The sequence below is a fragment of the Thermus thermophilus genome, assembly GCF_019974155.1.
GTDB classification, from domain to species: Bacteria; Deinococcota; Deinococci; order Deinococcales; family Thermaceae; genus Thermus; species Thermus thermophilus_C.
In genome coordinates this window covers 1,731,035-1,785,139 of sequence record NZ_AP025158.1, presented here as the reverse complement: position 1 = coordinate 1,785,139, position 54,105 = coordinate 1,731,035, and the positions used below count along the sequence as shown (strand labels likewise).

Here is a 54,105-nt window from a genome sequence, read left to right as displayed (position 1 = left end):
GCACCATGGCCCAAGGGGTGTAGAGGAGGTTGAGGAAGCCGAGAGGCCCGGAGCGGGAGAGGAGGAGGTAGAAGAGGAGGCCCACCACCACCGAGGGCAGGGCGAGCCCGGAGTAGAGGAGGACCCTACCCCAGACCCCTCCGCCCCCCCTTAGGGCGAGCCAGAGGCCGAGGGGCACCCCGAAGAGGGCGGCGAGGAGGGTCGCCCCCCCGGCCACGGCGAGGCTTCTCAGGGCGATCTCCAGGACCTCGGCGGGGGGCATGGCTAGGGGCGCAAGGGGAAGAGGCACCGGCCCCGAAGAGGGGTGAAGAGGGGGGTGCCCTCCACCCGGAGGCCCGCCACGATCCGGGCGGCCTCCTCCGAGGCGAGGAAGGCCCTAAGCCTTTGGGCCTCGCTTTTCCCGGGGCTTCCCGGGACCAGGTGGAAGGCGTACTGGTTGAGGAGGAGGGGGTCCTCCCGGGCGTAGAGGGGCTTCAGGCCCCGCCTCTTCCCCACGTTGAGGAAGGTGGCGAGGTCGGTGAGGGTGTAGGCCCCCTTCTCCGCCGCCAGGACCAGGGTCTGGCCCATGCCCGCGCCGCTTTCCAGGTACCAGGGGCCCTGGGGCTTCAAGCCCGCCTTTTCCCAGAGCTCCCGCTCCTTGAGGTGGGTGCCCGAGCGGTCCCCGCGGGAGACGAAGGGGGCCTTTTGGGCCGCGATGCGCCGCAGGGCCTCCAGGACGCTCCCCGCCTCCCGCACCCGGGCCGGGTCCGCCTCGGGCCCCGCGAGGAGGAAGGCGTTTTGGGCCAGGCAGAAGGGCTCGGCGGTGCTCCCCCGGGCCAGGGCCTCCCGCTCCAGGGAGGGGGCGTGGACCAAGACGGCGTCCACGTCCTTCCGCTCCGCAAGCCTCAGGGCCTGGCCCGTGCCCACCGCCAGCACCTGGACCCGGATCCCCGTTTCCCGGAGGAAGGCCCCTAGGAGCCGGTCCAGAAGCCCCGAGTCGTAGACGCTGGTGGTGGTGGCGAGCCGCAGGGCCAAGGCCGGCCCCAGGAGGACGAGGAGGGCGAGGAGGCGCATGGGAAGAGTATAGCCCGGTAACCTGGGGGCGTGGTGCCCGACTGGGAGGAGGTCCTTAGCCTGTGGCGGGCGGGGCGGTATTACGAGGTGCACGAGGTCCTGGAGCCCTACTGGCTTAAGGCAAGGGGGGTGGAGCGCCGCCTCCTCCAGGGGGTGATCCTTTTGGCGGCGGCCCTCCACCAGAGGCGCTTGGGCCGGCCGGGCCTGCGCAACCTGAGGAAGGCGGAGGCCCGGCTGGAAGGGCTTCCCTGCCCCCTCATGGGCCTGGACTGGCGCTCGCTTTTGCGGGAGGCCCGGCGTAGACTCGGGGCGTGAGCGCCGAGGTCCTCGTTTACCGCGGCTCCTTGGTGGAAAACCGGCACCGCGTTTCCCTGGCCCTCTGGGGCCCGGAGGGGCTTGTGGCCTACGGGGGCGACCCCGGGCGGATGGCCTACCTGCGCTCCTCCGCCAAGCCCTTCCAGGCCTTGGCCCTTTACCTCACGGGGGCGGTGGAGCGCTTTGGCCTCACGGAGGAGGAGGTGGCCTTGGCCACGGCGAGCCACGACGGGACGCCCCGGCACGTGGAGGTGGCGGCCCGCTTCCTGGGGAAGCTCGGGCTTGGGCCGGAGCACCTGGTCTGCGGGGTCCACCCCCCCTTCTCCCGGGAGGCGCGGGCGGCCCTCGAGGCCCAGGGCCTTGCCCCCACCCCCCTGCACCACAACTGCTCGGGGAAGCACGCCGGGATGCTGGCCGCGGCCCTGGCCCTGGGGGCGCCCACGGAGGGGTACCACCTGCCGGACCACCCCGTCCAGCGCCTCAACCTGGCCACCCTGGAGGCCCTCTCCGGGGCCCGGCCCGGGCTCGCCACCGACGGGTGCAGCGTCCCCACCTTCGCCCTCCCCCTGGCCCGGGCCGCCCGGGCCTTCTTCCTCCTGGCGGACCCCGGCCGCGCGCCCGAGGCTTACCGGACGCCCCTCCTCCGGGTGCGGGAGGCCATGCGCCGCCACCCTGACCTGGTGGCGGGGCCGGGGAGCGTGGACACCCTCCTCATGGAGCGGCTCCCCGTGGTGGCCAAACGGGGCGCGGACGGGTACTACGGCCTCGCCCTTCTGGAGGGCCCCCGGGGGCCTTTGGGCGTGGCCTTGAAGGTGGAGGACGGGGCCACCCTGGCCCGGGAGGTGGCGGTGGTGGCCCTCCTCCGGGCCTTGGGCCTGGATCCGGGAAAGACCCCTTGGGACCGCCCCCCCGTGCGCAACCACCGGGGCCTCGAGGTGGGCCACCTGGAGGCCCGGCTTGCCCTGGTCTGGGTCTGAAGGTCGGCATGGGGGCCCCCACTTCGGCCTTCGCCGCGGTGGGGTACGGGGGGTAGGGTCAGGCCTTTCTCTTCCGCAGGGCGTCCCGGATCTCCCGGGGGTTCTCGGCGATCTTTTCCCTGAAGCTTCCCCTTGGGCCCCCCGGAAAATCCACCCGGCTACAGCACCCGGGCGAGGCGCAGGAAGGCCGGGGGCGGGGGAGGGGGGGCGCCGCCGTCCTGGTAGCGGAAGCGCAGGTCCCGAAGGGGCCCCTCCCCCAGGCCCAGGCCGCGGGGGAAGCGGGGCCTCAGGTCCAAAGGCCGGGCCTCCTCCCCCCCGAAGGCCTCCCGGAACCTCTCCACCTCCTTGGGGTGGCCGAAGTGGTAGGCGTAGAGCCACGGGCCTTCCTCGTCCTCGAGGGCGAAGAGGAACCGGGGGGTGGGAAAGAGGCGGGGGAAGCTCCCGGAAAAGGGCCGCCGCAGGAAGGCCTGGGCCCGCCCAGGGCGCAGGCGCAGCACCACCTCCTCCGCCTGGCCCAGAAGGCCGAAGCTCCCCACGAAAAGCCGGACCAGGTCGTAGCCCTGGACGTTCTTCACCACCACCCCCCCCGCCCGGACGCGGCGCCCCTTGGGGGTGCGGAAGGTGAGGCCCAGGACCTCTGCGGGGAAGAAGAAGGTCTGGGCGAAGCCGCCCCGGGCCACGAGCCCCCCGACCCCGCCCGGGAGCTCCACGGGGGGAAAGGGGGGGAAAAGCCCCGTTCCGGCAAGGCGGGCGTGGACCTCCAAAAGGCCCGCCTCCCCCGGCGCCACCAGGTACTGGTCGGCGGCGTGGACCTCCATGGGGTCATGCTACTTCGCCTCCACGGGGGCAAGGAGGAGGGCGAGGAGGGCGAGGGCGGCCCCAAGCCCCACCGCCAGGGGGAAGCTGTGGAGGAAGAGGGGGTAGGCGAGGCCCGCCAGGGTGCCCCCCAGGTAGAAGCCCGCCACGTAGGTCCCGCTCACCCCCGGCCCCCTCTGCCCCGCGGCTCCCGAGGCCAGGCTTTGGGCCGTGAAGAGGAAAGCCATGAGGAGGACGAAGCCCCCCACCAGGAAGGGCGGGGGAAGGAGGAGGAGGCCTAGGGCCACGAGGACGCCGAGGAAGGCCAGGCGGAAGGTGCGCCGGGGGCCGAGCCTTGCGGCGAGGAAGCCCGAGAGGGCGCTCCCCGGGAGGCCAAAGAGGTAGGCCAGGTACACGAGCCCCACCTCTGCCGGGCGGTAGCCCAGGTCTAAAAGCCGGTAGGGGAGGAGGTTCGCCAGGAAGAGGTTGAGGAAGAGGAGGACGGCGCCCACCGCGTACAGGGGAATGGCCCGGAGGTCGTAGCGGGCGGGCCCTAAGGGGGGCGTCTTTCCCCGGGGCAGGCCGAGGAGGAGGAGGCCCAGGGCCAGGGCGGGGAGGGAGAGGAGAAGGAGGGCCTCCCGCACCCCCAGGCCCTCGGCCAGCACCCCGGCGAGGACCCGGCCGAGGCCGCCCCCAAGGACGTTGCCCGCCATGTAGAGGCCCGCCACCTCCCAGGCCCGCCTGGGGTAGAGGAGGGGGAGAAGGGCGATGGCCAGGGCGGGGACGAGGGCCGCCCCCGCCCCCTGGAGGAGCCGGGCCAGGGTCCAGAGGAAGAGGCTCGGGCTCAAGGCCCCCAGGACCCCGCCCGTCCCCACCAAAAGGAGGCCCCCGCCCAGGAGGACCCCGGGAGGGAGGGGGAGCCTTGGGGTCAGGGGGGAGAGGAGGACGAGGAGGAGGAGGGGAAGCCCCATCCCCGGCCCCGCGGCCCCTGGGGGGGCCCCGAAGAGCCTTTCCAGGAGGGGGAGGAGGGGGACCACCGCGTAGAGGGCGCTGTAGAGGGCCACGCCCGAGAAGAGCACGGCGAGCCGCACCCCCTTATGCTAGGCCTGTGCGGGTGCTCCAGGTGGCCCTTCCCCTGCCGCTTCCGCCCATGAGCTACTTCCCTCCCTTGGGGCAGGAGGGAGAGGAGGCCTTGGGGCGGCGGGTGGCCGTCCCTTTTCGGGGGGAGGTCCAGGTGGGGGTGGTGGTGGGGGAGGGGGGGCGGCCCTCCCTGAGCCTCCGCCACGCCATCGCCTACCTGGACCCCGCCCCCTACCTGCGCCCGGAGGAGATCCTCTTTTTGGAGGAGGCGGCCCGCTACCTCTTCGCCCCCCTGGGCCAGGTCCTGGCGGACTTCCTCCCCCCCTTTCCCCCCTTGCGCCACCGGGTCCGCCTCTACCCGGGGGCGGACCCGAAGGTCCTGCCCCCGGGGCTTGGGGCCCTGGTGGACTGGCGGGAGGCCCGGGGCTTTGACCCTAAGCTTTTGGACCTCCTGCGGGAGGCGGGGATGCTGGAGGAGGAGCTCGCCTTCCGGGAGGCGCGGGGGGTGCTGGTGCCCCTGAAGCCCGCCCACCCCGATCCCCAGCTGGACCGCGTCCTTCAGGTTCTGCGGGAGCTGGGCTTTGCCGAAAGCCAGGCGGCCCTGGCCCGGGCGGCGGGGGTGGGGGTGGGCCGGGTGCGTCGCCTCGTCCAGGAGGGGTACATCGGCACCGCGTCCCCGGAGGAGGCCGCCCCGCCCCCGGCGGACGGGGTGGACGTGGCGCCCCTCCACCTCCCCGAGAGGCCCGAGCGGGTCAACGGCGGGCGGTTTCTGGAACGCGTGCGGGTGCTTAAGGGGCTTTTGGGGGAGGGGGACCACCTGGTCCTGTTCCCCGAGGTGAGCCTCTTGGAGCGGTTTCTCGCCCACTTCCCCGAGGCCACGCCCTACCACGGGGGGCTTTCCGGCCCGGTCCGGGAGCGGTTTTTCCGGAGGCCGCGCGGCGTGGTCTTCGCCACCTACGGCGGGCTCCTCCTCCCCTTCACCCCCCGCTCTTTGGTGGTGGTGGAGGAGGGGAGCGAGAGCTACAAGCTTCCCTCGGGGAGCCGGGCCTTCGTTCCCCCGCTTGCGGAGCTTAGGGCCCGGCTCCTCGGGGTGCCCCTCACCTACCTCTCCCTGGTGCCCGCGGTGGAGGTCTTGGAGCGAAAGGGTTTGGCCCTGCCCGTGCCCAAGCCCCGCCTTCTCCTCTTGGACCTCCGGCGGGAGCGGGGCTTTCCCATTACGGGGCGGGCTTTCGCCCTCCTCCGCCAGGTGGAGGAGCGGGGGCGGCAGGCCGTGGTCCTTTCCGCCCGCAAGGGGTACAGCGCCCTCCTCCTCTGCCAGGACTGCGGCTTCCGGCCCATGTGTCCCGACTGCGCCTTGCCTCTGCGGTACCACCGGGAGGGGAAGGGGGCGCTGGTCTGCCACCAGTGCGGCCACCGCGAGGACCCGCCCCTCCTCTGCCCCCGGTGCGGCTCCCCCCTCCTCGCCCCCAAGGGGCCCGGGGTGGACTGGATCCGGGAGGCCCTTGCGGAGAGGCTCTCCCTTCCCGTCTACCGCTACGCCGGGGACGGAAAGGACGACCTCACCCCCCTCCTTCAGGGCCGGCCGGGGGTGGTGGTGGGGACCACGGCCCTCCTCCGGGGGCCGAGGCTTCCGGAGCTTGCCCTCGTCCTCCTCCCTTTGGCGGACGGCTTCCTCCTGGAGTCGGACTTCCGGGCGGCGGAGCGGTACCACCGCCTTCTCTGGGCTCTCACGGAGCTCAGGCCCGGGCGGAGGCCCCTCCTCGTCCTCCAGACCTTCTCCCCCGAGCACCCCGTGCACCGGGCCCTCGAGGCGGGGGAGGTGGAGGCCTACCTGTGGCAGGAGAAGGCCCTGCGGGAGGCCCTCAACTACCCGCCGCGGGTGCGCATGGTGAAGCTGGAGGTGCGCCACCGGAAGGAGGAGCGGGCCCGGGAAAAGGCCTTCGCCCTCCTGGAGGCCTTGCGGGCCGAGGCGGAGGAGGGGGAGGTCCTGGGCCCCGCCCCCGCCCCCGTACCCCGGGTGAAGGGACATTACGTCTTCCACCTCCTCCTCCGGGGGAGCACGGAGCGGCTCGCCCGCCTCCTCGCCCTCCTGGACCGGCGGCAGTTCAGGCTGGACCCCGACCCCTTCCACTTCGTGGGGCTTTTGGAGGACTAGGCCAGGTAAAGTAAAAACATGACGTGGAGGCTGGGGCTTCTTCTTTTAATCTTGGCGCTGGCCGGGTGCGTGCCCGCTTCTCAGACGCCCTCTTCCCCTAGGGTTCCCAAGCCCTGTCCTCCCGGGCAGGAACGGCTTAGCCCCCAGGGCCCTTGCTTGCGCCCGGAAGAGCGGGCTTCTCTTTACTCCACGGCGGAGCTTTGGGTAGGGATAGGGGAGGCCACGTACCTATGGATTTTCTCCACAGGGGCAGGCAGGCCCGAGGTTTATCGCTTCCAAGGCGAGGTTTTTCCCTTGAAAGCTTTGGACTGGGGAACCTACTGGGTACGGTTGCCTTCTTGGGGATTTCCTGGAGAGCCTTACGCCCTTTGGGTCCGCTGGGAGGACGGGTGGTATGTGCAGTGCGGCCTTTTCTACCCTTACCCCTTGCGGCTACCCCTTGGGGTGGAGGTGGAGAGCGGGCGGGTGGCCCGTTGGCTGGAAGAGCAGGCTACCCCTCCTTTCGCCGTGGAGATAGGGCCTGGGGTTACCCAGGGCGAACTGCTCCCCGAGCCCCAGGCTCGGACCCCCGCAGGGTGGCTTCGGGTACGTCCCCTAAGGGAGAAGGAGGCCCGTGCCCTCCGCATGAAGAGCGCCCCGCGCGATTTGGAGACCTATGCCTGCTGGCCCTATAGAGCCCGTTGAGATGGAAGAGCGGGCCTGGATAGAGGTGGATCTCTCCGCCCTCGAAACCAACCTAGACTTTATCCGAAATAGGGCCAGGGGGGAGGTGATCCCCGTGCTCAAGGCGGACGCCTACGGCCACGGGGCCCTTCCCCTCGCCCGCTTCCTCTTTCAACGGGGGGTGAGGCGGGTGGCCGTGGCCACCCTGGCCGAGGGGCGGGCCCTCCGGGAAGGGGGGGTGGAGGGGGAGGTGCTCCTCCTGGGAAGCCTCCACCCCCTGGAAGCGGAAGAGGCCTTGAGGTGGGGGCTTACCCCGACGCTTTCCACCCTTGAGGCCGCAAGGGCCCTGGCCGAGAGGGCGAGGGCCTTGGGCCTTCTTCCCAGGGCCCACCTCAAGGTGGACACCGGCATGAACCGGGTGGGCTTTCCTTGGGAGGAGGCGGCCATGGCCCTTAAGGCGGTGGAGGCCTTGGGGGTGAGGGTGGAGGGTGTCTACACCCACCTCGCCACCGCCGGGGAGGACGCGGCCTTTGTGGAGACGCAGCGGCGCCGCTTCCAGGAGGTGCGCCGCGCCTTGGGGGAGGGGTACTTCTACCACCTGGAGAACTCCCTGGGCCTCCTCCTTCACGGGGCCACGGCGGGGGTGCGGGTGGGGCTCGCCCTCTACGGCCTCGTCCCCGGCTTTGGCCTGAGGCCCATCCTCCGGATCCTCGCCCGGCCCACCCTGGTGAAGCGCCTGAAGGCGGGGGATCGGGTGGGCTACGGGGGGGTCTATGTGGCCCGGGGCGGGGAGTGGCTCGCCACCCTGCCCGTGGGGTACGCCGACGGGCTTCCCTGGGGGGCGGTGCGGTTCGTGAAGGGGCCGGACGGGCGCCTCCTGGAGGTGGCGGGCCGGATTTCCATGGACCAGACCACCGTCCTCCTCCCCGGCCCCGTGGGCCTCGAGGCCGTGTTTGAGGTGCTCTCGGCCGACTTTGGCCCCACGGGCCTCCTCGCCTGGGCCGAGGCCCGGGGCACCCTCCCTTATGAGGTGGCCGTCCACCTTTCCCGGAGGCTTCCCCGCCGCTACCTGGAGTAGGCTTAGGGCGTGCAGGCCGTCCGCCTCTTCCAGGGTTACCTCTGGCACCCCCGGGCCCTCGCCCTGGACCTAAAGGCCCTCCTCCCCGGCGAGGTGGCCGGGGCCCGGCTCCTCTGGGACGAGGTGCCGCCCCCCACCCCCTTCTTTGAGGACGGCACCCCCACCCACACCCAGCGCTTCTACCAGCTCACCCTCCTGGTCCTCACGGAAGAGCCTCCCGAGGCCCTGAAGCCCCTGGCCGAGGAGGCGGCGAAGGCCCTCGGGGAGGTCTTGGAGGGGCTTCCCCCGGGGGTGGGCTGGCTTCTTCTGGAGGACCTCAGGCCCCTCTAGGCCGCCTGGGGGCGGCGTATCCCCAGGCGAGGCCCAGGGCGAGGAGGAGGAGGCCCAAGGGCCTGGGCCGCGCCAGGAGGCCCAGGAACCCCCCGAAGAGGAGAAGTCCGAAGGCCACCCGGCCCCGCCCCGCCCGGTAGGCCCGGCCCGAGAGGAAGCCGAGGAGGAGGGGGAGGGCGAAGAGGACGAGGAGGAGGAGAAAGGCGGCGAAGGCGAAGGAGGTCATGCCCTCCTTCCCGGTTCGCGATGGGGTTTTCCCCCGGGGCCCCTATGCGGGCCCGCGCCCGCAGGGGGTGGCCTCATAGCCGCCTGTCCTCCGGGGCGAAGCCCTCCACCCAGAAGCTCCCGTCCTTGCGGTGTTCCTTCTTCCAGACGGGGAGGATCTGCTTCACCCGGTCTATGGCGTACTGGCAGGCGGCGAAGGCCTCCTTGCGGTGGCGGGCCGAGACGACGATGGCGATGGAGGCCTCCCCCGGGTCCACCCGGCCCAGGCGGTGCCAAAGGGCGATGCGGCCCAGGGGCCAGCGGGCGCGCATCTCGGCGAGGATCTCCGCCATCACCTTCTCCGCCATCTCCGGGTAGGCCTCGTACTCCAAAAAGGCCACCTCCTCCCCCCGGTTGGGGCTTCGGGTGGTGCCGAGGAAGCTCACCACCGCCCCGTACTCCGGGGCCGTGGCCCAGGCCACGAGGGCCTCGAGGTCCAGAGGCTCCTGGGTCAGGCCGTAGGAGTCCTGTCCGCCGGAGACCGGGGGAAGAAAGGCCACCTCGTCCCCCTCCTTTAAGGGGGTTTCCGCCCCCGCCAGGGCCTGGTTCACCGCCGCCATCCCGCCCTCGAGGCGAAGCCCGGGGAAGCGTTCCTCCAAGGCCTTCTGGGCCTCCCGCACCCGGGCGCCCTCGGGGAGCTCCAGGGCGAGGCGGTCCGTCCCCGCTTGCTCCCGGTAAAGGGCGAAGAGCCGGACCTCAATCCGCATGCTGCCCAGTATAGACCTGGGAGAGGCTGAAGGCCACGGAGAGGGCCTCGGCGTAGCGCATGCGCAGGGGGCCGATCAGGGTGAGTTCCCCCAGCCACTCCCCCTTCTGGAAGCCCGCCTGGACCAGGGCGAGCCCCTCCACCTCCCCCACCCGCACGTCCACCCTGCCGGGCGGGGTGAGGAGGTCCTCGCCGCCTTCCTCGTAGAGGGCCACGAGCCGCTCCAGAAACCCCGGGTCCTTGGCCTCGGGCTCCTTCAGGGCCTCGGAGAGGCCTTCCCGGTACCGGAGGGCGAAGCCGGAGGCGAGGGCCCGGGAGAGGTGGGCGAAGAGGTCCTCCAAGCCTTTGGGGGCCGCGGGCAGGGTCTCCAAGGGCCCCGTGAGGGCCTCCTCCGCCCGGCGGAGGGCCTCCTGGGGGAGGACGAGGGGGAGCCGGACCTCCTTGACCCGCCCTCCCTCGAGGACGAGCACCGCCAGGGTGCCCTCGGGGAGGGGGGAGAGGTGGACCTGGAGGAGCCTAGGGGCCCGCCTGGGCCGGAGGCGGAGGAGGGCGGGGTAGCCGGAAAGCCCCACCGCCACCTTCACCAGGAAGGCCTCGGGCTCTCTCGCCCCCTCCAAGGCCCGCTCCAGGCGCCTTCGGGTGGCCTCCGGCAGGGGCCTCGGGGGGAGGAGGGAGAGGGAGTACTGCCTGAACCCCTGCCGCGTGGGCACCCTCCCCGCCGAGGCGTGGGGCTTGGTGAGGTAGCCCATCTCCTCGAGGGCGATGAGCTCGTACCGGGCCAGGGCGGGGGAAAGGCCCAGCCCCTCGGCGATCCGCGCCGAGGGTACCGGGGCCTTGGTTTGGATGTACTCGTCCACCAAAAGGTGGAGAACCCGCCGCTGCCTGGCCGTCACACCTCTATTGTACCGGGGTCACTGCGGCCTCGTCCTCCTCCCCGGTGCGGATGCGGTAGACCTTCTCCACCGGCAGGACAAACACCTTTCCGTCCCCCACCTCCCCCGTGCGGGCCGCCTTCAGGATGGCCTCTACCGTGGGCTGCACGAAGGGCTCGGAGACCCCGATCTCCAGGCGCACCTTCTCGTGGAGCTCCATCTTCACCGTGGTGCCCCGGTAGGTCTCCACCCGCTCCGTTTCCCCTCCGTGGCCCTGGACCCGGCTTAAGGTGAGCCCGCGGACCTCCGCCTTGAAAAGGGCCTCCAGGACATCGTTCAGCTTCTCCGGGCGGACGATGGCCACGATGAGCTTCATGCCTCACCTCCCTTGGGCCTGAGGCTCGGGACCGCGGGGGCTTTCTCCGAGAGGAGGAGGATCGCCCCCTCGCCCGAGGTGTAGGCCTCCTCGCCGTGCTGGGACACGTCCAGCCCCACCCCTTCCTCCTTGGGGCCCGCCCGCAGGGGGGTGAGAAGGCCCACCAGCTTGAGGAGGGCGAAGGTTCCCAAGGCGGAGTACACGACGGCGGCCAGGACCGCCACCGCCTGGATCCCGAGCTGGGCGGGGTTGCCGAAGAGGAGGCCGTCCGCCACCCCGTTCCAGGCTTTCTCGGCAAAGATGCCGGTGAGGAGGGCTCCGGTGATGCCCCCGACCCCGTGGCCGGCGAAGACGTCCAGGCTGTCGTCCAGCCGGGTCCTCGCCCGCCAGAGGAGGACGTAGTAGCTGGGGAAGGCGGCGAGCGCCCCGAGGAGGAGGGCGGAGAGCGGGGAGACGAAGCCTGCGGCCGGGGTCACGGCCACCAGGCCCACCACGATGGCCGTGGCCGCCCCCACCGCCGTGGCCTTGCCGGTGCGAAGGAGGTCCAGGAGGGTCCAGACCAGGAGGGTGGCCGCGGGGGCCAGCATGGTGTTCGCGAAGGCCAAGGCGGCCGAGGCGTTGGCCGCCAGGGCGCTTCCCCCGTTGAAGCCGAACCAGCCGAACCAGAGGAGGGCCGCCCCCAGGAGGGTGAAGGGGACGTTATGGGGCAGGATGGCCTGCCGCCCGTAGTCCTTCCGCGCGCCGAGGACCAGGGCGCCCACCAGGGCGGCGACGCCGGCGTTGATGTGGACCACCGTACCCCCGGCGAAGTCCAAGGCGCCTAGGGTTCCCAGGAACCCCCCGCCCCAGACCCAGTGGGCGATCGGGGCGTAGACGAAAAGCCCCCAGAGGGTGAGGAAGGCCAGGTAGGCGGGGAAACGCATCCTCTCCACCAGGGCGCCCGAGACCAGGGCGGCGGTGAGGATGGCGAAGGTCCCCTGGAAGGCCAGGAAAAGGACGTGGGGGATGGTGCCCTGGGCCTCGAGGCCCACCCCCCTGAGGAAGAGGTGCTCCAAGCCCCCGAGGAGAGGACTGCCCTGCCCGAAGGCCAGGGTGTACCCGAGAAGCGCCCAGCCCACGCCCACGAAGGCCAAGGCGGCAAAGCTCATCATCATGGTGTTCAAGGCGTTCTTGCTCCGCACCAGCCCCCCGTAGAAAAAGGCCAAGGCCGGGGTCATGAGGAGGACCAGGGCCGTGGAGACCAGCATCCAGGCCGTGTCCGCCCCGTTTACCCCCTCCGCCAGGGCCAGTCCCGATAAACCTAGCGCCGCGATGCCGTTGAGGGTTCCTTTCCGCATCCTCCACCCCCTTAGGGCCAAGGGTAGAGGATGGGATGCAAAATGTCAATAGATTCTGCGACAAGTTGCAATAGCTATCCGAACGCTACAAGAGGACTCGCCGACTTATCTTGCCAAGTGTTCCGCAAAAATGGCGCATATGTCACGGATTTATTGAACAAACCTACGGCCGAGCCCCTCCCTCTTCTCCCCGGACGCCCCGTAAACTGGGCCCCGTGACGTGGGAGGAGCTTGAGGAACGTCTGGCCCGGGGGCAGGACGAGCGCACCCTCTTCCTGCCCCAGGACATCTCCCCCGAGGACCTGGCCCGCTACGCCGCGGGCCTCGCCAACCACAAGGGGGGCACCCTCTTCCTGGGCGTGAGCCCCGAGGGCAAGGTCCTGGGTGCCCAGGACCTCCACCCCCTGCAGGTGACCCACGCCCTCTTTGAGCTCACCCAAGGCCTCCTCCTCCCTTACGTGGAGGTGGTGGAGGGGCCCTGGGGACGGGTGCTCGCCCTCCACGTGCCCCAAAGCTCGGCGGCCATCGCCGTGGGGGCGGGGCGGGTGCCCTTCTGGGACGGGAGGCGCCTTTCGGAGCTCAAGGTGGGCCAGAGCCTGCCCGAGCCTGACTTCACCGCCCAGGTGCTGCCCGCGGCGAGCCTTTCCGACCTGGACCCGGTGGAGGTCCTGCGCCTAAGGCGCATCCTGGAGGAAAGGGGAAGCGCCTTGGCCGCCCTCCCCGACCTGGAACTCCTCTTTGCCCTGGGGCTTTTGGAGCGGGTGGAGGGGGAGGCGCGCCCCACGGTGGCGGGCCTTCTTCTGGCGGGGACGTCCCTCGCCTTGAGGCGGCTTCTCCCCCAGGCGGAGGTGAGCTACTACTTCCACGAGGCCGAGGAGGGGTACAGCTTCCGGGAAGACCTCCTCAGGCCCATCCCCGCCCTCCTGGAGCGCCTGAAGGAGCTCATCCAGGCGCGGAACCGGGTCCGTTTCCTCACCGTGGGGCTTTTCCGCCTCGAGGTCTGGGACTTTGACCAGGAGGTCTACCGGGAGGCCCTGGTCAACGCCCTCGTCCACCGAGACTGGCAAAGCCCGGACGCCATCCAGGTCCACCACTACCCCGACCGGCTGGAGGTCTCCAACCCCGGCGGTTTCCCCCCCGGCATCACCCCGGAGAACGTCCTCCGCCACCCCCCCAAGAGGCGGAACCCCCGCCTGGCCGAGGCCCTCTACCGCCTGGGCTACGTGGAGCGGGCGGGAAGCGGCGTGGACAAGATGTACCGCCTCCTCCTCAAGTACGGCAAGGAGCCCCCGGAGTACCGCCTCTTCCCCGAGGCCCTGACCCTCGTCCTCTACAACCCCGAGCTGGACGAGGCCTTCGTGCGGGAGCTGGCCGAGGCCCAGGAGCGGCTTGGGGCCTTCAGCCTGGACCACCTCATCGCCATGGCCCACCTCCGGCGGGTGGGGGAGGCCTCCTTGGAGGAGCTCGCCCGGGCGCTCCAGCTTCCCGAGGAGGCGGCGCGCCGGGTCCTCTCCCGCATGGAGAGGATGGGGCTTCTGCGCAAGGAGGGAGGGCGGTACCACCTGGCCCGGCGGGACCTTTTGGCGGAAAGGGCCCTCGCCCTTCTGGAGGTACCCAGGCGCCGCAGGGAGCTGGAGGAGGCCTTGGGGCTTTCCCGGGGGGCGGCCTTGAAGCTCCTCGGCCGCCTTCTCCGGGAAGGCCGGGTGGAAAGGGTGGGCCGAGGGGCGGCCACCCGCTACCGGAGGCGGTGATGCTCCACCTGGTCCTCTACCAGCCGGAGATCCCCCAAAACGCCGGGAACGCCGCCCGCACCGCGGCGGCCTTGGGGTGGCCCCTCCACCTCATCCGTCCCTTGGGCTTCCTCCTCTCCAGCCCCAAGCTCAAGCGGGCGGGCCTGGACTACTGGCCCCACGTGGACCTCAGGCTCCACGACTCCTTCGCGGCCTTCCTGGAGGCCCTGCCCCCGGGGGCGCGGGTCTTCGCCTTCAGCGCCCGGGGGGAGGCCTCCCTCTACGAGGCCCGCTTCCAGGAGGGGGACTACCTCCTCTTCGGCCCCGAGAGCCGGGGGCTTCCCGAGGAGGTCCTCGCCCGGTTTCCCACCCTAAAGATCCCCATGCCGGGGCCGGTGCGCTCCTTGAACCTGGCGGTGGCCGTGGGGGTGGCGGCCTACGAGGCCTACCGCCAGCTCAGAGGGCGATGAGGGCGTAGCCCTGGGCGTGGACCACCTCCACGCCCAAGGGGGTGCGGTGCCGCCTTTTTGGGTTCGCCCCGAGGAGGGGGGTGTGGCCGTGGACGTGAAGCCGGGGGCGGAAGAGGCGGTGGAAGAGGAGGAAGGCCCGGGCCCCCCGGTGGGCGAAGTCCTCCCCGGCGCTGGGCCCCGGGGGCGGGGCGTGGGTCAGGAGGACGTCCACCCCGTGGCCGTGGAAGAGCCTCCGGGGGAAGGCCAGGGGAAAGGGCTTTAAGGCGAGGCGGAGGAGCTCGGCTTCAGAGAGCTGGCCCTCCCCTTCCCGGTAGCGGGGCACCCCCCCGATGCCGTAGAAGAGGAGCCCTCGGTGGCGGAAAAGCCGCCCGTGGAGGTTCACCACGCCCCCGGGCCGCTTCCTTTCCTCCCCTTCCCAAACCCACTCCTCCCCGTGGTTTCCGGGGACGAAGAGCACGGGCACCCGGACCTTGGTGGCCACGTACTCCAGGTACGCCCCGGGCAGGTCCCCCGCCGCCAGGACCAGGTCAAAGGGGGGGAGGTTTTCGGGGAAGCGGGGGGAGTGGATGTGGGGGTGAACCTGGTCGGAGAGGACAAGGAGGCGCACGCTCCTTTTCATTCTGGCAAAAAGGCGTAAGGATAAGGGCGTGCGGGCGTACTCCACGGCCCACCTCTCCCTTCCCCTGCCCGAGGGCCACCCCTTTCCCCTCTACAAGTACGGGGGCGTGGCCGAGGCCCTGAAGGGGCTTCTTCCCGTCCTCCCCGCCCCCGAGGTGCCCCGGGAGGCCCTCTTCCTGGCCCACGAGGCCTCCTACCTGGAGAAGCTTTTCGGGGAGGGGCTTAGCCGGGAGGAGTCCTTGAGGCTTGGCCTCCCCTTCAGCCAGGCCCTCTTGCGGCGGGCCCTCCACGCTGCCGGCGGGACCCTGGCCGCGGCCCTGGACGCCCTCGAGGCCGGCCTCGGCCTCAACCTCGCCGGGGGCACCCACCACGCCTTCCCCGGCCGGGCCGAGGGGTACAGCCTCTTCAACGACGTGGCCGTGGCCATCCTCTGGCTCCGGGCCAAGGAGGGGTTTTCGGGCCGGGTCCTGGTGGTGGACCTGGACGCCCACCAGGGGAACGGCACGGCGGTCTTCTTCCAGGAGGACCCCTCCGTCTTCACCCTCTCCCTCCACGGGGAGCGGAACTACCCCCTGAAGAAGGAGAGGAGCGACCTGGACGTGGGCCTCCCCGACGGCACGGAAGACGAGGCCTACCTCTGGGCCCTGGAAGAGGCCCTGGAGAAGGCCCGGGCCTTCCGCCCGGACCTCGTCTTCTACAACGCTGGGGTGGACGTCCTAAAGGGGGACCGCTTCGGCCGCCTCGCCTTAAGCCCGGAAGGGGTGAGGCGGCGGGACGAAAGGGTCTTCCGCTTTGCGAAGGCCCTCGGGGTGCCCCTCGTGGTGGTGATGGGCGGGGGGTACAACCGCGACCCCCGCCTCACCGTGGAGGCCCACGCGGCGACCTACCGCCTGGCCTTGAGCTCCTTGGCGTAGGTGGCCACAGCTTCCTCCAGGCTAAAGCCCAGGTTCCGGTAGAGGTCCAAAGCGCCCTTCTCGTGGTCGTGGGCTCGGACCCGGAGGAGGTCCGCTCCCTTCCTTTGGGCAAGCCTTGCCGCCTCGGAGAGGAGGGTGCGCCCGATCCCTTTCCCCCGGGCCTCGGGGACGACCCCGATATAGGCCACGCTGGCCTCGCCTCCTTCCAGCTCCACCTCGGCCAGGCCCACGGGCCTCTCCCCCAGGTAGGCCACGAGGAGGTGGACGGCGGGGTCCTGGAAGTGCTCCTCAAGCTCCTCGTCCGTCCAGCGGAGGCGCAGGGCCCAGCTTTCCTCGCTCTCCCGGTAGAGCTCCCGGTAGACCCCGGCCCCAGGGAAACCCTCCTCCACCCGCACGCCCTCGGGGGCGGGGTAGTCCAGCCCCTCGGGGCGCTTGACGAAGAAGTAGGTCACGTGGAGGAGGCCGAAGCCCGCTTCTTCCAGAACCCGGCGCAGGACCCGGTTTTCCTCCCGGGGGAAAGCGTAAAGCCGCTCCACTCCTTGGGCCCGCTCCTCTGCCGCCTCCAGGAGGGGAGGCAGGTCCTCTTCCCGGTAGGCCAGGGGGCCTTCCAGGGCGGCCCCGTCCCAGAAGGAGTAGAGGCCCACGTACCCCGCCACCTCGTCCTCCTTAAGGAGGACGAGGCCGTCCTCCAGCTCCTCGGCGAGGCCCTCGAGGTCCCGGGCCTCCGGGGCAAGGACGCCCCGCTCGGGGCTTTGGTCCATCCAGCGGAGGAGCCTAAGGAGCCCCGGGAGGTCCTTGCGGGCCACGGGCCGGATCATGCCCCCAGTCTACCGCCAGGTTCAGGGCCTTCACCACCCCCTCCTCCCCGTAGAAGTCCACCACGGAAAGCCTGGCGTAGTCCTGCTCCAGCCTCAGGCCCTCCTCAGGGGGTAAGGGAAGGGCGAGGCTTAAGGCGGCCCGGTTCAGGGTGCAGTTTCCCACCACGAGGATGGCCTGGCCCCGGTGCTTCTTTAGGAGCGCCTTCACCGCCCGCCTCCCCCGCGCCCAGGCCTCCCGCACGCTCTCCCCTCCGGGCGGGGCGAAGCCCGCTTCGTCCCTTACCCAGGCCGCCACCTCCTCGGGGAAGCGGGCCTCCACCTCGGGGAAGGAAAGTCCCTCCCACTTTCCCCAGGCCCGTTCCCGAAGCTCGGGGAGGAGGGTGTAGGGGACGGAAAGCGCCCTTGCCAGGAGGGCCGCCCCCTCGGCCTCCGCCAGGCTGTCCGCGGCGTAGACGTGGGCCACGGGGAAGCCTTGGAGGAGAGGGAGGAGGGCGAGGAGGGCCCTTCTCCCTTCCCCGCTCAGGGGAAGCCCCGGGTGGCTGTAGAGGGCGTGGCGGGGGTTCTCCACGGGCCCGGCCCGGGTGAGGAGGAGGGTGGTCTTCTTGTGGGGGCCCTTGAGGAAGTGGGCGAGGAGGCCCATGGCCCTAGAATACGGGGGTGGAAAGGTGGGTCATCGTGAACCCCGCGGCGGGCCGCGGCAAGGTGGGGAGGCTTTCCGGGGCCATCCTGAAGGCGGCCCGCCAGGAGGGGGCCCGGGCCTTCCTCACGGAGGGGCCGGGCCACGCCACGGAGCTTGCCCAAAGGGCCCCCGAGGGGGCCCGGGTGGTGGCCGTGGGGGGGGACGGGACGGTGCACGAGGTCTTGAGGGGCCTCGCGGGCACGGGGAAGGTCCTGGGGGTGGTGCCCATCGGAAGCGGAAACGATTTCGCCCGCATGCTGGGCCTCCTCGGGCTTCCCTGGCCCCAGGCCTTGGCGCTCGCCCTCCACGCCCCCGAGGAGGCGGTGGACCTGGGGTGGGTGAACGGGGAGCCCTTCGGGGCCTCCTTGGGAATCGGCTTTGACGCCCTGGTGGCCAAGAAGGCCCTTACCGCCCCGGCTTTTCTCCGGGGCATGCCCCGCTACCTCTACGCCCTCTTCGCCGTGCTCAAGGAGCTCAGCCTGCCGGAGGCCAGGGTCTTCGTGGACGGGGAAGCGGTCCACCAGGGGAGGATGCTCCTCCTCGCCGCCATGAACGGGCCCGCCTACGGCGGGGGCATCCCCATCGCCCCCATGGCCGACCCGCGGGACGGGCTCCTCTCGGTGGTCCTGGCCGGGGAGCTTTCCCGGCTGGGGGTGGTCCTTATCCTCCCCAGGCTTCTTCTGGGGAGGCACCTTTCCCACCCCCGGGTGCGGGCGTACGCGGGGCGCGAGGTGGCGGTGGAGTTCGCTCATCCCGTCCCCGCCCACGCCGACGGGGAACTCCTCCCGGAGGCCTCGGTCTACCGGGCGGAGGTGCGGCCCTTGGGCCTGCGGGTGGTGGGGGGCCGGGCGGGCGTTCAGAAGGGGGCGCTTTCGCCTAGGCCCGCGGGGGCCTAGAGGGCTTCCTCCAGGCGATGAAGGAGTTCCTGGAAGCGTTTTAGGGCCTTGGGCAACTCGGCGTAGATGCGCTCGGCCAGGGCCTCGTCGTAGGTGTGGCTCGTGAGGTTGCGCGGCAGAGGTAGAGGCGGTAGCGCCGCCCCTTGAGCCTTGTGCGCACCCGGCGCTTCACCTCCTCCAGGACCTCGCCTTCCGTCACAGGTTCATTCTACCCGCGTATACTTAGGCCATGCGCGGCCTTTCCCAAAGGGTCCAGGCCATGAAGCCCTCGGCCACGGTGGCGGTGAACGCCAAGGCCCTGGAGCTCAGGCGCCAAGGGGTGGACCTCGTGGCCCTCACCGCCGGCGAGCCCGACTTTGACACCCCCGAGCACGTGAAGGAGGCGGCGAGGCGCGCCCTCGCCCAAGGCAAGACCAAGTACGCCCCCCCGGCGGGGATCCCCGAGCTTCGGGAGGCCCTGGCGGAGAAGTTCCGCCGGGAAAACGGCCTCCAGGTTACCCCCGAGGAGACCATCGTCACCGTGGGGGGGAAGCAGGCCCTCTTCAACCTCTTCCAGGCCATTCTGGACCCGGGGGACGAGGTCATCGTGCTGAGCCCCTACTGGGTGAGCTACCCGGAGATGGTGCGTTTCGCCGGGGGGGTGGTGGTGGAGGTGGAAACCCTTCCCGAGGAAGGCTTCGTCCCCGACCCCGAGAGGGTTCGGCGGGCCATCACCCCCCGCACCAAGGCCCTGGTGGTCAACTCCCCCAACAACCCCACGGGGGCGGTCTACCCGAGGGAGGTCTTGGAGGCCCTCGCGAGGCTTGCGGTGGAGCACGACTTCTACCTGGTCTCCGACGAGATCTACGAGCACCTCCTCTACGAGGGGGAGCACTTCTCCCCGGGGCGCGTGGCCCCCGAGCACACCCTCACGGTGAACGGGGCGGCCAAGGCCTTCGCCATGACCGGATGGCGCATCGGCTACGCCTGCGGGCCTAAGGCGGTGATCAAGGCCATGGCCGACGTGTCCAGCCAGTCCACCACGAGCCCCGACACCATCGCCCAGTGGGCCACCCTCGAGGCCCTCACCAACCAGGAGGCCAGCCGCGCCTTCGTGGAGATGGCCAGGGAGGCCTACCGCAGGAGGCGGGACCTGTTGCTTGAGGGCCTGGCCGCCCTGGGCCTCAAGGCGGTGCGCCCGAGCGGGGCCTTCTACGTCCTCATGGACACCTCCCCCATCGCCCCCGACGAGGTGCAGGCGGCGGAGAGGCTCCTTGAGGCGGGGGTAGCCGTGGTCCCGGGCACGGACTTCGCCGCCTTTGGCCACGTCCGCCTCTCCTACGCCACCAGCGAGGAGAACCTCAGGAAGGCCCTGGAGCGCTTCGCCCGGGTGCTGGAGCGCGCCTAGCCGGGGTTTTCCTGGGGTATAGTCTAGCGGCGCGGGGCGGCCCCGCGCCCTGGGGGTCTTTATGAGCGTGATCCTCCTCGGCCTAGGCCGGTACGTGGAAGAGATCGTGGAGGTGGTCTCCGCCATCTCCGACGTGGTCCTGGTGGAGCGGGACGAGGCGCGGCTTAGGGCCTTTTTGGAGAAGGCGCCTGTGGCCAACCTCCGGGCCCTCCCGGGGAGCGCCACGGACGTGGGGCTCTGGAAGGAGGTGGACCTCGAGGCGGCGGAGGCCGTCATCTCCTTCCTCTCCGTGGAGGCCACCTTGGACGTGGCCCGGCTTCTGCGCAAGGCCCTGGGCTACCGGGGCAAGATCGTCCACGTCTCCAAGGCCCGGCCGGACCCCCAGGCCGTGCGGGAGCTGGACCTGGAGGTGGTCTCCATCCCCGAGGTCCTGGGGGCCATCCTGCGCAACCTCCTCCAGGGGCAGGGGATCGTCCGCTACCCGGTGGGCATCGGCCTGAGGAAGGGGGAGGTGGTGGAGGTCCTCATCACCGAGTCTTCCCCTGCGGTCTACGCCCGGCTCCGGGAGCTCCGCCAGCCGGGGGCCCGGGTGGCCTTGGTCTACCGGGAGGGGAGCCCCATCCTGCCCCGGGCCGACTTCCGGGTCCAGCCGGGGGACCGGCTCCTCGTGGTGGGCGACCCCCGGGGGGTGGAGATCTTCGTGGGGGCGGTGATCCGGGGAGAGCCCACGTTTCCCCGGCGCTTCGGGAGCGTGGGCGCCCTTTGCCGGGCGGAGGACGAGGAGGCCCTTTACCTCAAGGAGCGCCTCAAGGTGCGGGACTGGGTGGAGGCCTGCGAGGACCCGAAGGGGGTGGCGGAGGTGGGGGTTTTCCTGGCCCGGGACCGGGACTGGGTACGGCGGGCCTTCCAGGAAGGGTACCCGTTTCCCTCCTTCCACCTCCGGGGGACCCACCCCTACCGGAGCATCCTCGTTTCCGCCAACACCGAGGCCCTAAGCCCCCTCCTGGCCTCGGCCATGGACCTGGCCCGGATCTTCGGCAGCGAGGTCTACGTCCTCTTCGTGAGCCGGGTGGAGGCCTTCATGCCCCCTGAGGAGAAGGAGCTTCTGGAGAACCTGAAGCTTCTGGTGGAGCGGGCGCGGAAGACCTCGGGCCTCGAGGTCCACCTCATCCGCAAGGAGGGGAACCCCGTGCGGGAGACCCTGAGGCTCCTCAAGGGGGAGTTCAACCTCCTGGCCCTGGGCTACACCCCGGGGCGCCGCACCGCCTTCTTCCGCCCCTACGTCCCCCAGCTTTTGGCCCAGGCGAGCCCGGTGTCCACCCTCTTGGTGCCGGAGGTCAACCTTGAGCGGTAGCCTCCTTTTGCTTTTCGTCTTTCTGGCGGCCTTCCTGGCCCCGCCCCTCTCCCGCCTCCTCAGGATGCCCGTGCCCGTGGGGGAGCTCGTCATCGGCCTCCTCCTCGGCCACTTCCTCGCCCAAGGGGTGGCCCTCCCCGAGATCCTGGGGTTTTTGGCGGACTTCGGCTTCCTCCTCCTCATGTTCCTCGCGGGGCTAGAGGTGGACTTCAACCTCCTCCGCCAGTTGGAGCGCCGCCACTTCGTCTTCTACGCCCTTTACGTGGTGGGCATGTTCCTCGGCGCCGGGCTTCTCGCGGGCCTTTTGGGCGTGGGGCTCGCCCAGGCCCTGATCCTCGCCCTGGTTTCCATCGGCCTTATGGTGGCCACCCTGAGGGACATGGGCATCCTGGGCCGGGCCTTCGCCAAGCGGGTCCTGATCCTCGGTGTCCTGGGGGAGGTGGCGAGCCTCTTCGGCCTCACCGCCATGGAGAAGGCGGCCCACTACCAGGGCCTCCTTCCCCTGCTGGAGGAGGTCGGGATCATCGCCCTCTTCTTCCTGCTCCTTTTCCTCGCCTTCCGCCTGGCGGGCCTCTTCCTCTGGTGGTACCCGGAGGTGGGCCGCAGGCTGGTCTACGAGGAGGACCCGAGCGCCATGGGCATCCGGCTGAGCCTGGCCCTCATGTTCGCCGCCGCCGTCATGAGCGGTCTGGTGGGGCTGGAGAGCGTCCTCGGGGCCTTCCTCGCCGGGATGATCCTCTCCTACTTCCTGCAGAAGAAGCACGACCTCGAGGCCAAGCTCAGCGCCATGGGCTACGGCTTTCTCATTCCCATCTTCTTCATCCGCACGGGGATGGGGATTGACCTCTCGGGCCTGGACGGCCGCCTCCTCCTGGAGGTGGGCCAGGCCCTCCTCCTCATGCTCCTCATCCGCCTCCTCCCCGCGCCCTTTCTCCTTTTGAGCGGATTCCGCCTGCGGGAGGCCTTCCTCGCGGCCCTCCTCCTCGCCTACCCCTTCACCCTGATGATCGCGGGGACGGAGATCGCCAGGGGCGCCCACCTCCTGGACGAGCGGGCCGCCCTCGTCCTCCTTCTCGCCGCCGCCCTCTCCTCCCTCCTCTTCCCGTGGGCGGCCAAGATGCTCCTGCGCTTCCTGCGCTGAGGCCTTTGGGGGGTCCCCTTTAGATCCAGCGCCGCCTCCGCCTTGGGGCGAGGAGAAGGAGGACCGCTCCCAGGGTCACGCACACGTCCGCCAGGTTGAAGACGGGGAAGTTGGCGATGAGGGGGATGGAGGTGCCGAGGTCCAGGTAGTCCACCACCCACCCCCGGCCCAGGCGGTCCACCCCGTTCCCCAGGGCCCCCGCCGCCAGGAAGGAGAGGGCGAGGGCGGGGAGGGGGGGGTAGCGCCGCCTGGCGAGGAGGAGGAGGAGGCCCGCGCCCACCAGGAAGGAGAGGAGGCCGAGGAGGAAAGCCTGGCCCTGAAAGAGGCCGAAACCCGCCCCCGTGTTCCGGACCAGGGTGAGGTAAAGGAGGTCGCCGAGGAGGGGCCTGGGGATGGGGGAGAGGTGTTCCAGGGCCCAAAGCTTCAGGGTCTGGTCCAGGGCGAGGAGGAGGGGTACGAGCACCGTGGGCATCCCCAAGAGTCTACCCCAGTGTGCTATACTCCTAAAGGTTTGCCTTCGGGCAGGAGGGTGCCATGTCCAAGGTGTGCGAGATCAGCGGAAAGCGGCCCATCGTGGCCAACAGCATCCAAAGGCGGGGTAAGGCCAAGCGGGAAGGGGGCGTGGGCAAGAAGACCACCGGCATCTCCAAGCGCCGCCAGTACCCTAACCTGCAGAAGGTCCGGGTGCGGGTCGCCGGCCAGGAGATCACCTTCCGCGTAGCCGCAAGCCACATCCCCAAGGTCTACGAGCTCGTGGAGCGGGCCAAGGGGCTTAGGCTGGAGGGGCTTTCCCCCAAGGAGATCAAGAAGGAGCTCCTCAAGCTCCTCTAGCGCCCTTTGGGCCTTCCTGCCCCCCATGGGTGGGGGGCTTTTGTGTAGGATGGCCCCGTGGGCTGGAAGCCGGGGCACTACCTCCTCCTGGCGGTGAGCCTGTACGCCCTGGTGGTCACCTTCGCCTTCTCCTTTAGGGGGCGGCAGGTGGCGGCCTTGCGCCAGGAGGCCATGGCCTACCGGGAGAGGGCCGCTTGGGCCCCCGAGGGGTACATGCTGCCCCTCCCCGGGGCCTGCTTGCCCTCCCTTCCTGAGAACCTGCCGGGTGCCCCCCGCCCTTACCGCAAGGGGGTGAGCGCGGGCTTCGTCTTCCGCCAGGGGGACGCCTGCGTGCCCGTGGTGCGGGGGATGGGGGTGGTGGCGGCCTTCGGGGGCGAGGTGGTGAAGGTGGACCCGGACTTCCAGGAGCTTTCCGAGGAGGCCTGGCAGGCGCTTCTGGAGCGGGTGCGGGAGGGGGCCTCCCCGGAGGAGATGGACCTCCTCCGGGGCCTCGAGGTCCACGTCCGCCATCCGGACGGTCGCACCACCGTGTACGCCCACCTTCAGGCCCCCTACCCGGGGCTAAGGGTGGGAAGCCGCGTCCACCGGGGCGACCCCATCGGCTACGTGGGGAACACGGGGCTTAGGGGGGGCGCCCCCCGGCTCCTCTTTGAGGTCTGGGAGGGGGAGCCCGACCGGAGCGCCTTCCTCTTCCAGGGCCTGGAGGGGGAGGAGCTCCTCCGCCGGGCCCGGGCCTTCTTCGGCCTCCCCTAGACGACCTTACCCGGGTTCAGGAGCCCTTCGGGGTCCAGGAGGGCCTTGAGCCTCCGCATCCACTCCAGGGCGGGGCCGTGCTCCTTGGGGAGGAACTTCCTTTTGCGGAGGCCCACCCCGTGCTCGGCGGTGCAGGTGCCCCCAAGCTCCAGGGCCTTTTCCACGAGCCTCTCGGCGTAGGCCTCGGCCTTGGGGTAGTCCTCGGGGAGGACGGGAATTAGGGTGTGGAAGTTCCCGTCCCCCACGTGGCCCAGGATGTTCCCGGTGAGGCCCATCTCCCCTAGGAGCCCTTGGGCGAAGCGCACCATCTCGGGAAGCCGGGAGAGGGGGACGGCGGTGTCGGTGATCATGAAGCGGTGGCCGGGGAAGAGGTGGACCAAGGCCCAGTAGGCCTGGTGCCGGGCCTCCCACTGGCGGCGCCTCTCCTCCTCCGTTTTGGCCGCCTCCACCTCGAGGGCCCCCGCCTCCCGCACGAGCTCCAGGGCGAGGGCCCTCTCCGCCTCCAGGGCCTCCTTGGTGGAGGCGTGGAACTCCAGGAAGAGGGCCGGGCGCTCGGGGAAGCCCGCCTTTAGGTATCGGTTCAGCGCCCGCATGGCGAGCTCGTCCAGAAGCTCAAGCCTTGCCACGGGAAGCCCGGAGGCCATGACCCGGTAGCTGGCCTCCGCCGCCTCCTCCACCCCGGGGAAGAAGACCCTTAGGGTGTGGACATGCTCGGGGAGGGGGTGGAGCCTTAAGGTGAGGCGGGTGATGACCCCTAAGGTGCCCTCGCTTCCGATGAAGAGGTCCTTGAGGTCGTAGCCCGCGGAGGTCTTGCGCACAGCTCGGCCGAGCTCCAAGACCTCGCCGCTTGCCAGGACCACCTGGAGCGCCAGGACGTTTTGCCGCATCCCCCCGTAGCGCACCGTGGTGGTGCCGCTGGCGTTCGTGGCCGCCATGCCTCCTAAAGAGGCGTCCGCCCCCGGGTCCACGGGGAAGAAGAGGCCCGTGCCCTTGAGGGCCTCGTTTAAGGCTTTTCGGGTGAGGCCGGGCTCCACCACGCAAGAGAAGTCCTGGGGCCTCACCTCCAGGACCCGGTTCATCCGGCTCAGGTCCAGGCTGATGGCTTCCCTGACGGGGTAGAGGTGGCCCTCGAGGCTCGTCCCCGCCCCGAAGGGGATCACCGCCACGCCCCACGCCCGGGCCCACTGGAGGGCCTTCTGCACGTCCTCCACGCTTTCCGGGTAGACCACGGCCAGAACGGGCCTCGCCTCGGGGTAGCCCTCATCCTTCCCGTGGCGCAGGCGCTCGCTTTCCGAGAGGTCCACCTTCCCCGGGAAGAGGCGCTTTAGGGCTTCCAGCTTGTCCACGCCCTTGAGTTTACGCCCTCCCTCGCCACCTCACCAGGGGCGCCAGGGCGAGGAGGAGCCCTCCGGCCAGGAGGAAGGGAAGGGGGAGGGCCACCCCCGCCAGGGCCCTGCCCAGGGGGGGCCTAAGGGGGCCAGGGCTCCGCTCAGGAAGAGAAAGCCTCCCGCCACCCGGCCCCGAAGCTCCGGGGGGGCCTGGCTCAGGCGCACCGCCCCGGCCACCGCGCCGAAGAGGGCGCCCCCAGCCCCCAGGAGAAAGGTCAAACCCGCGAGGAGGGGCCAGGGGGGAAGCAGGGCGGTCCCCAGGAGGCCTAGCCCCGCGAGGCCCAGGGCGAGCCTCAGGGTACCTCCTTCTCCTAACCGCCCCAGGACCGCCCCTACCAGGAGCCCTCCCAAGGCCCCCCCGAGGCTCTGGACTGCGCCCAGGAGGCCCAGGACTCAGGAGGCCTTCCCCAGGCCCCGCAGAACCACGGCCAACGGTCCAGGGGCGGCTTCGGGTGAAAAGGAAAAGGAGACCCGCGGCCAGGTCAGAAAGGGCGTCGGCGGCGGCATAGAGGGCCCCCAGCTGCCCCCGGGCCCGGGCCAGGGCCTCCTTGGGGAGGAGGTCGGCGAGGGGGGCCCCGGCGGCCACCATCCGCAGGGCCTCCAGGAAGGCGAAGAGGAAGCCCAAGAGGTAGAGGGGGAGGGGAGAGGGGGCGCTGAGGAGGGGGAGGAGGGCCAGGGTGAGCCCTCCCTGGCCCAAGGCGGCCAGGAGGAGGAGCCTTCCCCTAGGCCACCGGTCGGCCAGATGCCCCCCGTAGAGGGCGAAGAGGGGCTCGGCCAGGAGGCGGAAGGCCAGGGCTAGGCTGGCCTCTAGGGGGCTCAAGGCCCCAAGAGCGGTGAGGGCGGCGTGGGCGAAGTAGAAGAACCCTGCTCCAAAGAGGCGGAAGGCTTCCAGCCAGAGGAGGAGGGCCAGCGTCATACACCTAAGGCTAGCCGGAAACGGGCCAAAAACGAGAAAGAGTAGGTTCTCTTTGTCCAAGATTCCTACTCTGCTTCTTGCCTTAAGGCCTCCAGTCGCCTAGGGTGCAGGGGTCCTAGGGCGAAGGGAAGAAGGACCAGGAATCCCAAGGCTCCTAGGAGGAGGGGCAGGGCTGGATTCCCCTTGCCCAGGACCCCCGCCCCCAGGCCCCCCAGGGCCCCGGCCCCGTAGAGGAGGGCGCGGATAGCGGCGAGACTTGGGGCCAGGCCCTCCTTGGGCAGGAGCCAGCCCCGCACCGCCCGCAGGTGGGTGCTGAGGAGGGCCACGGCCAGGCCTAAGAGGGGTGGGGCGGCGAGGAGGAGGGGAAAGGGCAGGAGAAAGCCCATCCCCCCGAGGGCTGCCCCTAGCGGGCCCAGCCTAAAGGCCAGGGCCGGTGGGACCCGCCCGGCAAAGTAGCTTCCCAGGGTGTACCCCAGGCTTTGTAGCACGAAGACCAGGCCGAAGAGGACTTCCGGGGTGCCCGCCCGGAGGGCCAGAAGGCCCAGAAGGGCGGTGGTGAGGGCGTGGGCCAGGGTAAAGAGGAGGGAAAGAAGGAGATAGGGCCTGAGGGGGGCATGGGCCAGGAGGCGACGGAGGGACCGCCCCAAGGCCTCGGGCCTCGTCGCCTCCTCCCTCTCCCCCTTCTCCCCCGTGAGGGCGGGGCGGAGAAGGGCCCAGGCCAGGAGGAGGATCCCGGCGGCAAGGAGGTAAGGGAGGGCGGGATGGAGGGCGAAGAGGGCGGGGCCCAGGCCGACCCCCACCAGCCCCCCCACCTCCCAGGCGGCGTAGAGCTTGCCGCTCCTTTCCGCCAGCCTGTCCCGGCCTCTCCGCACCAGGAGGCCTTCCCAGGCCACGATGGCCAGGTCGGTGAGGACCATAAGGGGGTAAGCGTAGAAGACCAGGAGGGCGGCTTCCCGCGGCAGGAAGGGAAGGGGGAGGAACAGGAGGCCCCGGGCCAGGCGCAACTCCAGGAGAGCCCGGGCCAGGCCTCGCCGCTCCACCCAGGGGCTGAGGAGGAGAAGAGGCCCTAGGGTAAGGTAGCCCAGGGCGGCGAAGAAGCCCACCCAGAAGGCTTCCTCCGTGCGGGCCACTTCTAGGGGGTCGTGTCAAGAGTTATGTGTAAGAGTCTGTGTACGGGGGGCATACCGCTCCTGAAGCATCTTCTCCAGCACCTCCTTCACCTCCGAGAACCCCTTTAGTTTCCGTTCTGCCCACCTCCCTTCCTGCCTCTCTGACTCCAGGTAAAGGAGCTTGTACACCGCCTCTTCCTTAGGAAACTTGTGGTCCCGCACCTTCGTCCCCCGCCGTAGCTCCCGGATAAACCGCTCCATCAGGTTGGTGCTCCGCAGGTACGGCCAAAGCACCTTGGGGTACCCGTAGAACCGCAGGAAGGCCCCCGAATCCTGTACCCAAAGCCCCACCACCCCCGGGTACCGCGAACCCCAGGCGGCCTTCACCTCCTCCAAGGCCCTAAGGGCTTCATCCCTGCTCTCCGCCCCGTACACCCGCCTCAGGTCCTCCGCCAGCAGGCCCCGGTCCCGCGCCCGCACCTGGGACAGGCTCCACCGCACCCCGTGCACCACGCACCGCTGCCACTCCGCCTGAGGGTAGACCCTGCGGATCGCTTCAGGAAGCCCGGGCAGCCCGTCGGTGATGAAGAGCAATACCCGCCGCAGGCCCCGCTGCCAAAGCTCCCCCAGGACCCCCTCCCATCCCAGGGCGCTCTCCGTGGGCAACAGCCAGAACCCCAGGACCCGCCTCTCCCCATCAGGGGCGATGCCCAGGGCCACATACACCGTTTCCCGCACAATCCCTTCCCCTTCCCTGAAGACCTTTAAGGAAAGCCCGTCCAGGTAGACGAAGGCCATCTCCTCGGGCAAAGGCCGGGTGCGGAAGGCTCCTGCCGCCTCCAGGACTTGGTCGGTCAGAGCGCTTAGGGTCTCGTGGGAGTAGCGGTGGCCTAAGAGCAGGCTCAATATCTCGGCCGCCTTGCGCTGACTGACCCCGGCGGCGTACAAGGCCACAGCTACTTCCCCCACGTCCACCAGGCGGCGGGCGTAGGGCTTAAGGAAAGCCGGGTAATACCGAGATTCCCGATCCCTAGGGACCTTCAGGTCCACCTGGCCGAAGGTGGTCTCCAGCTTGCGGGGGTAGTAGCCGTTCCTGCGCCCCCCGTGCACCTGCAAGAAGGCTGTCCGGTCCAGCTCCAGAACCGTCTGCAGAACCTCGGCTACTGTCTCCCGCACCGCTTCCCTCAGCAAGATCCGCAAGGTATCCTGGTCCACGGGGCACCTCCTCGTGCTAAGGTGTGCCCCCCTATTAAACACGGGCCCTTACACATAAATCCTTACACGACCTCTAGGGCGAGGGTGCTAAAGCCCAGGGAGGCCCCGAGGTCGCTCAGGGCCTCGGCCAAAACAGACTCTTTATGCCTCAAGTGAAGAAAACCCCTCTATTACCCAGACCACCCCGCCAGAGATAGAACAAGCGAACATTTTTTCACCATTTTGCGAAATCCTGACACAGGAAACCATCGGCAATCCGGAAACGACAGGAGGCTGATGTCGGTAGTCACCCTGGTCCCTAACGTTTACAGCGATGACCGAGCCCCGCAACGGCTGTGTGATGTAGGTTATCTCAGGATTTAGAGGGTCGTCTATCATTCCTCCAGTAAAGTGAAGCCCCGAAGCCAAGCAGTGATGTTCTAGGAGGTCCGCGAAGGAAAAGGGGCCTCCAGCATCAGGTACACCTAAGAGGTACTCAGCGACAGTCAAAAGTGAGCCATAGGGGAGTTCAGGAACACGGTTAACCTTTTTCCAGTCGTTACAGCCAGCGAAGACAGTTATACCCCTTTTATGATCGTTAGGGGGAGACGAAACATCTTCGAAGCCGGGAGGTGGGAAGAGGGGTATATCCTTAACCAGGGGTTCTTTCTGTCCCGTTTCTAGATCTATGAGGATGTCGGCTCTGGAGCGCCCTGCCGAAGCTGTTACAGAAAGCTTTCGGCGCCTTTCGTCGTAAACGAGGCTGTATGGTGCCTGCAGTCCTTCAGCTACAACATCAGATTTGCGCGCATCTCCACCTTGTGTAATGTCTCTGATCCGCCCACCCCAGAACTCTGTGATCAAGAATCTACCGTCCGGCAGTGGGCACATGCTGGAGGGCCCCTGGAGCCCCCAGGCAAAGGGCTTGGCCTCCTCCATGTCCCCGCCCTTGGTGACGTCCTTCACCTTGCCCGTGGTGCGCTCCACCACCAGGAGCCTGCCGTCCGGGGTCCACTCCATGTGGGTGGGCGCGTGCAGGTTCCAGGCGAAGGGCCTCACGTGAACCCGCCGCGTCCGGCCGCCGACCTTGACCTCCTGCACTTCCTTGAGCATCTCCTTCACCCCCTTCCGGGTTAGCCCCAAGGTAGCAGGGGGGAGGTTACGCGAGGTTACGTGGAAGGGGTTCCATAGCTGGCCTCCCGCGTAACCTTGCGTAACCTCAGGCCCCCCGCGTAACCCTTCCCGTGGCACCCTGGGGGCATGAGGGGCAAGGTCTTTTGGCTTTTGCTCTTGGCCTGGCTTCTCCTCCTGGCCCGGCCTTCCGGGCCCGCTTTGGCCTGCTGGGACCCCAACTGCGTCCCCCCGGCCTCGTACCCTTTCTTCCGGTTTCCTTCGCCCGACTGGCCCAGGGAAGCTCCTTAGGGACTTTTTGCCGGGGCCCCCATGCTGGCGCGAGCCAGCATGGGGTGGTATCACACCCCGTACTCCCGGCGGAGCCTCGCCACCCGGGCCCGGGCGATGGGGAGGCGGGGGTCCTCGGGGGGTAGCCTCTCCAGGAGGGCCTCCCAGACCTCCAGGTCCTCCCCTAGGCGCTCGGCCAGGAGGAAGAGGCTTTCCGTGTCCCCTTGGGCCAGCACCGCCTGCCTCAGGGCCTCCTCCAGCTCCAGGCGGAGTTCCTCCACCCCCGGGGCCTGGCTCCAGGGAAGGAGGGGGCCTTGGTAGAGGGCCAGGGCCCCCTCCAGGTCCCCCCGGGAGAGGGCCTTAAGGAAGGCTCCGAGGTCCGAGGGGGGAGGGTTTTCCAAGCGGTAAGGGGAACAGGAGATGCGGAAGCCCTTCTCCCGCAGGCGGTGGAGGAGGGCCTTCAGGGCCCCCAGGTTGGGCTCCCCGTAAAGCGCCTCCCCCAGGGCCTCTCCGGAGAGGCCCTCCTTGTGGGCGAGGAGGAGGGCCAGGGCCTCCGTGCCCCTGGGGCCCAGGGAGGGGAGGGGGCCTCCCCCAAGGAAGCGAAGGAGGGGGGTTCCGGCCTCTCCCAAAAGGAGGACCCGGGCCTCCGGGCGGAGAGCGGGGGCAAGCTCCGGGGCCAGGGGGGCCTCTACCTCCATCCCGAGGGCCTTCAGGCGGGCCTCGGAGAGGAGGGCGTAGAGCGCCCCGTCCTCCCGCAGGAGGCCGTGGGCGGCGAGGAGGTGGGCCTCATCCCCCTCCCCAAGCCCCCGGGCCAGGAGGTAAAACCCCCAGGGCCAGCCCTCCCGAAGGAGGAAGGCCAGGGCCCCTTCTAGGAGGAGCCGGACCTCTGGGGGGTCCAGGGCCAGGGCCCCGAGGACGAGGAAGCTCGCGAGGCTTTGCGGCTCCAGGAGGGAGAGGAGGCCCCGGAGGAGGTTTTTGGCCCGCTTTGGGCTTCCCCGGAGGAGGTGAGTAAGGGCCAGGGTGTGCCCCGCCAGCATCCGCACTCCCGGGAAGGGGTGGGGCAGGAAGGGCTCCGCCTCCTCCAGGACCTCCGGGAGGGGCTTGGCGCCGAAGAAGAGCTCCAGGCGCAGGTGGTGGAGGATGGTCCAGGGGGAGGGGTCCTTGAGGCGGGCGAGGGCAGCGTGGGCCAGGGTCTCGGGCCGGCCCAGGCGCTCCAGGGCGATGGCTAAGGCCAGGTGGAGCCGGGCCTCCCCCTTGGCGTTCCCCCTGAAGCGGTGGAGGGCCTCCTCCAGGGCCAAGGCCCCCGCCTTTGGGGGGAGGGCCAGGCCCAGGTGGTAGAGGGTGAGGGGGGTCTGGGCCCTTTGGGCGGCCTCCAGGGCCAGGGCGCGGTAGGCCTGAAGGTTTCCCCACCTCGCCTCCACGAAGCCGAGAAGGGCGAGGCGTTCCGCCTCCAAAGGGCCCTCCTGGGGAGGAAGGAGAAAGGCCAGGGCTTCCCGGTCCCGCCCCTCCTCCAGGAGGCGGAGGGCCGTGGCGGGGAGGGGCTCGCCCATAGGGGAAGCCTACAGGCCCCCTCTTTCCTTGGGAGGGAAGGAAGCTACATTGGAGGGACGCCCCTTGGCCTTGCGTCCGGGTCCGATCACGGCGCGGCTGCCTGGCTTTCCTTAGCGTCGGGAAGGAGGCGCTCCACCTCCCGCGCCCCGGGAAAGAGGTAGCCGGAAAGCCCCCAAAGCACCCCCAGGCTCCCGAAGAGGAGGAGCATGAGGGTGATGCCTTCCCCCTGCCCGTACCGGGGAGCGAAGACCCCGTCCGCCAGGGGGCCAGCCAAGGCCATCCCCAAGGGGTTGATACCAGGCGATCATGCGCCTCGCGGCGAAGACCTTCCCCTGGACGGAAAGCGGCACCTTGGCCTGCCAGATGGCCTGGTTGGACCCGTTGATGATCGGGATAAAGAGGCTTTCTAGGAAGGCCAGGGTTGCCCAGGCCCCTGGGCCTTCGGCCACCCCCATCAAGGCCAAGGCCAGGCTGGAGAAGGCCATGCCCAGGAAGACTCCGTGGACTCGCTTCTTGGGGCCGCCCCACACCGAAAGGAGAAGCCGCCCCACCACCCCGCCGAGCCCTGCGACGGAGCGCACCAGGGCCAGGGCCGCCTCCGACATCCCCGTCTTGGCCAGCACCATGGCGGGCAGGACGGTGACGGCCAGGGTGCTGAGAAAGTTGATGCCGAAAAACATGAGCTGAAGGCCGAGAAGGAGCGGCCTTTCCAGGATGAAGCGGAAACCGCAGAGGGCTTCTTCCCTGAGGGAGGTCCTGGGGCCGGTCCGGGGCGGAAGGCCCGGGATGGGCACCAGGAGGAGGGTGAGGACCGCGGCGCCCGCCCCCAGGAGGTCCAGGGCGAAGACGCCCCCGAGGCCCAAGGGCTTGAGAAGGGCAGCCGCCAGGACGGGGGCCCCCACCCCGGCCAGGGACTCCGCCAGGCTCATCATGCCGCTCGCCCGGGCGTAGCCCTTCTTCTCCAGCATGGCGGAGAGGGCGGGCCAGTGGAGGCTGGAGAGGGCCCCCGTGAGGGCGGAGACCAGGTAGAGGTGGAAGACCTCGAGGCGCCCCAGGAGGTAGAGCAAAAGGAGGAAGCCGGTGGCCACCCCCCCGCCGAGGTCGGCCGCCAGCATGGCCCACATCCGGGGGTAACGGTCCACCAAGGCCCCCGCCAGGGGGGAGAGGAGGATGAGGGGAAGGCAGTGGAAGAGGCTGAGCAGGGAGAGGGTGGTGGCCTGGCCCCTGCGCCTTAGGCCTCGCCCCTTAGGATGGCCTCTATCTTCTCCAGGGCCTCCTGGGGCAGGTCCACCCCGGCGGCCCCCAGGCTCTCCCGGATCTGCTCTGGGCGGGTCGCCCCGGTGATGGCGCTAGAGATCCCGGGAAGCCTCAGCACCCAGGCCAGGGCGAGCTGGGTGCGGGTGAGGCCGAGTTCGTCCGCCACCTCCTTGAGCTTGAGGACCTTCTGCCGGTTTTCCTCGGTGAGGAAGCGCTCGGCGAACTGGGGGTAGCGGGCGAAGCGGCTTTCCTCGGGGATGCCCTGGTCGTACCGCCCCGTGAGCATGCCCATGGCGAGCGGGCTCCAGACCACCAGGCCCATCCCGAAGCGCTCCGCCTCCGGGAGGATCTCCCCTTCCACCCTTTCCCGGTAGAGCATGGAGTACTGGGGCTGCTCCACCACGGGCGGGTGGAGGCCGTTTTCCTTGGCGAAGGTCACGGCCTCGGCGATCCTTGCGGCGGGCCACTCCGAGGTGCCCCAGTAGAGGGCGTACCCCTTCTCCACGATGGTGTGCATGGCGTAGACGATCTCTTCCATGGGGACCTCGGGGTCAAAGCGGTGGGCGAAGAAAATGTCCACGTAGTCGGTCTTGAGCCGCTTGAGGCTTTTCGTGATGCTCTCCAAAAGGTGCTTGCGGCTTAGGCCCCGGTCGTTCGGGTCCTCGGACATGGGCCAGTAGGCCTTGGTGGAGAGGACCAGGGTGTGCCGGGGGAACTCCTTGAGGACCTCCCCCATGATCTCCTCGGCGAGGCCCTTGGCGTAGACGTCGGCGTTGTCAAAGAAGTTCACGCCCCCTTCGTAGGCGATCTTGACGATCTCCCGGACGGTCTCCTTGTCTTTCACCACGTCCCCGAAGGTGACCCAGGCCCCCAAGGAGATCTCCGAGACCTTCAGGCCCCACTTGCCCAGTTTGCGGTAGCGCATCTCACCCATGGCCCCCGCAGTCTACCCCTTTTGGCCGGGATTGACCAGCGGGTCAGTCGCCTTCCACCTCCAAGACCCCGCCCGGGGCCTGGAAGCCGATCCGCTTGTGGGTGCCGTCGCAGAAGGGCTTGTTCCCCGAGGCCCCGCAGCGGCAGAGGAAGACCCGGGGGCGCTCCAGGACCTCCTCCTTCTCCCCCACGCGCACCGCGAAGCGCTTCCCCTCCACCCGTATGGGGCCGTTTTCCAGAAACTCCAGCCGCATGCCCCCACTCTACCTGAGAAGCCGGGCGAGGAGGGGGACGAGGAGGAAGAGGGCGAGGACGCGCACCGTGTGGAAGACCCCCACTAGGGCGGGGCTTCCCCCCTCGGCCTGGCTCAGGGGCCCCATGCCCGTGATCCCCCCGGGAGCCAGGGCGAAGAGGAGGGCTTTGGGGGGTTGGCCCAAGGGCTTGGCGAGGAGGAAGGCGAGGAGGAGGGCGAGGGCGAGGAAGGCGAGGGCGGCGAGGAGGGCGTAGGGGAGGAGCTTGGGGGAGAGGAGCTCCTTCCGGAAGGAAAGCCCCACCAAAACCCCGGCGGCGAGCTGCACGGCCAGGTCCAGGCCCCTTGGGGTGGGGGCTGGGGTGGGGGCGGGGGAGGCGAGGAGCTGGGCGAGGCCCGTGCCCAGCATGGCCCCCACCACGGCCCCGCCTGGAAGGCCCAGGCGGTGGAAGAGGAGTCCGAGGAAAACCCCGCTTAGGGAAGCGCGCAGGAGGTCCATGGGAGGTATGGTATGCTCTTTTCCAACCATGAAGCGTTTCTTGCGAGGGCTCGCCTGGCTTTTGGGCTTCTTCCTCTTCCTCGCCCTTCTCCTCGGCTTCTCGGGCTACGTCTACCTGCGCTCCTCCCTGCCCCAAGGGGAGGGCCGCATCGCCCTGGAGGGGCTTTCCGCCCCGGTGGAGGTGGTCCGGGACGGCAAGGGGGTGGTGCGCATCCGGGCGGCCACGCTCAAGGACCTCTTCTTCGCCCAGGGCTTCGTCCACGCCCAGGAGCGGCTTTGGCAGATGGAGTTCCAGCGCCGGGTGGGCCAGGGGCGCTTGAGCGAGATCCTGGGGGAGGCCACGCTTCCCCAGGACCGGTTCCTCCGCACCTGGGGCTTCTACCGGGCGGCCCAGGCGGCCTACGGGAGGCTCTACCCCGAGGAGAAGGAGGCGGTGGACGCCTACGCTGCCGGGGTAAACGCCTTCTTGGCCTCTGGGGCCCCCCTGCCGCCCGAGTTCAGGCTCCTCGGCTTCCGCCCCGAGCCCTGGACGGGTCCCGACGTCCTGGTCTGGGCCAAGATGATGAGCTACGACCTCTCGGGGAACTGGGAGGAGGAGCTAAAGCGCCACCGCCTTCTCGCCCGGGGGATAAGCCCGGAGCGGCTCCTTGAGCTCATGCCCCCCTACCCCGAGGACGCCCCCACCATCCTTTCCGCCGAGGACCTTAAGCTTCCCCTCAAGCGGGAAGAGGCCCCAAGCGCCCTCCTCTGGATGGCCCCGCCCCGCCAGATGGAGGCCAGCAACAACTGGGTGGTGGCGGGAAGCCGCACCGAAACGGGCAAGCCTTTCCTTGCCAACGACCCCCACCTCGCCCTCCAGGCCCCGAGCCTCTGGTTCCTCATGGCCCTCGAGGCCCCAGGTCTTAAGGCCATGGGGGCAACCCTTCCTGGGGTGCCCGGCGTCGTCATCGGGCGGAATGAGCGCATCGCCTGGGGGGTGACGAACGTGGGGGCGGACGTGCAGGACCTCTACCTCCTGGAGGAGGTGGAAGGAAGGGGCTACCGCTACCGGGGCGGGGTCCTGCCCTACGGGGTGCGGGAAGAGGTGATCCGGGTCAAGGGGGGGAAGGAAGAGGTCCTCAAGGTGCGGGAGACGGTCTACGGGCCCGTCATCACCGACGCCTTGCAAGACCCCCCAAAGACCCCCATGGCCCTCCGCTGGGTGAGCTTGGACCCGGAAGACCACATCCTCATGGCCTTCCTGGGGGTGAACCGGGCGGGGAACTGGGAGGAGTTTAAAAAGGCCCTGGAGGTCTACTCCGCTCCAAGCCAGAACTTCGTCTACGCCGACGTGGAGGGCAACATCGGCTACATCGCCCCGGGGAAGTTCCCCGTCCGCAAGGAGGGGCACACGGGGATGGTGCCGGTGCCGGGGAACGGGGAGTGGGACTGGCTGGGCTACCGGAGGCCCGAGGAGTGGCCCCAGGCCTTTAACCCCCCTAAGGGTTACCTCGTCACCGCGAACCACAAGGTGACCCCCGAGGGCTTCCCCTACGCCCTCACCTACGACTGGGCCGAGCCCTACCGGGCGGAGCGCATAGAAGAGCTCCTCCTCGCCAAGGAGAAGCTTTCCCTGGAGGACATGAAGGCCATCCAGCAGGACCAGAAGAGCCTCCTCTACCGGGACTTCCGCCCCACCTTGGAGCTCCTTACCCCCCTTTCCGAGAGGGCCCAGGCCTGGCGGGATCGGCTCCTCGCCTGGGACGGGACCATGGCGGCCTCCTCCGAGGAGGCCCTGGTCTTCGCCCTCTGGTACACCGAGCTCACCCGGCTTCCCCAAAGGGAGGTGGGGGAGGCTTACTGGGACGAGCCCCGCTACCTCCTTAGGGCCCTAAAGGAGGGGGACAAGAACTGCGACCAGCCGGAGACGGACTACAAGGAGACCTGCCTGGACTACGCCGCTCTCGCCCTGGAACGGGCCCTGGACCGAAAGGAGGCCCTGGGGGCCAGGACTTGGGGGGAGGCCCACCGGGCGCGCTTTCCCCACGCCGTCCTCACCCACACCCCCCTAAAGCGCCTCTCCGACCGGGAGGTGGCCTTCGGCGGCGACCGGTACACGGTGAACGTGGGGCCCTTTGACCCCGATACCCTCGCCATGGGCCATGGGCCGAGCTACCGCCAGATCGTGGACCTTTCGGATATGGAAAACTCCCTCTTCATTCACCCCATGGGCCAGTCGGGCCACTTCCTTTCCCCCCACTACGCCGACCTCCTCTCCTTTTGGCGGCGCGGGGATTACCTCCCCATGCGCTTTGGGGCTCCTTTGGGGAGGACACTCCTTCTGGAGTCCCTTCCTCCGCCTTAAGGGCCTCCGCCGGGGCCCAGCCTGAGCCTTGGCGCTTGGCGTGGGTAGAGGCCAGGCTGGCGAGCTTTAGAAGGTCGTCGGCCGTGGCCGAGGGATTGGCCGGCACCCGTCCTTGCCGTCGCCTCCCTCCGGCCACGCCCACGGAGAAGCCCACCCTTTTCCCCTCCACCTCCAGGGGGCTAAGGAGGCTGGGAAGGGCGGGAAGGAGCGCCTGTCTGGGGTGGGGAAAGACCAAGGCGAACTCATCCCCCCCGTAGCGGTAGACCTCCCCGCCCAGGTCTTGGGCAAAGCCCTTCAGCCGCTGGCCCAAGGTCTTTAGAACCCGGTCTCCAAAGGGGTGGCCGTTTTCCTTGTTGAGGCGGCCAAAGTCGTCCAGGTCCACGAAGAGGAGGGTGGGGTCCTTCCCCTGGGCCAGGAGGCTTTCCAGGTGGTAGCGCAACAGGTCGGCCCGGGGGAGGCCGGTGAGGGGGTCAAAGTGCTGGCCCAGGGCGAAGGCCAGGGTCCCTTGGGTGAGGATCCCGAGAAGCTCTCCGTCCTGCATGACCAAAAGCCGCTCCAGGCCCTTGGCCTCCATCAGGCGCTTGGCCTCCAGGAGGCTCGCTTCCGGGGAGATGGCCACCGGGGGACCTTTAAGCACGTCCACCACCAGGCGGTTGGGGTGGGCCCCACGGAGGTCGCGGCTGGTCACCACCCCCAGGACCTGGCCGTCTTCCACCACCACGAGGCTGCCTACCCGCCGATGGGCCATAAGACGGGCGGCTTCCCGCACGCTCGTCCAGGGGCCGACCCGAAAGGGATCCGGGACCATGGCCTCCGCTACCCGGAGCATTTGCAGCTAGTCTAACCTGATAACCCTCCCCGTGTGAAGCACCACTTCCACCTGGGCCCGCACCACTTGTTCTTCGGAAAGGAGGGGGGCCAGCTCTTCCAGGAGCACCTCCTCCAGGGCCTTGGGCTCCAGGGCTTGCAGGAGGTTTTTTCGCACGAGGAGGGCTTCCACCGGGCCCTTCTCCACCCTGAGGAGGGTGAACTGCCCGGGGGCCAGGCTTTCCGCCATGCGCCGCGCCGCTTCGGGGCCGATGGGGGCATGGCGGCCGATGAGGAGAACGTCCCATAGAGGTGGGATCTCAAAGAGCTGGCCGCTTAGGCGGAGTTCCAGCTGCCGTTTAGAGGGGGTATTTTTCTTGGCCATCACCCCAAGTTTACTTCTCCTCCCCGTTCTCCAGCTTCTGGAAGTGCTCCAGGGCCTCCCGCACCTTCTCGTGCACCCAGTAGGCCCTGCGCCCGAAGAGGAGTTCCACCGCCTCGTCCACCTCCTCCACGGCGAAGAGGTGGAAGCGCCCCTTTTCCACCGCCTCCACCACCTCCTCCCGCAGGGTGAGGTGGGGGAGGTTGGCCTTGGGGAGGACCACCCCCTGGGTGCCGGTGAGGCCCAGGGTCTGGCAGACGCGGAAAAAGCCCTCCACCTTCTCCGCCACCCGGCCCACGGCGAGGACCCTTCCCGTCTGGTCCACGGCCCCGGTCACCGCCAGGTCCTGCCTTAGGGGGAGGCCGGAGAGGGCCGAAAGCACCGCCAGAAGCTCGGCGAGGCCCGCCGAGTCCCCCTCGAGGCTCCCGTAGCTTTGCTCAAAGACCAGGCTCACCGTGGCCGAGAGGGCCCCGAGCTGGGCGTAGGTGCCCCGGAGGTATCCCGCCAGGGTGAGGACGGCCTTGTGGAAGACCTGCCCCCCGAGGCCCACCTCCCGGTCAATGGAGAGGATCCCCTCCCGGCCGGGCCCCGCCTGGGCGGTGATGCGCACGGGGCGGCCCGTGGGGAAGGGGCCCTCGAGGACCACGAGGCCGTTCACCTCCCCCACCCGCTCCCCCGTCACCTCCAGGGCCACCACCCCTTCCTCCACGTCCTTGAGGAAGAGCTCCTGTTCCAGGGCGAAGCGGTCCTCCCGGGCCTTTAGGGCCCGCTCCACCCCTTCCCGGCCCACGGGGTCCTGGTAGCGGGCGGCCTCCCGGGCCAGGTCCAGGAGGCGGTAGATGCGGGCGTCCAGCCTTTCCCGGTGTCCGGCCATGCGCCGGGCCTCGTCGGCGAGGGCGGCGAGCCCCTCCGGGAGGAGGCGCACCCCCTGGGCCTCCAGGAAGCCTCCCAGGTGGGCCACGTGCGCCTCGGTGTAGGGCATCTCGGGGTGGAACTCCACCCGGAAGGGGAAGAGCTCCAAAAACTCCTCGTCCTCCTCCAGAAGGGCGATGACCTCCGGGGGGCCCACCAGGAAGACCTGGGCCTTGAGGGGGGCGGGTTGGAGCCTGGGGCCCCGCACCTCGGGCCTGGGGGCGAGGGGCTCTATTTCCCCCGTGGCCAGGCTCCGCTTGAGGAGGGGGTAGCTCCCGAGCTCCAGCACCCGGTGGGCCTCGAGGACCAAAACCCCCCCCGTGGCCCGCATCAGGGCCCCGGGCCGGAGGAGGCCCAGGTGGGTGGTGAGGACCCCCTCCCGGACCTCGTACTCCAGGTGGCCGAAAAGCCTTTCCGGGGTGGGGTTCGGCTCGTAGACCACCCGCGTCCCCCCTTCCACGAGGAGGCGGGGGAGGAGGGCCTCGCCCTCCACCTCCTCCTCCAGGGCCGCGGCCCGGAGAAAGGACTCCAAAAGCCAGTCCAGGTACCGGGCGGCCTCGGGGAAGCGCGCCTTCAGGCCTTCCACCCGGGGCTGGAGGAGGCGCTCGGCGAAGCTGCGGCGCAGGGCCGCCACCTCGGCCTGGGCCCGCTGCCGCACCTCCACGTAGGCCAAAACGGTCTCCTCCAGCTTGGCGGAAAGCTCCGGGGGGAGGGGGCCTTGGCCCGTGAGGGTGAACCCCCCTTCCTCCTCTGCGAGGGCGAAGCCGTGGGCCTTGGCCTCTTGGGCGAGGGCCTGGAGCAGGGCCTCCGCCTCCCTCTCGTAGCGGGACTCCACCAGGTTCTTCGCGTAGAGAAAGCCCTTTTCCCGGAAAAGGCCGGGGGTGAACTCGGCGAAGAGGGCCTCCACCCCTTCCACCAAGGCCCTGCCCTCCCCCTCGGGGAGGAGGAGGGGGAAGGCTTCCTCCCCCAGGGGAAGGTAGACGAGCTCTTCCTTGGGGAAGGCCCGGCCCGCGAGGAAGGCGAGGAGCCGGGTGCGTTTGCCGAGGCCGCTCGGCCCCACCAGGTAGCCGTGCCCCCGGTGGAGGAAGGCGGCCTCGAGGGCCCTTAGCGCCCGCTCCTGTCCGAAGAAGAGGGGGGCGGGCCGGGGACGGGTGGGCGGGGTGAACCAGCGCACGGAGGCGACCCGCATGGGGAACACTATACCGGTCCCGCCTTGGGGGCTTCGGGTAGACTGGCCGTAAAGGGGGGAGAAAGATGGTCAAGGTGGAAGTGCTGGGAATGATTCTTGCCGGAGGCCAGGGGAGCCGCCTCTACCCCCTCACGGCCAAGCGGGCCAAGCCCGCGGTGCCCTTCGGGGCCAAGTACCGCATCATTGACTTTGTCCTCAACAACTTCGTGAACTCCGGCATCTACGCCATCTACGTCCTCACCCAGTACAAAGCCCAGTCCCTCACGGAGCACATCCAGCGCTACTGGCGCTTCGGGGCCTTTTTGGAGGACCACTTCATCCTCCTCGTGCCCGCCCAGATGTACCGCTACGAGGAGCTCGGACCCGTCTGGTACCGGGGCACGGCGGACGCCATCTACCAGAACCTCCACCTGGTGCACAACCACGCCCCCAAGGCGGTAGCCGTCTTCGGCGGGGACCACATCTTCAAGATGAACATCCGCCACATGGTGGAGTACCACTACGACACCCGGGCCGACATCACCATCGCCGCCTACCCCGTCCCCGTGGCCGAGGCCACCCGCTTCGGCGTGTTGCAGGTGGACGAGGAGTGGCGCATCACCGAGTTCCAGGAGAAGCCAGAGGAGCCCAAGCCCATTCCCGGCCGCCCCGGCGTGGCCCTCGCCTCCATGGGCAACTACATCTTCCGCACCGAGGCCCTCTTTGAGCTTCTGGAGGCGGACGCCAGGGACGAGACCAGCGCCCACGACTTCGGCAAGGACGTCATCCCCCGGGCCCTTAGGGAGGGGTATAGGGTCTACGCCTACGACTTCCACCGCAACCCCATCCCCGGCCAGGAGGGCCCCAACCTCTACTGGCGGGACGTGGGGACCCTGGACGCGTATTACGAGGCCAGCATGGACCTGGTGAAGGTGGTCCCCGAGTTTGACCTCTTCAACCCGGAGTGGCCCCTCCGCACCGCCAACCTCTTCAGCCCCCCGGCCAAGTTCGTCCACGAGACCGGGGAGCGGGTGGGGCGGGCCTTAAATAGCCTCCTCGCGGGCGGGGTCATCGTGAGCGGGGGGACGGTGCGGGAGTCCGTCCTCTTCCGGAGGGTGCGGGTGAACTCCTATAGCCTCGTGGAGCGCTCCGTCCTCTTTGACGACGTGGAGGTGGGGCGCTACTGCCGCATCCGGAACGCCATCATTGACAAGAACGTGAAGATCCCTCCCCACACGGAGATCGGCTACGACCTGGAGCTGGACCGGGCCCGGGGGTTCACCGTCACCCCCGAGGGCGTGGTGGTGGTGCCCAAGGGCTACCGCTTTTAGCCATGGAGAAGCATCCCGGTAAGCTCTTTTACCGCCTAAGCCGCTTGGCCCCCGGGGACGCCCTACCCCTCAAGCGGAGGCCCAAGGCCAAGGTCTACGCCAACCCCCTGGAGACCCAGGCCCTGCCCCCCTTCCGCCAGGACGGGGGACCCCCCCTCTTCCGGGCCATGGCCCACCTCAGGCCCCTCCTCCCCGAGGTGGGGGCCTCCCTCACCCTCAAGGACCTCTCCCAGGTCCTCTACCCCCTGGCGGAGCGGGAGGGGCGGCGGGGCTTCCCCTCGGCGGGGGAGGCCTACCCCCTCGAGGCCTACCTGGTGGTGCGCCGGGTGGAGGGGGTCTTCCCCGGGGTCTACCACTACTTCCCCCGGGAGCACCAGCTCTTCCAGATCGCCAGCAAGGTGGAGGAGGCCGCCTGGGCCGAGGCCTTGATGGGGGTGGCCCTGGACCGGGCGGCCGCCCTCCTCGTCCTCACCCTCCTGCCTGAGCGGAGCGAGGCCCTCTTCGGCCTCAGGGGGTACCGCTACGCCCTCCTGGAGGCGGGCTACGCCGCAGGCCTCGTCCTCCTCGCCGCCGTGGGCCAGGGGTTGGCCGCCTACCCGGCGGAGACCTTCCACGACGAGGGGGTGGCCCGGCTTCTGGGCCTTCCCGAGGGGGAGTATCCTGGGATCGTGGTGGTTTTGGGGCGGTGAGTATTCGGGGAAGAATTATGGGAAAGATCCTCTTGGTGGAGGACGACCCCCAGGTGGGCGAGCTGGTGAGGCGCTTTTTAGAGAAAGAAGGGCTAGGGGTAGACTGGGTCCGCTCGGGCAGGGAGGCCCTGGACCGGGTGTGGGGGGGGGGAGAAGCCCGATCTGGTGGTGCTGGACCGGGGCCTGCCGGACGTGGAGGGCTTGGAGGTCCTGAAGGAGCTCCGCGGGCTGGACCCCCTTCTTCCCGTCCTCCTCCTCACGGGGCGCGCCGACGAGGAGAGCCGGGTGGAGGGGCTTCTGGAGGGGGCGGACGACTACCTGGGAAAGCCCTTTTCCTTAAGGGAGCTCCTCGCCCGCATCAAGGCCCTCCTGCGCCGGGCGGGGAAGGAGGGACGGAGGCGCTTCGGGCCCTTGGAGGTGGACCTGGAGGGGCGGAAGGCCTACCTGGAAGGGGAGCCCCTCCGGCTTTCCCCCACGGAGATGAGCCTCCTTTTGGTCTTCGCCCAGGCCCCGGGGCGGGTCTTCACCCGGGAAGAGCTTGTGGAGCGGGTCTGGGGCCCGGAGTTTGAGGGCTCGGAGCGGGTGGTGGACGCCTACGTGCGCCTCCTCCGCAAGAAGCTCAAGGACGACCCCGAGGCCCCCCGCTTCATTGAGACGGTGGTGGGGTTGGGGTACCGCTTCCTCGGGGATTGAGGCCACCCCATGCCGGCTCGCGCCGGCATGGGGGCCCCGGCAAAGGGTTTTCTCGGGTTAGCCGAGGGAAGGAGACGGGGAGAGAGGGTATGAGGACCCCGCCTTGGCGGGGCGCTTGGATGGAGGCCGTCTTCGTCTACGGGACCCTGAAGCGGGGGGAGCGGAACCACCCTTTGGTGCGCCCCTACCTCCACCGGGTCCTTCCCGGCTTCGTGGAGGGCTTTCGCCTCTACCACCTGCCCCAGGGCCCCCACCGCCCCTACGCCTACCCGGGCCTGGTGCCGGGGGAGGGGCGGGTCTTTGGGGAGGTGCTCTTCCTCCGGCCCGAGGCCTTACCCCTTCTGGACGCCCTGGAGGAGGAGGGGGAGGAGTACAGGCGGGTGAGGGTGCGGGTGGAGACGGAGGAAGGCCCCCTGGAGGCCTGGGCCTACCTCTACCTGGGAAGCCTCGAGGGGGCCCTGCCCCTTCCCCAGGGGGTCTGGAAGGGGTAGCATGGGCGTTATGCGCGTGCTCCACGTGGCCCCCGAGGCCTACCCCCTGGCCAAGGTGGGGGGGCTTGCCGACGTGGTGGGGGCCCTCCCCAAGGCCCTGAAGCCTTTGGGGGTGGAGGCCCATGTCCTCCTCCCCTGGCACGGGGGGCTGGAGGCCAGGCGGGTGGGGGAGGTGGCCTTTCCCTTCTTCGGGCGGGAGGAGAGGGCCCCTTTGGGGGAGCGGGTGGAGGGGGGGGTGCGGTTTCTCCTCCTCGGGGTGGAGGGGTTTGGGCGGGAGCGGATCTACGGCTACCCCGACGACGCCGAGCGCTACCTCCGCTTCGCCTTGGCGGCCAAAGAGGTGGCGAGGGGCTACGACCTGGTTCACGCCCACGACTGGACCGCGGCCCTCCTCGCCCTCTACGCCCCCACGGTCTACACCATCCACAACCTGGCCCACCAGGGCCTCGTGGACCCGGGGCTCTTCTTTTCCTGGACCGGGCTTCCCTGGAGCCTCTTCCACATGGAGGCCCTGGAGTTCTACGGCCGGGTGAACCTGATGAAGGGGGGGATCGTCTTCGCCCGCCGGGTCACCACGGTGAGCCCCTCTTACGCCGAGGAGATCCAGACCCCCGGGTTCGGCCTGGGCCTGGACGGGGTCTTGAGGAGGCACGCCGGGAAGCTCAGGGGCATCCTGAACGGCCTGGACACGGAGGTCTTTGACCCCGGTAAAGACCCCTACCTCCCCGCCCCCTACACCCGAGAGGACCCCTCGGGGAAGGCCCGGGCCAAGGAGGTCTTCCGGGAGAGGACGGGGCTTAGGCCTCCCGTTCTCGCCTATATAGGCCGCCTGGACCCCCAGAAGGGCCTGGACCTCCTCCTAAAGGCCCTTCCCCGCCTCCTGGAGATGGGCTTTCGCCTCTACGTCCAAGGCGTGGGGGACGAGGGGCTTCAGGGGGCGTTCCTTCGGGCGGAGGAGGAAAATCCCGAAGGGGTCCGCTTCCTCCCCGCCTACGATGAGGCCATGGCCCGCCTGGCCTACGCCGGGGCGGAGGCGGTCTTGGTCCCGAGCCGCTTTGAGCCCTGCGGCTTGGTGCAGATGATCGCAAGCCGCTACGGCACCCCTCCCGTGGCCCGGGCCGTGGGCGGGCTCAAGGACACCGTGGAGGACGGGAGGACGGGGGTCCTTTTTGAGACCTACCACCCCGAGGGCCTCCTTTACGGCGTGCTCCGCCTCTTCCGCCTGGGGGCGGAGGAGATGGGCCTAAGGGGCATGGAAAAGGACTTCTCCTGGGAGGGCCCGGCGCGGGCCTACCGGGAGGTGTACCGGGAGGCCCTGGGCTAGGATGGAGGGCGTGAAGGACCTCGAGGCGGAGGCCTTTTCCGGGGATCCCAAGGCCCAAGCCCTCCTCCACTTCCTCAGGCTCCTCCGTCGCAAGGACTACGCCGGGGCGCGGGCCTACGCCGAGGGCTTTCCCGAGGGGGAGAGGGAGCGCCTTCTTCGGGGGCTTGCCCTTCTGGAGGAGGACCCCGAGGCCCTGGACGACCCCCTCTTCGCCGCGGAGAAGGAGGTGGTCCTGGGGGTGAAGGCGGTGCGGGAGGGGCGGCGGGAGGAGGCGGAGGCGCACTTCAAAAGGGCCCTCGCCTTGGACCCCGCGCACCACCGGGCCCTCGCCAACCTGGGGACCCTCCACCTGGAGGGGGGGAGGCTGGAGGAGGCCTTGGCCCTCTACCAAGAGGCCCTCAAGCTCGCCCCCGAGGACCCCCTCCTCCACGAGAACCTGGCCGCCCTCTACAAGCGTAAGGGGGACCTGGACAAGATGGTGGCCCACATGAAGCGGGCGACCCGCCTGAAGATGGCCCCGCCCCCCTCCTTAGACCCCCTCACGGGCAGGCCCAGGCGCCCTTTCCGCCTGCCCCTTTGGGCCTGGTTTTTCCTCCTCGCCCTCCTCGCCTACCTCTTCCTCCATAAGCCGTAGGGCCCGGTCCAGGGCCTGGAGGGAGCGGCCCTCGCTGAGGAGTCTTCGCCAAAGCCTCCCCTTGGGCCTTCCCCGGAAGAGGTTGAGCATGTGCCTCAAGACCGCCCAAGGGGGCGTGCCCTTTAGGGCCTCCTCTTCCAGGTAGGCCCGCATCCTCCGGGCCACCTCGAGGCGGCTTGGACGGCGGGGGAGGCCAAAGACCCTCCGGTCCGCCTCCTCCAGGACGAAGGGGTCCTCGTAGACCGCCCGCCCCAACATCACCCCGTCTACCTTCTCCAGGTGGGAGAGGGCCTCCTCCAGGCTCCTTATCCCCCCGTTGGTGACGAAGGTGAGCTGGGGAAAGTCCCCTTTGAGCCGGTGGACCCAGTCGTGGCGCAAGGGGGGGATCTCGCGGTTCGCTTTCGGGGAGAGGGCGAGGAGGGCGCTCCTTGCGTGGACGATGAAGACCTTGACCCCCGCCTCCGCCATGGCCTCCACGGCCTGGGCAAGGCTTTCGTAGGTCTCCCTCCCCTCGAGGCCCAGGCGCAGCTTCACCGTCACGGGGACGCGGACGGCCTCCCCCATGGCCTTTAGGATCTCTTGCACCCGCACGAGGTCCAAGAGGAGGCAGGCCCCATACCCCCCTTCCTGGGCCTTCTCCGAGGGGCAGCCTAGGTTGAGGTTGATCTCGTCGTAGCCGAAGGCCTCGCCGATCCTCGCCGCCTCGGCTAGGCGCTTGGGGTCCCTGCCCGCAAGCTGGAGGGCGATGGGGTGCTCCTCGGGGCGGAAGGCGAGGAGGCGCTCCCGGTTTCCCCTCAGCACCGCCTGGTCCACGGTCATCTCCGTGTAGAGCCTCACCCCCAGGCTCACCTGCCGCACCAGGAAGCGGAAGTGCCGGTCGGTGCGGTCCACCATGGGGGCCACGGAAAGCCTCAGGTCAAGCACCCTTCAGGACCTCCTCGGGAGAGAGGGGCTTGGGCTCGCGGAAGCTGATGGCCTCCCACTCCCCTTCTTCCACCACTTCCAGCCCCGGGCTTAGGGCCTTGAGGCGGGCCACCACTCCTTGCACCAGGTCCTCGGGGGTGCTGGCGGCGGAGGTGATCCCCAGGCTTTCCACCCCCTCCAGCCACTCGGGCCTAAGCTCCTCCGGGCGCTCCAGCCGGTAGGCCCGGCCCACCAGGCTCTGGGCCAGCTCCAAAAGGCGCATCCCGTTGGAGGAGTGGGGGCTCGTGAGGACCAAAAAGGCGTCCACCTTGGGGGCGATCCGCTTCACCGCCTCCTGGCGGTTCTGGGTGGCGTAGCAGAGGTCCTTGCGGGAGGGGACCACCAGCTTGGGGAAGCGCCTTTTGAGGATCTCTATGGTGGCCAGGGTGTCGTCCACGCTCAAGGTGGTCTGGGTGAGGACCACCACCCGCTCGGGGTCCGGCACCTCCACGGTGTGGGGGTCGGCCAGGCGGGGGTCCTTGCCCACGTGGGTGTGCACCGCCACCAGGATGGTCCTCTCCGGGGCCTCCCCGTAGGTGCCCTTGATCTCCTGGTGGTCGGCGGAGTCCCCGATGAGGAGGATCCAGTACCCCTCCTTGGCGTAGCGTTTCGCCTCGGTGTGCACCTTGGTCACCAGGGGGCAGGTGGCGTCCAGGACGGTGAGGCCCATTTCCGCCGCCTGGCGGCGGACCGCAGGGGGGTGGCCGTGGGCCGAGAAGACCACGGTGTCCGCGAGGCGCCTTTCCCGCCTAAGCCTTTCCACCTCGGTCAGGTCCTCCACGAAGTGGACCCCCTTGGCCTTGAGGCGCTCCACCACCACCCGGTTGTGGACGATCTCGTGATAGACCACGAGCTCTCCCTTTTCCTTCAGGGCCTCTGCCCACCGCTCCACCGCCTCAATGGCCATCACCACCCCGGCGCAGAAGCCCCGGGGCCGGGCCAGGTAGACCCGCCGAAGCCCCGTCATCCCCCCATTCTACGGGCCCGGGGCCTCGGGGTCTGTGGCGGGGGAGAGGATCCTCTCCGCCACCTCCCGGACGAAGGGGGTCTGGGCCCGCCTGAGGGCCTTCTGCGCCGTGGCCTTCCCCTTGCCCCCGGGGCGGAAGCCTTCCTGGGCCTGGGCGAGGAGGGCGAGGGCGGCGGCGGGGAAGGGGAGGCCTTCTCCCTCCAGGAGGCCCAGGGCTTCCCCGTAGCGGTGAAGCGCCTCCCGGGGGTTTCCCTCCAGAAGGGCCCGGCTTCCCGCCTGGAAGAGGCGGGCCGCCTTGAGGAGCCCTTCCCCTTCCAAGAGGGGCTCCCCCGCCTCCGCCGAGCGGAAGGCGGCCTCCACGAGCCGCTCCAGGGCGAGGGCCCGCTCCTCCTCGGGGAGGAGGGGGGAGTACTGGGCCTGGAAGAGGGGGGCGAACCAGGAGAGGCGGAGGGGCTTGGCGAGCCTGAAGGTTTCGCCCTGCGCCTCCACCGCCTCTCCCAGAGCCTTGAGGAGGGGGACGAGCCGGGGAAACCGGGCCCGCACCTCCTCCCGCTTGGCCTCGCCCCGGAGGGCGAGGAAGAAGAGGAAGGCCTCTACTCCTTCCACGCCTCCACTTCCTTGTACTGCACCAGGACGGCGAAGAGGGGAGAGGGGCCCTCGGCCACGGCGAACTTCACGTCCACGAGGACCACATCCTCGGAAAGGTCCTCCACGAAGCGGTTCAGGCGCTCTTGGAGGATGTCGGGGTCGTTGGCGGTGATGACCCGGAAGCGCACCCCCTGCATGGCCCCATTATGCCCTGCGCTCCACCAAGGCGGCGAGAAGGCCCTGGAGGTGGTCCAGGGCCTCCTTCCCCGGGAGGTCCCGGAAGGCGGCCTCCAGGAGGGCGAGGCCCTCGGCCTGGAGGCGCTTGGCCTCCGCCTTGGCCCAGGCCAGGGCCCTCGAGGCGAGGAGCCTTTCCAGAAGCCAACCCACCTCCGCCTCGGGCTTCGCCTCCCGGGGCAGGGCGAGGAGGGCGAGGGCCCGGGCCCTTTCCTCGGGGGAAGCCTCCTCCAGGAAGCGGAGGAGGATTAGGGTGCGCTTGCCCTCGTAGAGGTCCCCGGCCCGCTCCTTGCCGTAGGCCTCGTCCCCCTCGAGGTTCAGGATGTCGTCCACGATCTGGAAGGCCATGCCGAGCTTTAGCCCCCCCTCCTCGTAGGCGGCGGGCGGGGTCTTCCCGGCGAGGAGGGCCCCGAGGCGCAAGGGGGCCACGGCGGTGTAGTAGGCGGCCTTGTGGGCCACCATGCGGAAGTAGTCCTCCGGCCTCAGGTCAAAGGTCCCGCTTAGGGTCCAGAGGAGGTCCAGGTGCTGGCCGTAGGCGGTGCGCCGCACCACCTCGTGGAACTCCAAGAGGACCTCCGGGGGGAAAAGCCCCCGGGCGAGGCCTTCCGCGAGGAGGCCCCACATCTCGGCGTGCAGGGCGTCCCCCGCGTTCAGGGCCAGGGGCATGGGGTGGAGGCGGTGGAGGGCGGGCCGGCCCCGGCGCTCCTCGGAGCCGTCCTCAATGTCGTCGTGGATCAGGACCCAGTTCTGGAAAAGCTCCAGGGCAGTCGCGGCTTCCAGGCCCGCTTCCAAGGGCGCCCCGTGGGCCAGGGCGCTGTACACGGTGAGGAGGCCCCGGAGCATCTTCCCCCCCCGCCTGGGGTAGTCCTGGAGGAGGTCCCGGTAAAGGGGGTCGGGGTGGTCCAGGCGGGCGAGGAGCCTTTCTTGGAGGGCCTGCCGGATGGCCTCGGGCGTGGGCACCATGCCTTACACTTTAGGCCATGCGCGGCTACGCCCTGGGCCTTCTCGCCCTGAACCTCCTCACCCTCCTCTGGGGCACCACCTTCGTGGTGGTGAAGGGCGCCGTGGAGGCCATGCCCGCAAGCGCCCTGGTCTTCCTCCGCTTCCTGGTGGCGAGCCTCTTCTTCCTCCCCTGGCTTGCGCGCCTTCCCAGGGGGGCTTGGGGGCCGGGGATGGAGCTCGCCTTCTGGCTCCTCCTGGGGTACGCCAGCCAGGCCATCGGCCTCCAGTACACCTCCGCCAGCCGGAGCGCCTTCATCACCGCCTTGAACGTGGTCCTGGTGCCCCTCCTCCTCTCCCTGGCCGGGAGGAGGGTGGGGCGGGCGGGGGTGGCGGCGCTTCTCGCCTTTTTGGGGGTGGGGCTCCTCTCCTACGATCCCAACCAGCCTCCCTTCAACGTGGGGGACCTCTGGACCCTGGTCACGGCGGTGACCTATGCCCTTTACATCGTCCGCCTCGAGGTCCACGCCAAGGCCATCCCCTCCTTGCCCCTCACCGCGGTCCAGGTGGTGGGCACGGCCCTCCTCGCCGGGCCCTGGGCCCTTTGGGAGGGGGGGCTTTCCTGGGAAGTCCCCTGGGGAGCGGTGCTCTACCTGGGGGTGGTGGCCACGGCCCTCACCACCTGGCTCCAGACCTGGGGGCAGAGGCACGTCCCCGCGCCCCAGGCGGCCGTCCTCTACACCCTGGAGCCGGTCTGGGCCACCCTCTTCGCCTTCCTCCTCCTGGGGGAGCGCATGGGCCTTACGGGGGCCCTGGGGGCTTTTCTGGTGATCGGGGCCACCCTGCAGGCTATCCGCCGATCCCCAGCATGACCCGCTTGCGCAGGGTGGGCAGGGTGTTGCCGAAGGCGGGCTTGCGGTTCGTGGCGATGAGGATGGCGTCCACCAGGGCCTCCACGGGCTCGGGGGCGGCGAAGGCCCAGGCGATGTCCATCTCCAGGTCGGTGAGGAGGCAGGGCCTGAGCTTCTTGTCCGAGGTGAGGCGGAGCCTGGAGCAGTTGGAGCAAAAGGGTTCCGTCACCGGGTTGATGAAGCCCACCGTGCCCTGGGCCCCGGGGACCTTGAAGACCCGGGCCGGGGAGGTGGGGTCGTGGGGGACGGGCTCCAGGGGGCCGTAGACCGCCTCAATCCGGGCCCGGGTCTCTTTGCCGGGGACGAAGCGGCGGCGGTACTCCTCGGGGTCGGAGTTGTCCAGGTGCATGTACTCAATGAAGCGCACGTGGAGGGGTCGGTCCAGGGAAAGCCCCGCCAGGGGCACCACCTCCTCCTCGTTCATCCCCCGGATCACCACGGCGTTGAGCTTCACCGGGTGGAGGCCGAGCTCCAGGGCCTTCTCTATGGCCTCGAGGACCCGCTCCACCTTCCCCCCCCGGGTGATGCGGGCGAAGACCTCGGGGGTGAGGGCGTCTAAGGAGATGTTCACCCGGTTAAGCCCCGCCTCCACGAGCTCCTTGGCCCGCTTGGCGAAGAGGAGGCCGTTGGTGGTGATGGCCACGTCCTCCACCCCTTCCTTCGCCCGGGCCCGGGCGATCATCTCGGGAAGCTCCTTCCGCACCAGGGGCTCACCCCCGGTGAAGCGCACGGAGGAGAGGCCGAGGAGGGAGGCGGCCTCGAGGAAGTGGTCCACCTCCTCCACGGTGAGGGTGCCCGGGGGCTCCCGCATCTCCAGGCCCAGGGGATGGCAGTAGAGGCAGTGGAGGTTGCACCGGGGGGTGACGGAGATGCGGAGGTCCTTGATCACGCGCCCGTAGTTGTCTAAAAGCCTCATCTTCCCCCCTTTGCCGCTCATCTTATCCCAGCCGGGGAAAAAGCGAAACCCCCCAGGGGGACTCCCTGGGGGGTTTAGGGATGGAGCGGGAGACGGGACTTGAACCCGCGACCCCGACCTTGGCAAGGTCGTGCTCTACCGACTGAGCTACTCCCGCGAAAGGGAAAATCCCCCGCACCGACCTACTCTCCCAGGCGGTCGCCCGCCCAGTACCATCGGCGCTGGCGCGTTTCACTTCCGTGTTCGGAATGGGAACGGGTGGTTCCACGCCGCTATGGGCACGGGGGATTCTGGTGTTTTGGGTTTTCAAAATCCCGCGCTGCGGGGGGTAGGGGGTTGCTGGGGTGGGATGGGATGAGTGCGGATGGAGGGGTCAAGACCTCGGACGATTGGGACCGGTCGGCTCAACGCCTCGCGGCGCTTACACCCCCGGCCCATCCACCGGGTGGTCTTCCCGGGTCCTTACCGGCTTAATGCCGTGGGAGGCCTCATCTTGGGGCGGGCTTCCCGCTTAGATGCTTTCAGCGGTTATCCCTTCCGCACATGGCTACCCAGCTTATGCCCCTGGAGGGACAGCTGGGAAACCAGAGGTGCGTCCCTTCCGGTCCTCTCGTACTAGGAAGAGCCCCCTCAAGCCTCCTGCGCCCGTGGCGGATAGAGACCGAACTGTCTCACGACGTTCTGAACCCAGCTCGCGTGCCGCTTTAATGGGCGAACAGCCCAACCCTTGGGACCTTCTTCAGCCCCAGGATGCGACGAGCCGACATCGAGGTGCCAAACCTCCCCGCCGCTGTGGACGCTCGGGGGAGATCAGCCTGTTATCCCCGGGGTAACTTTTATCCGTTGATCGATGGCCCTTCCACACGGGACCACCGGTTCACTAGGCCCGGCTTTCGCCCCTGCTCGGCTTGCAGGCCTCGCAGTCAGGCCCCCTTCTACCCTTGCGCTCTCCGGCGGATTTCCGTCCCGCCTGAGGGGACCTTTGGGCGCCTCCGTTACCCTTTAGGAGGCGACCGCCCCAGTCAAACTGCCCGCCAAGCGCTGTCCCCCCATCCGAGGGTTAGGCCCCCAGCCGCGCCAGGGTGGTATTTCACCGGCGCCTCCCCCCACCCGGCGGGGGTTCACAGGCTCCCACCTATCCTACGCAGGCGCGACCAAGAGCCAACACCAGGCTGCAGTAAAGCTCCACGGGGTCTTTTCGTCCTGCCACGGGTAGGCCGCATCTTCACGGCCAGTTCAATTTCACCGGGTCCCTCGCCGAGACAGCGCTCCGGTCGTTACGCTTTTCGTGCAGGTCGGAACTTACCCGACAAGGAATTTCGCTACCTTAGGACCGTTATAGTTACGGCCGCCGTTCACCGGGGCTTCGGTTTGGGGCTTGCACCCCTCCCCTTGACCTTCCGGCACCGGGCAAGCGTCGCTCCCTATACCTCCTCTTACGAGTTCGCAGAGAGCTGTGTTTTTGGTAAACAGTCGCCAGAGCCTGTTCACTGCGGCTCCCCGGGGCTCATCACCCCAGGGAGCACCCCTTCTCCCGAAGTTACGGGGCCAACTTGCAGAGTTCCTTGGCGAGGGTTCTCCCGCGCGCCTGAGTGCTCTTGCACCCGCCCACCTGTGTCGGTTTGCGGTACGGGTTCCCGCAGGTTGTGCTTAGAGGCTTTTCTTGGCTCCCTGGCTTCGGGGGTTGTCACCCGTACGGGCTTCCCCACCACGCAGAGCTTTTGGGAGGCGGATTTGCCTACCTCCCACCCTGCGCTTCTGGCCGGGCTCGTCCATGGCTCCGGTCCCCCTAGCCTAGAGCGTCCCCCCATCGCACCTGCGGGAAGGGCCGGAATATTAACCGGCTGCCCTTCGGCTACGCCTTTCGGCTTCACCTTAGGTCCCGCCTAACCCTACGCTGACGACCATTGCGTAGGAACCCTTGGGCTTACGGCGAGAGGGATTCTCACCCTCTTTATCGTTACTCATGCCGGCATTCGCACTTCCCTTACCTCCAGCCGCCCTCGCGGGTCGGCCTTCATCGGCATCGGGAACGCTCCCCTACCGCCTGGGGTCATTCCCCAGGCCCGCAGCTTCGGCGCTGGGCTTAAGCCCCGATCATTTTCGGCGCAGCGCCGCTCGACCAGTGAGCTATTACGCACTCTTTAAAGGATGGCTGCTTCTAAGCCAACCTCCTGGCTGTCTTTGCGGCGCCACATCCTTTACCACTTAGCCCAGACTTGGGGGCCTTAGCTGGCGGTCTCGGTTGTTCCCGCGCTCGGACGCGGACGTTATCGCTCGCGCCCTCACTCCCAGGCTCCACCTGGGACCCTTCGGAGTTTGACAGGGTTTGGTAGGCTGGTGGGCCCCCTAGCCCTATCAGTGCTCTACAGGCCCCAGTCAGCGCCTGAGGCTGACCCTAAAGTCATTTCGGGGAGAACCAGCTATCTCCGGGCTCGGTTAGCTTTTCACTCCTAGCCCCAGCTCATCCGAGGGGTTTGCATCCCCCACCGGTTCGGGCCTCCACTGGGTATCACCCCAGCTTCACCCTGGCCAGGGCTAGCTCGCCCGGTTTCGGGTCCACGGCCGCGGACTAGACGCCCTGTTCGGACTCGGTTTCCCTACGCCTCCGCCTCAACGGCTTAAGCTCGCCCACGACCGTGAGTCGCCGGCTCATGCTTCAATAGGCACGCCACAACCCCTTTTGGGGCCGTGACTGCTTGTAAGCCCACGGTTTCAGGCTCTATTTCACTCCCCTCCCGGGGTTCTTTTCACCTTTCCCTCACGGTACTGGTGCGCTATCGGTCACCCGGAGTACTTAGCCTTAGGCGGTGGTCCGCCCAGATTCCCCCATGGCTCCACGGACCACGGGGTACTCGGGTACCCTCACCTATCCCCCCACCTTTCGCCTACGGGGCTTTCACCCTCTCTGGCGCTGCTTCCCAACAGCTTCGGCTAGGCTGGGGATTCGGTGTCCGAGGGCCCCACGACCCCGCCCGGACAAGCCGGGCGGTTTAGGCTGGTCCCCTTTCGCTCGCCGCTACTCAGGGAGTCGATTTCTCTTTCCTCTCCTCTGGGTACTGAGATGTTTCAGTTCCCCAGGTTCCCCCCGCGCAAGAGCGCGGTGACCGGCGTTCCCGCCGGCCGGGTTCCCCCATTCGGACATCCAGGGATCAACGCCCGCTACCGGCTCCCCCTGGCTTATCGCAGGTAGCCACGTCCTTCATCGGCTCGGGTGCCGAGGCATCCACCGTGGGCCCTTACCATCTTGACCCCTCAAAGGACCCTCAAAGCCCTTCATCCACCCCAGCTTTCAAGATCCCCCGCTACCCCCCTCAGGGCAGCGCAATCCCTAAGTTAGCACCCTGGCTTTTCCTTGTCAACATCCCCCGGGCCTGAGCTCTCATCACTTTCCTCCCCCCAGTTCCTGAAGCAACCTGACCAGCTCCTCCACCACTGCTTCCCTCCAAGGCGGGGGCCCCTGGGCCAGGGCGATCCGGCCCAGACGGAAGAGGCTTTGCCGCTCGGGATGGGCCAGAAGCCGGGGAAGCCATTCCCTGCCCTGCAAGCGCGCCCCCAGAAGGACCAAGAGCGCCATCCCCAAGGCCAGAAGCCATAACCACCCCCTGAGGCTCGCCCCCGTCCGCAGCCGATGGCGGTCCAGCCCAAACCCCTGCCCCTTCAGGTCCCTAAACCCCTCTTCAATCCACATCCGCCACCCATAGGGCGGCTCCCCCCCAAAA

General features: G+C 69.3%; 52 protein-coding genes, 1 tRNA gene, 2 rRNA genes and 3 pseudogenes (2 of these 58 only partly in view). 22 read left to right on the top strand and 36 right to left on the bottom strand.

Annotation, left to right across the window (positions count from 1 at the left end):
• Positions 1-262 carry the beginning of an ABC transporter permease gene (locus tag TthTMY_RS09615; RefSeq protein WP_011174286.1) on the bottom strand. Its footprint begins 374 nt before the window's first position, so the window shows 262 of its 636 coding nt (coding positions 1-262); it begins with the start codon at positions 260-262; its stop codon lies off the left edge, out of view.
• A gap of 2 nt (positions 263-264) precedes the next feature.
• Positions 265-1,053: a substrate-binding domain-containing protein gene (locus TthTMY_RS09610; protein WP_172844641.1), complete on the bottom strand. Its 789-nt coding sequence runs from the start codon at positions 1,051-1,053 to the stop codon at positions 265-267.
• Positions 1,054-1,083: 30 nt separating this feature from the next.
• Here TthTMY_RS09610 and TthTMY_RS09605 point away from each other — a divergent pair, with 30 nt between their 5' ends.
• Together TthTMY_RS09605 and TthTMY_RS09600 are read left to right on the top strand one after the other, a co-directional pair.
• Positions 1,084-1,368 (top strand): DUF309 domain-containing protein, encoded by a 285-nt coding sequence (locus TthTMY_RS09605; protein WP_096411104.1) that lies wholly within the window; start codon positions 1,084-1,086, stop codon positions 1,366-1,368.
• Positions 1,365-2,345 (top strand): asparaginase, encoded by a 981-nt coding sequence (locus TthTMY_RS09600; RefSeq protein ID WP_096411103.1) that lies wholly within the window; start codon positions 1,365-1,367, stop codon positions 2,343-2,345. Before TthTMY_RS09605 ends, TthTMY_RS09600 begins: the two co-directional genes overlap by 4 nt.
• A 158-nt stretch (positions 2,346-2,503) precedes the next feature.
• Here the strand turns inward: TthTMY_RS09600 and TthTMY_RS09595 are convergent, their stop codons facing one another.
• Together TthTMY_RS09595 and TthTMY_RS09590 are read right to left on the bottom strand one after the other, a co-directional pair.
• The gene (locus TthTMY_RS09595) at positions 2,504-3,163 is read right to left on the bottom strand and encodes an FAD-binding oxidoreductase (protein WP_223903216.1); all 660 of its coding nucleotides are present in this window, start codon (positions 3,161-3,163) and stop codon (positions 2,504-2,506) included.
• 9 nt (positions 3,164-3,172) lie between these two features.
• Positions 3,173-4,231 (bottom strand): MFS transporter, encoded by a 1,059-nt coding sequence (locus tag TthTMY_RS09590; RefSeq protein ID WP_096411102.1) that lies wholly within the window; start codon positions 4,229-4,231, stop codon positions 3,173-3,175.
• Positions 4,232-4,248: 17 nt separating this feature from the next.
• Between TthTMY_RS09590 and TthTMY_RS09585 the strand changes: the two genes are divergently transcribed.
• From TthTMY_RS09585 to TthTMY_RS09575, 3 genes are all read left to right on the top strand, one after another.
• On the top strand, positions 4,249-6,375 hold the full coding sequence (locus tag TthTMY_RS09585; protein WP_172844640.1) for a primosomal protein N': 2,127 nt from the start codon (positions 4,249-4,251) through the stop codon (positions 6,373-6,375).
• Between the two features lie 655 nt (positions 6,376-7,030).
• On the top strand, positions 7,031-8,116 hold the full coding sequence (gene alr, locus TthTMY_RS09580; protein ID WP_096411100.1) for an alanine racemase: 1,086 nt from the start codon (positions 7,031-7,033) through the stop codon (positions 8,114-8,116).
• A 9-nt stretch (positions 8,117-8,125) separates the two neighbouring features.
• On the top strand, positions 8,126-8,446 hold the full coding sequence (locus tag TthTMY_RS09575) for a DUF3208 domain-containing protein (protein ID WP_011174296.1): 321 nt from the start codon (positions 8,126-8,128) through the stop codon (positions 8,444-8,446).
• On the opposite strand, the gene TthTMY_RS09570 is transcribed toward TthTMY_RS09575, so the two are convergent.
• The 5 genes from TthTMY_RS09570 to TthTMY_RS09550 all read right to left on the bottom strand — a co-directional run bounded on the left by TthTMY_RS09570 (position 8,433) and on the right by TthTMY_RS09550 (position 12,001).
• Positions 8,433-8,672 carry a hypothetical protein gene (locus tag TthTMY_RS09570; RefSeq protein ID WP_096411099.1) on the bottom strand — a complete coding sequence of 80 codons (240 nt, stop codon included), beginning with the start codon at positions 8,670-8,672 and terminating at the stop codon, positions 8,433-8,435. The two genes, TthTMY_RS09575 and TthTMY_RS09570, sit on opposite strands and share 14 nt — an antisense overlap.
• 73 nt (positions 8,673-8,745) lie before the next feature.
• Positions 8,746-9,417: a molybdenum cofactor biosynthesis protein gene (locus tag TthTMY_RS09565; protein WP_096411098.1), complete on the bottom strand. Its 672-nt coding sequence runs from the start codon at positions 9,415-9,417 to the stop codon at positions 8,746-8,748.
• Positions 9,407-10,309 (bottom strand): HrcA family transcriptional regulator, encoded by a 903-nt coding sequence (locus TthTMY_RS09560; protein ID WP_096411097.1) that lies wholly within the window; start codon positions 10,307-10,309, stop codon positions 9,407-9,409. Before TthTMY_RS09560 ends, TthTMY_RS09565 begins: the two co-directional genes overlap by 11 nt.
• A 4-nt stretch (positions 10,310-10,313) precedes the next feature.
• Entirely contained in the window at positions 10,314-10,664 is a 351-nt protein-coding gene (locus TthTMY_RS09555) for a P-II family nitrogen regulator (RefSeq protein ID WP_096411096.1), read from the bottom strand.
• Positions 10,661-12,001 (bottom strand): ammonium transporter, encoded by a 1,341-nt coding sequence (locus tag TthTMY_RS09550; protein ID WP_096411095.1) that lies wholly within the window; start codon positions 11,999-12,001, stop codon positions 10,661-10,663. Before TthTMY_RS09550 ends, TthTMY_RS09555 begins: the two co-directional genes overlap by 4 nt.
• A gap of 215 nt (positions 12,002-12,216) precedes the next feature.
• On the opposite strand from TthTMY_RS09550, the gene TthTMY_RS09545 reads away from it, so the two are divergent.
• Both TthTMY_RS09545 and TthTMY_RS09540 read left to right on the top strand, forming a co-directional pair.
• Positions 12,217-13,752, top strand: a complete 1,536-nt coding sequence (locus tag TthTMY_RS09545) for an ATP-binding protein (protein WP_096411094.1) — start codon at positions 12,217-12,219, stop codon at positions 13,750-13,752.
• On the top strand, positions 13,752-14,201 hold the full coding sequence (locus TthTMY_RS09540; RefSeq protein WP_096411093.1) for a tRNA (cytidine(34)-2'-O)-methyltransferase: 450 nt from the start codon (positions 13,752-13,754) through the stop codon (positions 14,199-14,201). The genes TthTMY_RS09545 and TthTMY_RS09540 overlap by 1 nt, the downstream gene beginning before the upstream one ends.
• Here TthTMY_RS09540 and TthTMY_RS09535 read toward each other — a convergent pair.
• Entirely contained in the window at positions 14,188-14,820 is a 633-nt protein-coding gene (locus tag TthTMY_RS09535; protein ID WP_172844639.1) for a metallophosphoesterase, read from the bottom strand. The genes TthTMY_RS09540 and TthTMY_RS09535 overlap by 14 nt on opposite strands.
• 28 nt (positions 14,821-14,848) lie before the next feature.
• Between TthTMY_RS09535 and TthTMY_RS09530 the strand changes: the two genes are divergently transcribed.
• Complete coding sequence (locus tag TthTMY_RS09530) at positions 14,849-15,733, top strand: histone deacetylase (protein ID WP_096411091.1); 885 nt, start codon at positions 14,849-14,851, stop codon at positions 15,731-15,733.
• On the opposite strand, the gene TthTMY_RS09525 is transcribed toward TthTMY_RS09530, so the two are convergent.
• On the bottom strand, positions 15,703-16,551 hold the full coding sequence (locus TthTMY_RS09525; protein ID WP_096411090.1) for a GNAT family N-acetyltransferase: 849 nt from the start codon (positions 16,549-16,551) through the stop codon (positions 15,703-15,705). The two genes, TthTMY_RS09530 and TthTMY_RS09525, sit on opposite strands and share 31 nt — an antisense overlap.
• Positions 16,508-17,191 (bottom strand): histidine phosphatase family protein, encoded by a 684-nt coding sequence (locus tag TthTMY_RS09520; RefSeq protein ID WP_096411089.1) that lies wholly within the window; start codon positions 17,189-17,191, stop codon positions 16,508-16,510. Before TthTMY_RS09520 ends, TthTMY_RS09525 begins: the two co-directional genes overlap by 44 nt.
• A gap of 17 nt (positions 17,192-17,208) precedes the next feature.
• On the opposite strand from TthTMY_RS09520, the gene TthTMY_RS09515 reads away from it, so the two are divergent.
• The 4 genes from TthTMY_RS09515 to TthTMY_RS09495 all read left to right on the top strand — a co-directional run bounded on the left by TthTMY_RS09515 (position 17,209) and on the right by TthTMY_RS09495 (position 22,008).
• On the top strand, positions 17,209-18,126 hold the full coding sequence (locus TthTMY_RS09515; protein WP_096411088.1) for a diacylglycerol/lipid kinase family protein: 918 nt from the start codon (positions 17,209-17,211) through the stop codon (positions 18,124-18,126).
• A 229-nt stretch (positions 18,127-18,355) separates the two neighbouring features.
• Entirely contained in the window at positions 18,356-19,513 is a 1,158-nt protein-coding gene (gene aspC, locus TthTMY_RS09505) for an aspartate/prephenate aminotransferase (RefSeq protein ID WP_096411087.1), read from the top strand.
• A gap of 61 nt (positions 19,514-19,574) precedes the next feature.
• On the top strand, positions 19,575-20,867 hold the full coding sequence (locus tag TthTMY_RS09500; protein WP_096411086.1) for a potassium channel family protein: 1,293 nt from the start codon (positions 19,575-19,577) through the stop codon (positions 20,865-20,867).
• The gene (locus TthTMY_RS09495; RefSeq protein WP_096411085.1) at positions 20,857-22,008 is read left to right on the top strand and encodes a cation:proton antiporter; all 1,152 of its coding nucleotides are present in this window, start codon (positions 20,857-20,859) and stop codon (positions 22,006-22,008) included. Before TthTMY_RS09500 ends, TthTMY_RS09495 begins: the two co-directional genes overlap by 11 nt.
• A gap of 19 nt (positions 22,009-22,027) precedes the next feature.
• Here TthTMY_RS09495 and lspA read toward each other — a convergent pair whose 3' ends face one another.
• A complete protein-coding gene (lspA, locus tag TthTMY_RS09490) occupies positions 22,028-22,480 on the bottom strand; it encodes a signal peptidase II (protein WP_223903215.1) in 453 nt (150 codons plus the stop codon).
• Between the two features lie 62 nt (positions 22,481-22,542).
• Between lspA and rpmB the strand changes: the two genes are divergently transcribed.
• Positions 22,543-22,839 (top strand): 50S ribosomal protein L28, encoded by a 297-nt coding sequence (gene rpmB, locus TthTMY_RS09485; protein ID WP_011174314.1) that lies wholly within the window; start codon positions 22,543-22,545, stop codon positions 22,837-22,839.
• 57 nt (positions 22,840-22,896) lie between these two features.
• Complete coding sequence (locus TthTMY_RS09480; RefSeq protein ID WP_096411084.1) at positions 22,897-23,592, top strand: M23 family metallopeptidase; 696 nt, start codon at positions 22,897-22,899, stop codon at positions 23,590-23,592.
• Here the strand turns inward: TthTMY_RS09480 and TthTMY_RS09475 are convergent.
• From TthTMY_RS09475 to TthTMY_RS09430, 10 genes are all read right to left on the bottom strand, one after another.
• Positions 23,589-24,938, bottom strand: a complete 1,350-nt coding sequence (locus TthTMY_RS09475) for an FAD-binding oxidoreductase (RefSeq protein WP_096411083.1) — start codon at positions 24,936-24,938, stop codon at positions 23,589-23,591. The two genes, TthTMY_RS09480 and TthTMY_RS09475, sit on opposite strands and share 4 nt — an antisense overlap.
• Before the next feature lie 10 nt (positions 24,939-24,948).
• A complete protein-coding gene (locus TthTMY_RS09470; protein ID WP_223903214.1) occupies positions 24,949-25,896 on the bottom strand; it encodes an MFS transporter in 948 nt (315 codons plus the stop codon).
• Between the two features lie 65 nt (positions 25,897-25,961).
• Positions 25,962-27,026, bottom strand: coding sequence for a hypothetical protein (locus TthTMY_RS09465; protein WP_223903213.1), 1,065 nt, complete (start codon positions 27,024-27,026; stop codon positions 25,962-25,964).
• Between the two features lie 15 nt (positions 27,027-27,041).
• A complete protein-coding gene (locus tag TthTMY_RS09460) occupies positions 27,042-28,262 on the bottom strand; it encodes an IS256-like element ISTth4 family transposase (protein WP_096410503.1) in 1,221 nt (406 codons plus the stop codon).
• A 99-nt stretch (positions 28,263-28,361) separates the two neighbouring features.
• On the bottom strand, positions 28,362-29,312 hold the full coding sequence (locus tag TthTMY_RS09455; protein WP_096411082.1) for a hypothetical protein: 951 nt from the start codon (positions 29,310-29,312) through the stop codon (positions 28,362-28,364).
• A 359-nt stretch (positions 29,313-29,671) separates the two neighbouring features.
• Complete coding sequence (locus TthTMY_RS09450) at positions 29,672-31,150, bottom strand: hypothetical protein (protein WP_096411081.1); 1,479 nt, start codon at positions 31,148-31,150, stop codon at positions 29,672-29,674.
• Between the two features lie 111 nt (positions 31,151-31,261).
• Entirely contained in the window at positions 31,262-32,308 is a 1,047-nt protein-coding gene (locus tag TthTMY_RS09445) for an MFS transporter (RefSeq protein WP_229365156.1), read from the bottom strand.
• Between the two features lie 74 nt (positions 32,309-32,382).
• Complete coding sequence (locus tag TthTMY_RS09440; protein ID WP_172844638.1) at positions 32,383-33,342, bottom strand: aldo/keto reductase family protein; 960 nt, start codon at positions 33,340-33,342, stop codon at positions 32,383-32,385.
• A gap of 43 nt (positions 33,343-33,385) precedes the next feature.
• Complete coding sequence (locus TthTMY_RS09435) at positions 33,386-33,595, bottom strand: CDGSH iron-sulfur domain-containing protein (RefSeq protein WP_096411079.1); 210 nt, start codon at positions 33,593-33,595, stop codon at positions 33,386-33,388.
• A gap of 9 nt (positions 33,596-33,604) precedes the next feature.
• Positions 33,605-34,090 carry an AbrB family transcriptional regulator gene (locus TthTMY_RS09430; RefSeq protein ID WP_096411078.1) on the bottom strand — a complete coding sequence of 162 codons (486 nt, stop codon included), beginning with the start codon at positions 34,088-34,090 and terminating at the stop codon, positions 33,605-33,607.
• A gap of 28 nt (positions 34,091-34,118) precedes the next feature.
• Here TthTMY_RS09430 and TthTMY_RS09425 point away from each other — a divergent pair, with 28 nt between their 5' ends.
• Entirely contained in the window at positions 34,119-36,434 is a 2,316-nt protein-coding gene (locus tag TthTMY_RS09425; protein WP_223903212.1) for a penicillin acylase family protein, read from the top strand.
• An 85-nt stretch (positions 36,435-36,519) separates the two neighbouring features.
• On the opposite strand, the pseudogene TthTMY_RS09420 reads toward TthTMY_RS09425, so the two are convergent.
• From TthTMY_RS09420 to TthTMY_RS09410, 3 genes and pseudogenes are all read right to left on the bottom strand, one after another.
• Positions 36,520-37,242 (bottom strand): annotated as a pseudogene (locus tag TthTMY_RS09420) (GGDEF domain-containing protein); the annotation flags it as partial.
• 27 nt (positions 37,243-37,269) lie between these two features.
• Positions 37,270-37,626, bottom strand: coding sequence for a hypothetical protein (locus TthTMY_RS09415; RefSeq protein ID WP_011174324.1), 357 nt, complete (start codon positions 37,624-37,626; stop codon positions 37,270-37,272).
• Positions 37,627-37,636: 10 nt separating this feature from the next.
• Positions 37,637-39,724: an AAA family ATPase gene (locus TthTMY_RS09410; RefSeq protein WP_096413003.1), complete on the bottom strand. Its 2,088-nt coding sequence runs from the start codon at positions 39,722-39,724 to the stop codon at positions 37,637-37,639.
• Between the two features lie 65 nt (positions 39,725-39,789).
• On the opposite strand from TthTMY_RS09410, the gene glgC reads away from it, so the two are divergent.
• The 6 genes and pseudogenes from glgC to TthTMY_RS09380 all read left to right on the top strand — a co-directional run bounded on the left by glgC (position 39,790) and on the right by TthTMY_RS09380 (position 44,865).
• Positions 39,790-41,034 carry a glucose-1-phosphate adenylyltransferase gene (gene glgC, locus TthTMY_RS09405; RefSeq protein WP_096411074.1) on the top strand — a complete coding sequence of 415 codons (1,245 nt, stop codon included), beginning with the start codon at positions 39,790-39,792 and terminating at the stop codon, positions 41,032-41,034.
• Between the two features lie 2 nt (positions 41,035-41,036).
• Positions 41,037-41,723: a SagB/ThcOx family dehydrogenase gene (locus TthTMY_RS09400; protein ID WP_096411073.1), complete on the top strand. Its 687-nt coding sequence runs from the start codon at positions 41,037-41,039 to the stop codon at positions 41,721-41,723.
• 17 nt (positions 41,724-41,740) lie between these two features.
• Positions 41,741-42,416 (top strand): annotated as a pseudogene (locus tag TthTMY_RS09395) (response regulator transcription factor).
• A 119-nt stretch (positions 42,417-42,535) separates the two neighbouring features.
• Positions 42,536-42,907 (top strand): gamma-glutamylcyclotransferase family protein, encoded by a 372-nt coding sequence (locus tag TthTMY_RS09390; protein WP_096411072.1) that lies wholly within the window; start codon positions 42,536-42,538, stop codon positions 42,905-42,907.
• A 1-nt stretch (position 42,908) separates the two neighbouring features.
• A complete protein-coding gene (locus tag TthTMY_RS09385) occupies positions 42,909-44,231 on the top strand; it encodes a glycogen synthase family protein (RefSeq protein ID WP_096411071.1) in 1,323 nt (440 codons plus the stop codon).
• A 1-nt stretch (position 44,232) separates the two neighbouring features.
• Entirely contained in the window at positions 44,233-44,865 is a 633-nt protein-coding gene (locus TthTMY_RS09380; RefSeq protein WP_223903211.1) for a tetratricopeptide repeat protein, read from the top strand.
• Here TthTMY_RS09380 and dusA read toward each other — a convergent pair.
• The 5 genes from dusA to TthTMY_RS09355 are packed head-to-tail and all read right to left on the bottom strand — an operon-like array spanning position 44,761 to position 48,580.
• On the bottom strand, positions 44,761-45,789 hold the full coding sequence (gene dusA / locus TthTMY_RS09375; RefSeq protein ID WP_223903210.1) for a tRNA dihydrouridine(20/20a) synthase DusA: 1,029 nt from the start codon (positions 45,787-45,789) through the stop codon (positions 44,761-44,763). The two genes, TthTMY_RS09380 and dusA, sit on opposite strands and share 105 nt — an antisense overlap.
• Positions 45,782-46,795 carry a 4-hydroxy-3-methylbut-2-enyl diphosphate reductase gene (ispH, locus tag TthTMY_RS09370; protein ID WP_096411070.1) on the bottom strand — a complete coding sequence of 338 codons (1,014 nt, stop codon included), beginning with the start codon at positions 46,793-46,795 and terminating at the stop codon, positions 45,782-45,784. Before ispH ends, dusA begins: the two co-directional genes overlap by 8 nt.
• Positions 46,796-46,804: 9 nt before the next feature.
• Positions 46,805-47,401, bottom strand: coding sequence for a hypothetical protein (locus TthTMY_RS09365; protein WP_096411069.1), 597 nt, complete (start codon positions 47,399-47,401; stop codon positions 46,805-46,807).
• Positions 47,389-47,580 carry a hypothetical protein gene (locus TthTMY_RS09360; RefSeq protein WP_093008382.1) on the bottom strand — a complete coding sequence of 64 codons (192 nt, stop codon included), beginning with the start codon at positions 47,578-47,580 and terminating at the stop codon, positions 47,389-47,391. Before TthTMY_RS09360 ends, TthTMY_RS09365 begins: the two co-directional genes overlap by 13 nt.
• Before the next feature lie 7 nt (positions 47,581-47,587).
• On the bottom strand, positions 47,588-48,580 hold the full coding sequence (locus TthTMY_RS09355) for a polyprenyl synthetase family protein (RefSeq protein WP_223903209.1): 993 nt from the start codon (positions 48,578-48,580) through the stop codon (positions 47,588-47,590).
• Positions 48,581-48,597: 17 nt separating this feature from the next.
• Between TthTMY_RS09355 and TthTMY_RS09350 the strand changes: the two genes are divergently transcribed.
• Positions 48,598-49,428, top strand: coding sequence for a DMT family transporter (locus TthTMY_RS09350; RefSeq protein ID WP_096411068.1), 831 nt, complete (start codon positions 48,598-48,600; stop codon positions 49,426-49,428).
• Here the strand turns inward: TthTMY_RS09350 and moaA are convergent.
• From moaA to TthTMY_RS09325, 5 genes and pseudogenes are all read right to left on the bottom strand, one after another.
• Positions 49,406-50,383, bottom strand: a complete 978-nt coding sequence (moaA, locus tag TthTMY_RS09345; RefSeq protein WP_096413000.1) for a GTP 3',8-cyclase MoaA — start codon at positions 50,381-50,383, stop codon at positions 49,406-49,408. The genes TthTMY_RS09350 and moaA overlap by 23 nt on opposite strands.
• An 81-nt stretch (positions 50,384-50,464) precedes the next feature.
• Positions 50,465-50,540, bottom strand: a tRNA-Gly gene (locus TthTMY_RS09340).
• Between the two features lie 12 nt (positions 50,541-50,552).
• Positions 50,553-50,669 (bottom strand): 5S ribosomal RNA (gene rrf, locus TthTMY_RS09335).
• Positions 50,670-50,752: 83 nt separating this feature from the next.
• Positions 50,753-53,636 (bottom strand): 23S ribosomal RNA (locus tag TthTMY_RS09330).
• A 132-nt stretch (positions 53,637-53,768) separates the two neighbouring features.
• A pseudogene (locus tag TthTMY_RS09325) lies at positions 53,769-54,105 on the bottom strand (IS4 family transposase) (it continues 759 nt past the right edge of the window).

Bases quoted from the DNA above. Each gene is read 5' to 3' on its own strand.
- TthTMY_RS09610 (WP_172844641.1), bottom strand. From the start codon at position 1,053: ATGCGCCTCCTCGCCCTCCTCGTCCTCCTGGGGCCGGCCTTGGCCCTG.
- TthTMY_RS09595 (WP_223903216.1), bottom strand. From the start codon at position 3,163: ATGGAGGTCCACGCCGCCGACCAGTACCTGGTGGCGCCGGGGGAGGCG.
- alr (WP_096411100.1), top strand. From the start codon at position 7,031: ATGCCTGCTGGCCCTATAGAGCCCGTTGAGATGGAAGAGCGGGCCTGG.
- TthTMY_RS09570 (WP_096411099.1), bottom strand. From the start codon at position 8,672: ATGACCTCCTTCGCCTTCGCCGCCTTTCTCCTCCTCCTCGTCCTCTTC.
- TthTMY_RS09565 (WP_096411098.1), bottom strand. From the start codon at position 9,417: ATGCGGATTGAGGTCCGGCTCTTCGCCCTTTACCGGGAGCAAGCGGGG.
- TthTMY_RS09555 (WP_096411096.1), bottom strand. From the start codon at position 10,664: ATGAAGCTCATCGTGGCCATCGTCCGCCCGGAGAAGCTGAACGATGTC.
- TthTMY_RS09550 (WP_096411095.1), bottom strand. From the start codon at position 12,001: ATGCGGAAAGGAACCCTCAACGGCATCGCGGCGCTAGGTTTATCGGGA.
- TthTMY_RS09540 (WP_096411093.1), top strand. From the start codon at position 13,752: ATGCTCCACCTGGTCCTCTACCAGCCGGAGATCCCCCAAAACGCCGGG.
- TthTMY_RS09535 (WP_172844639.1), bottom strand. From the start codon at position 14,820: ATGAAAAGGAGCGTGCGCCTCCTTGTCCTCTCCGACCAGGTTCACCCC.
- TthTMY_RS09525 (WP_096411090.1), bottom strand. From the start codon at position 16,551: ATGATCCGGCCCGTGGCCCGCAAGGACCTCCCGGGGCTCCTTAGGCTC.
- TthTMY_RS09520 (WP_096411089.1), bottom strand. From the start codon at position 17,191: ATGGGCCTCCTCGCCCACTTCCTCAAGGGCCCCCACAAGAAGACCACC.
- aspC (WP_096411087.1), top strand. From the start codon at position 18,356: ATGCGCGGCCTTTCCCAAAGGGTCCAGGCCATGAAGCCCTCGGCCACG.
- TthTMY_RS09500 (WP_096411086.1), top strand. From the start codon at position 19,575: ATGAGCGTGATCCTCCTCGGCCTAGGCCGGTACGTGGAAGAGATCGTG.
- lspA (WP_223903215.1), bottom strand. From the start codon at position 22,480: ATGCCCACGGTGCTCGTACCCCTCCTCCTCGCCCTGGACCAGACCCTG.
- rpmB (WP_011174314.1), top strand. From the start codon at position 22,543: ATGTCCAAGGTGTGCGAGATCAGCGGAAAGCGGCCCATCGTGGCCAAC.
- TthTMY_RS09470 (WP_223903214.1), bottom strand. From the start codon at position 25,896: ATGACGCTGGCCCTCCTCCTCTGGCTGGAAGCCTTCCGCCTCTTTGGA.
- TthTMY_RS09455 (WP_096411082.1), bottom strand. From the start codon at position 29,312: ATGCTCAAGGAAGTGCAGGAGGTCAAGGTCGGCGGCCGGACGCGGCGG.
- TthTMY_RS09450 (WP_096411081.1), bottom strand. From the start codon at position 31,150: ATGGGCGAGCCCCTCCCCGCCACGGCCCTCCGCCTCCTGGAGGAGGGG.
- TthTMY_RS09440 (WP_172844638.1), bottom strand. From the start codon at position 33,342: ATGGGTGAGATGCGCTACCGCAAACTGGGCAAGTGGGGCCTGAAGGTC.
- TthTMY_RS09435 (WP_096411079.1), bottom strand. From the start codon at position 33,595: ATGCGGCTGGAGTTTCTGGAAAACGGCCCCATACGGGTGGAGGGGAAG.
- TthTMY_RS09430 (WP_096411078.1), bottom strand. From the start codon at position 34,090: ATGGACCTCCTGCGCGCTTCCCTAAGCGGGGTTTTCCTCGGACTCCTC.
- TthTMY_RS09425 (WP_223903212.1), top strand. From the start codon at position 34,119: ATGAAGCGTTTCTTGCGAGGGCTCGCCTGGCTTTTGGGCTTCTTCCTC.
- TthTMY_RS09415 (WP_011174324.1), bottom strand. From the start codon at position 37,626: ATGGCCAAGAAAAATACCCCCTCTAAACGGCAGCTGGAACTCCGCCTA.
- TthTMY_RS09410 (WP_096413003.1), bottom strand. From the start codon at position 39,724: ATGCGGGTCGCCTCCGTGCGCTGGTTCACCCCGCCCACCCGTCCCCGG.
- glgC (WP_096411074.1), top strand. From the start codon at position 39,790: ATGGTCAAGGTGGAAGTGCTGGGAATGATTCTTGCCGGAGGCCAGGGG.
- TthTMY_RS09400 (WP_096411073.1), top strand. From the start codon at position 41,037: ATGGAGAAGCATCCCGGTAAGCTCTTTTACCGCCTAAGCCGCTTGGCC.
- TthTMY_RS09390 (WP_096411072.1), top strand. From the start codon at position 42,536: ATGGAGGCCGTCTTCGTCTACGGGACCCTGAAGCGGGGGGAGCGGAAC.
- TthTMY_RS09385 (WP_096411071.1), top strand. From the start codon at position 42,909: ATGGGCGTTATGCGCGTGCTCCACGTGGCCCCCGAGGCCTACCCCCTG.
- TthTMY_RS09380 (WP_223903211.1), top strand. From the start codon at position 44,233: ATGGAGGGCGTGAAGGACCTCGAGGCGGAGGCCTTTTCCGGGGATCCC.
- ispH (WP_096411070.1), bottom strand. From the start codon at position 46,795: ATGACGGGGCTTCGGCGGGTCTACCTGGCCCGGCCCCGGGGCTTCTGC.
- TthTMY_RS09360 (WP_093008382.1), bottom strand. From the start codon at position 47,580: ATGCAGGGGGTGCGCTTCCGGGTCATCACCGCCAACGACCCCGACATC.
- TthTMY_RS09355 (WP_223903209.1), bottom strand. From the start codon at position 48,580: ATGGTGCCCACGCCCGAGGCCATCCGGCAGGCCCTCCAAGAAAGGCTC.
- TthTMY_RS09350 (WP_096411068.1), top strand. From the start codon at position 48,598: ATGCGCGGCTACGCCCTGGGCCTTCTCGCCCTGAACCTCCTCACCCTC.
- moaA (WP_096413000.1), bottom strand. From the start codon at position 50,383: ATGAGGCTTTTAGACAACTACGGGCGCGTGATCAAGGACCTCCGCATC.